Below are 57,671 nucleotides of genomic sequence, written 5' to 3'. Positions count from 1 at the left end.
GGCCGTGACCGAGCTGTTGGTGTCCTGGGCCTTGACAGTGGTGTCCAAAAGAGTAGAACCTCTCAACGTTTGATCGTTCCAAAGACAGTAACGACCTCTTCAGAGGACTGACAATGCCTTTGGAACGCTCAAATGAAGCTTGTGAGAATCTGCTAGGACCCCAGGACCTCGTACGTCGGAGGCCATATGCCCCGCTCCACCAGCAGTCCCTCGTCGAAGGGCGGCCCGGTGACCCTTGCCATGGTCGCCCGCAGGGCCGGAGTCTCGACGCAGACGGTGTCCAACGCGATCAACTCGCCGGACCTGCTGCGCGCCGAGACCCTGGAGCGGGTCCGCCAGGCGATCGACGAGATGGGCTACCGCCCGAGCCGCGCCGCGCAGACGCTGCGCACGCGCTCCAGCAAGCTCATCGGCTACGGCATCCAGCCCACCCCGCCCGGGGTCACGGCCCCGGTCATGGACCGTTTTCTGCACGCCCTGTCCGAGGCCGCAGACGAGGCCGGCTACCGGATCCTGCTGTTCGCCAGCGCGCCCGGCGGCACGAGCCTGGCGGGGTACGAGGAGCTGCTCGACCAGTACGACGTCGACGGCTTCGTGCTCGGCGACACCGGCCGCCAGGACCCGCGCCAGGCGTGGCTCGCCAAACGGGGCGTGCCGTTCGTCGGCTTCGGCCGGATGTGGTCGGGGCGGCAGATCGGCGACTGGGTCGACGTCGACGGCGCCTCGGGCACCGACGCCGCCGTGCAGCACCTGATCGCCCGCGGGCACCGCAGGATCGCCTTCCTGGGCTGGCCGCGCGGCTCCGGCGTCGGTGACGACCGTGCCGACGGCTGGCGGCGGGCCATGCGCTGGCACGGGCTGCCGACGCGCGGTCTGCGCGCGCAGAGCCTGGGGGACATCGAGGCGGCCCGGATCGCCGTGAAGCCCTTACTGGACGGGGGTGCCACGGCCGTGGTCGCGGCCAGCGACGTCCTGGCGCTCGGCTGCTACCACGCGCTGCGCGACCGGGGCGCCGTCCCGGGCCGGGATGTCGCGGTGGTCGGCTTCGACGACTCGCCGACCGCCGGGATCCTCTCGCCCTCCCTGGCCACCGTCGCCCAGCCGCTGGAGGCGGTCGGGCGGGAGTGCGTACGGCTGCTGCTGGCGCGGATAGCCGGCCCGGCCGGGCCGCCGGAGCGCGTCCTGCTGGAGCCGTCCCTCGTCGTCCGCGAAAGCGCCTCCAGGCCTGGCCCGGAGGCACCGGGCCCCGAAACGTCTGGCCCCGACACACCGGGTTCCGACACGACAGGTCCCGGCACACCGGGCCCCGACACACCACGTTCCGACACCGCGGCGCTCTGACGCGTCGCGCCCTCAAACCTCACCCTCTCCTCCACCCCCCATAGAGCCGCCCGTACCATCCCGAATCCACGGAGGAATCATGGTCCCCCGCACGGCCACCGCCGCCCTCGTCACCTGCGCGGCACTCCTGGCAGCCACCGGCTGTTCGTCGAGTTTCAGCGACGACAAGGAGACGAAGCAGGACACCAGCGCCAAGCAGACCCTCAAGGTGTTGATCGCCACCTCGGGTGACGCCGAGACCAAGGCGGTCAAGGACGCTGCGGCCGCGTACGAGAAGCAGTCCGGCAACAAGGTCACCGTAGAGACCGCCAAGGACATGAACCAGCAGTTGGCCCAGGGCTTCGCCGGGCACAAGCCGCCGGACGTCTTCTACGTCAACTCCGACATGTTCGCCAACTACGCCAAGGGCGGCTCCCTCTACGCCTACGGCGACAAGATCAAGGACGCGGACGACTTCGCCGAGCAGCTGCGCGCCTCCTTCACCTACGACGACAAGCTGATGTGTCTGCCGAAGGACACCTCCACCCTCGCCCTCGCGATCAACACCGACCTGTGGAAGAAGGCCGGGCTGACCGAGAAGGACTACCCGACCTCCTGGGAGGAGCTGCGGAAGGTCGCGGGCAAGCTGACCGGGAACGGCGTCACCGGCCTGGTCACCAGCGACGAGTACCAGCGGCTCGGCGTCTTCATGAAGCAGGCGGGCGGCTGGATAACCGACCCCGGGCAGACGAAGATGACCGCCGACGGCGCGAAGAACGCCGAGGGGCTCGGCTTTGTGAAGTCGCTGCTGAAGTCCGGCTCGATGAAGTACGCCAAGCAGGTCGACACCAGCTGGGGCGGCGAGGCCCTCGGCAAGGGCAAGGCCGCCATGACCATCGAGGGCAACTGGCTGACCGGCGCCATGAAGCTCGACTACCCGGACGTCAAGTACAAGGTGGTCGAGCTGCCCGCGGGCCCGGCCGGGAAGGGCACGCTGGCCTTCAGCAACTGCTGGGGCGTGGCCGCGGAGAGCGCCCACCGGTCGGCCGCGGTGGACCTGGTGAAGTACCTGAGCTCCGGTGAGCAGCAGCTGAAGTTCGCCGAGGGCTTCGGCGTGATGCCCTCGCGCACCAGCGCCCTCGCCGAGTACGCGAAGCAGGAGCCGGACGCCAAGGCCTGGGTCGACGCCAACGCCTACGCGCAGGGCCCGGTGACCATCGCCGGATTCGACAAGGTGCTCAGCCAGTTCAACACCGAACTCCAGTCGCTGAACACCACCGACCCGAAGAAGATCCTCGCCGACCTCCAGCGCAACGGCGAACAGGCCCTCGCGAAGGGCAACTGAGCCGTCATGCCGTTCCGCACCACCCCCCGCACGGCGCGCCGCACCTCAGGCGGCGCGCCGACCGGCCCCCGCCCGGCCCCCGCGGCCGACGGCGGGGGGCCCAGTACGGCCGGTTCGCCGGGCGCGCCTGACGCGCCCGGCGGGTCCGGCCCCGCGCCGGCGCCCCGCACCCCAAACACCCCGTCCGCGGGGCGCCGCCGCGGCGAAGGCGCCTGGGGCTGGCTGTTCGTCAGCCCCATGGTGCTGATCCTCGGCCTGTTCCTGGTGCTGCCGATCCTGATGGCCGCGTGGGTCTCCCTGCTGGACTGGGACGGTCAGTCCAACCCGTTCAGCGGGCAGACGAAGTTCGTCGGCCTGGACAACTACCGGGCGCTGCTCACCGAGGACGGACTCGACCGCACCCTGTTCGCGACCTCGCTGCGCAACAACGTCTACTACGTGGCGCTGACCGTGCCGCTCCAGACGGTGCTCGCGCTGGTGCTGGCCCTGATCGTCAACCAGCGGCTGCTGCGCGCGCGGGGCGCCCTGCGCACCACGTTCTTCTTCCCGTCGGTCACCAGCTCGATCGCGGTCGCCACCGTCTTCCTCTTCCTCTTCCAGGGCAGCGGGGCGGTCAACACGCTGCTGTCCTGGATCGGGGTGAAGGGCCCGAACTGGTTCTCCGACTCGCGCGGGGTGCTCTCGCTGCTGCTCGGCGGCCTGGGGATCGTCGACCCCGACCACCCCACGGGTGCGCTCGCCAGCCACTCCTTCATGGGTCTTTCCTGGTACGAGTGGCTGTCCGGGCCGTCCGTCGCGATGTGCACGATCATCCTGCTCGCCGTGTGGACGACCTCCGGCACCTTCATGCTGATCTTTCTCGCGGCCCTCCAGGACATCCCGCGCGAGCTGGAGGAGGCGGCCGCCATCGAGGGCGTGAACCGCCGCCAGATGCTGCGCTACGTCACGCTGCCCGCGCTGCGGCCGGTGTTCTTCCTCGTCCTCACCCTGGGCACGATCGCCACCTGGCAGGTCTTCGACCAGGTGTATGTGATGGGCCAGGGCGCCCCGGGCAACACCACGCTGACGCCGGCCTTCATGTCGTACTCGGCCGCCTTCGACGGCGCCGACTTCGGGCAGGGCGCGGCCATCGCCTTCATCCTGCTCGCGCTGATCCTGTGCATCACCGCCCTCCAGCGCTGGGCGCTGCGGGAGCGCGGCCCCCGCCCCGGGAGGAATCGATGAACACCAAGGCCGCGGCCACCCGGGCGCAGGCGCGCCCGGTGCTCGGCCGGTTCCCGCTGCCGCTGCGGGTGCTGGGGTACTCGCTGGTGGTGGGGATCGGGCTGCTGTATCTGCTGCCGTTCGTACTCCAGCTGGTCACCGGGTTCAAGACGGACGCGGACGCGGCGACGCACCCCCTCGGGCTGGTGCCCACCACCCCGACGACCGCCGCCTACCAGCGGCTGTTCGGGCTGAGCCAGGCCGGGGACGGGGTGCCGTTCCTGCGCTGGCTGGGCAACTCGGCCTTTGTCGCGGTCGTGGTCACCGCCGGGCGGGTGCTGTTCGACTCGATGGCGGGGTACGCGCTGGCGCGGCTGCGGTTCCGGGGCCGCTCGCTGCTGTTCGGCTTCGTCCTCGGGGTGATGGCGGTGCCCGGGGTGGCGCTGCTGATCCCGAAGTTCCTGGTGCTGAACACCTTCGGGCTGTTCGACACCTACACCGGCATGATCCTTCCGCTGATGGTGGACGCGGCCGGGATCTTCATCATGAAGCAGTTCTTCGAGTCGATCCCCCGGGAGGTCGAGGAGGCCGCGCGGGTGGACGGCGCCGGGGTGATCCGGACCTTCTGGTCGGTGGTGCTGCCGATGGCCAGGCCCGCGCTGATCACCCTGACGATTCTGTCCTTCCAGGGCTCGTGGAACGAGTTCACGCACTTCCTGGTGTCCACCCAGTCCGGCGAGTACGAGACGCTGACGACCGGGCTCGCGCGGTTCATCTCCGGCGGCCTCGGCGGCGGTACGCAGTACCCGCTGAAGCTGGCGGCGGCCCTGCTGGCGACGGTGCCCGTGGCGGCGCTGTTCTTCTGCTTCCAGCGCTACTTCGTGCAGGGGGCGAACTCGGGGGCGGTCAAGGAATAGCGAGCGGACTTCGGGGGCTGCCTGAGTGGCATACGCGGTGCATGCCGCGCACGCTGGAAATATGGCACAGGATCCACGGGAAAAGGTTTTCAACGGGGATTTCAGTGAAGGCACCAGCGGCTGGTTCACCGTGCAGGCGGCCCCCGTTTCCGTCACGGGCGGGAAACTGTGCGCCGACGTACCGGGAGGCACACAGGCCCCGGCCGACGTCATCGTGGGGCAGAGCGACATCTGGCTGCAACAGGGCAGGACGTACACGTTCGCGTTCACCGCTTCGGCGAGTCCGCCGTCGGCGGTGACGGCCCGGGTCCAGCTCGACCAGGCGCCCAATTACCCGAATACGTTCTCGCAGGACATCGCCCTCGGCCCGGAACAGCCGTACACGTTCACCTTCACGTCCTCCCTCGACACCGACCGTGGCCAGGTCCTGTTCCTGCTCGGCGGAGACCCCGCGCCCTCGGTGTGCTGCGTGGGCGGGGTGTCCCTCATCGGCGGCGACCCGGTGCCCCGCTATGTGCCGGACACCGGCCCGAGGGTGCGGGTCAACCAGGTCGGCTACCTGCCGTCCGGACCGAAACACGCGACCGTCGTGACGGACGCGCCCGGGCCGATCCCCTGGCAGGTGAACGACAGCGCCGGGGCCACCGTCGCGTCCGGCACCTCGACGCCGGCCGGGATGGACACCTCCTCCGGGCAGCAGGTGCACACGCTGGACTTCAGCGCGGTGACGCAGTCCGGCACCGGGTACACGCTGAGCGTCGACGGACAGACCAGCTACCCGTTCGACATCACCGCCACCGCCTATGACCAGTTGCACTCCGACGCCCTGCGCTTCTTCTACGCCCAGCGCAGCGGCATCCCCATCACCGACGCGCTGGCGCCCGGATACGCGCGCCCGGCCGGACACATCGGCGTCATCCCCAACCTGGGCGACACCAGCGTGCCCTGCCAGCCGGGTGTCGGCGACTACCAGCTGGATGTGAGCGGCGGCTGGTACGACGCCGGGGACGAGGGCAAGTACGTGGTCAACGGCGGCATCGCCACCTACCAGCTCCTCAGCCTGTACGAGCGGACGCTGACCGCGCCCCGGGGGCGCCTGGGTCCGCCGGGCGACGGCGACCTGCACATTCCCGAGAGCGGCAACGGCGTGCCCGACATCCTCGACGAGGCGCGCTGGGAGCTGGAGTTCCTGCTGCGCATGCAGGTGCCCGCCGGAGCGCCCCTCGCGGGAATGGCCCACCACAAAGTGCACGACGACAACTGGACCGGGCTGCCGATGCCTCCGGACCAGGACCCGCAGCCACGCCACCTGCACCCGCCGTCCACGGCGGCGACGCTCAACCTGGCCGCGACCGCCGCGCAGGGCGCCCGGCTGTACGCGCCCTTCGACCAGGCCTTCGCCCAGCGCTGCCTGGCCGCCGCCCGTACCGCCTGGGCGGCCGCGCAGGCGCACCAGAACCTGTACGCGAGCAACGCGGATGCGACCGGCGGCGGCCCGTACGACGACACGGACGTCACCGACGAGTTCTACTGGGCGGCCGCCGAACTGTTCCTCACCACCGGCGAGCAGCCGTTCCTCGACGCGCTGCGGGCCTCGCCGTACGGCACGGGTGAGCCGTTCCCGCCGTCCGGGTTCGGCTGGAAGCAGGTCGCCGCGCTCGGCCGGCTCGACCTGGCGACCGTGCAGAGCCAACTGCCGGACGCCGACCGGAGCGCGGCCCGCGCCTCGGTGGTGGCCGCCGCCGACCGGTACCTCCAGACGGCACAGGGCCAGGCATACGGCGTGCCGCTCGCGGACAGCGAGTTCGTCTGGGGCTCCAACAGCGCGGTGCTCAACAAGCTCGCCGTCATCGCGACCGCCTTCGACCTGACCGGCGACCAGCGCTACCGCGACGGTGTACTGGAGGGGCTGGACTACATCCTCGGCCGCAACGCCCTCAACGAGTCCTATGTGACCGGGTACGGTCAGCACAACTCCCACAACCAGCACAGCCGCCTCTACAGCCACGAGCTCGATCCGACGCTGCCGGAGCCCCCGGCCGGTGCGATCGCCGGCGGCGCGAACGTCGGCCTGGAGGATCCCAAGGCGAGCAGGGTGCTGATCGACCGCACGGTCGATCCGCCCCAGCGGCCCGCCCCGCAGTTCTGCTACCTCGACGACATCCAGTCGTGGTCGACCAACGAGGTCGCCATCAACTGGAACGCGGCGCTGTCGTGGGTCGTCTCGTTCGCGGCCGACGACCAGAGCGTCGGCGCGTAGGCCCTGCGCGATACACACCTGGCGGTGTGCGTCGGCCTCCCTAAAGTCCCCGTCGTCACCACGGTTTCTCACGACGGGAGAACTCATGCGCATCGGCATTCTGGGCACGGGCGGGATGGCCACGACGCTGGGCGGGGCGTGGGTACGCGCCGGGCACGACGTCCTGATCGGCGGGCGCGACCGCGCGGCGGCCGCGGCGACCGCCGCGCGGACCGGCGCCGCCGGGCACGGCACCCTCGCCGACGCGGCGGCGCACGGCGAGGCCGTCCTGGCGGCGGTCCCGGCGGAGGTGGCGCCCGAACTGGTCAAGGGGCTCGCCGACACCCTCGCCGGCCGCACGGTGATCGACTGCTCGAACCCCCTGGTGCCGACCGACGACGGCCTGACGCTGTCCACCGGCGGCACGACCTCCATCGCCCGGCGGATGGCGGACGCCGCGCCGGGCGCCCAGGTGGTCAAGGCGTTCAACCTCTGCCACGACAGCATCTGGACCCTGCCCCGCCCGGCGTTCGAGGGCGCCCCGCTGGCCGTCCCGTTCTGCGGCGACGACCCTGCCGCCCTCGACCGGACCGCCGAACTCATCACCTCCATGGGCTGCGCCCCCATCCCCTGCGGCGGGCTCGCCCGCGCGGTGTACATCGAGGCGGCGGCGGCCTTCGCGATCGGCGCGTGGCTGGCGGGCGCGGAGCCCCGGTTCGCGTTCCCGGTGCCCATGGCGGCGCCGGACGCGCCCGCCTCATAGGCCGCGGGCGCCCCCGCGTAGGCTGCTGCGCCGAGACCGGTGAACGGGGAGCTGAGCAGTGCGGATACAGCGGCACCAGGTGGGCGAGGCGGCGGTTTCGGCGGCTCTTGAGGACTTCGCCAACAGGATCGGGTCGATGGTCCACTCCATGTCGAAGGCCGGCCCGATCGCCACCTACGAGTGGCAGCTCATCTCGGAGGAGCTCCTCGACTATCTGGGCGCGCTCTCTGTCGAGACCCCCGACCTCGACACCCCGGAGGCCAAGGCCGTCCTCGACGACGCCACCGAGGCCGCGGCTGGTGCCGTGGCGTACGCCGCGTACTACCCGACCAACGACTTCCAGATCTTCCTCAACTACGCGAACTTCGGGATGAGCTACGACCGCGGGGCGGAGGGCGAGCCGGAGTCCGTGACCCCGGGTGAGTGGCTCGACGCCTTCTGTCTGGCGGTCCTCTCCGACAAGGCCTCCTGGCACGGCGAGGCGTTCCACTTCGCCCGCAAGCCGTTCGACGAGGCCGGGGCCGGGCGGCCCGACGTCGAACTCATCCGCGGCTTCATGGCGTATGTCATCGGGGACACGGGGGACGACGACGCGGACTACCCGCCGTCCAGGGAGCAGAAGCTCGCCGCGCTCGACGCCGCGCTGGCCCGGATACGGACCCTCGACGCCGAGGGCGCCGCGCCCGGTGAGGGCGGCCTCCTCGACCGGCCGCAGTCCCTCGGGCTGCGCGCGCTGCGCGCCCTGACCACCGGCGACCGCGACTCCTTCCGCACCGCGCTGGCCAACCTGCTGCTCCCGCACAGCGCCATCCCCGGCCCCGGCGCCAGGCCCCGCACCCTGCTGCCGCTCCTTCCGCTGGCCCTGGCCGCGCTCGCCTACCGCCGCGAGGGCTGGCAGCCGCCCCTCGACACCGGGTATCTGCCGCGGGCGCTGGTGACCGGGTTCGAGACCGCGGGGCCACGCGTCCAGGCGTACGGCCGCGTCCGGCGCCCGGACGCGGTCGCCGCGCTGGCCGCCGGGCCGGTGGTGGTCGAACGGCCCGAAGCCCCTCGCGAGATGCACCCGGAGAGCGAGGCCCTGTTCGAGCAGTACACCAGAGAGGCCCTGACGCCGGAGGACGGAAAGCCGCTCTCCGCCCGGGACCTGTTGGGTGCCGTGCGCTACCAGGACCTCATGTTCAAGGCCCGCGCCTCGCTCACCGCCGACGTCACGGACCAGCAGCTGGAAAACCTGCGCCTCGCCGCCGAGCTGGGCACCGCGCTGTTCCGTGTCACGCTCGCCGAGCCCGGCACGGACGTCGAGGTGACGATCGGCGGCCGCACGCTCAGCTACCCCGCCTACCACGGTGACCAGGCCGGGCCCGGCCCCTGGCACACCGCGATGAACTTCGCCCTGATCGGCGGCCGGCGCGAGGAAATCGCCGCACTCGTCCTCAGCGGCTCCGCCCGACTGGAGGGCGACGGCTCCGCCTTCGCCTCGTACCGCCGGGCGCTCCACGACTATTTCCGGGGCGTGGACCCGGAACCCGCCACGGACCGCGCGCTCGAGGACTGCGAGAAGGCCAGGAACTGGGGGTTCTTCCCGCCGCCCGGCGTTCTCTTCTCCCAGCTCGTCGAGGGCGACGAGGAGAGCTTCAACCTCGCCCTCGTCGACGCCCTCGAAACCCACCGCGACCACTACCGGGTCGCCGACCGCGCGGTCGACTCCGACGCCGCCATCAACCTCGACATCCTGGCCCTGGCCTGCCACGCCCGCCGCCGGGGCTGGAACATCCGGGTCAGCTCCGCCTATCTGCCGCCGCGCCTGCTCGCGGGCTGAAGCGGGTGGTGACGGATACCGTCATTCCGATGTCTCCGCCCACGCCGCCAGCTCCGCGCGGATGCGGCGGTCCATGGCCATCGACAGCTCCGCGTCCACCACGCCCTTGGCGATCGGCCGCAGCTGCTCAACCGTTTCGCCTATCCGCGACGTGGGCTCGGCCAGGACCGTGGTGCGCAGGAGGGCCGCGAAGATCTCGGCGATCGCGTCCACATGGCGGCGCATCTCGCGGGCCGCTTCCAGGACGGCGTCGAGCGGGACGCCCCGGTCGACCAGCTCGCTGGAGGTGTCCAGGAGACGGCGGCTGACGTGGACCAACTGGTCGCCGTCGACCGCGAGATAGCCGAGGTCGAGGGAGGCGGCGAGGTTTTCCGCGGTCACCTGGCCCTTGAAGTAGTCGGCCAGGGCCTCGGGCGCCAGCCGGACCGGCGTCTCCTGCGACCAGGCCGGGACGGAGACGGGGGCCGGGTGCAGCCCGAGGAGGTCGGCGACGTCGCGGCGGCCGCTCTCGAAGGCGGCGAAGAGTTCGGCGATGCCGCCGAGGGTGTGGCCGCGCTCCAGCAGCGCCCCGATCGTACGGAGCCGGGCGAGGTGGTGGTCGTCGTACCAGGCGATGCGGCCCTCGCGGCGCGGTGGCGGGAGGAGCTTGCGCTCCCGGTAGAAGCGCAGGGTGCGCACGGTGATCCCGGCCTTCTCGGCCAGCTCCGCGACGCGGTATTCGCGGATCTCCTCCGGGCCGTCCGGAGCCTGGGGTGCTTCGCTCGTCGCCACGTGAGCACCCTATGCCCGCACCCGGGAGGGCGAACCGCCGGTAACTTCCTCTCGCCCGGCCCCTACCGCCCGGTAGCCCGCTGTCCTACGCTCAAACCGTGCCAGTAATCGCTGGCGCGGTTCCGAGTGTTGCGGGAGGCGGCCCCATGACCGGTGCTGAATTGAATCCTCCCCTCCCGGCAGGGGAGGGGATTCCTGGCTCAGGCTGCCTGCGGGAGCAGCGTTCCCGCAGGTCTTACGCCCTCGGCACCAGCCGGGTTGAGACCAGCCCGGACCAGCATCACGCGGGCGGAGTTCTTGTCCCTGGGGGATACGGCTCCGCATGCGGTGCAGGCATAGGTTCGTTCGAAAAGAGGTAGCGCGTGCTTGGTTCTCGCTCCGCACTGCGCGCAGTCCATCGTGGTGTGCGCGGGATGCACGAGGTGGACGTCCCGCCCGTGCTTGCGGCCCATCTCGGTCAGAGCGCGTTTGGTGGCGCTGATCGCGGCGTCGGCCGCCTTGCGCGCCATCGACGTCTTGGCGAGGAACTTCGGCCGGAAGTCCTCCACGGCGATGGCATCGTGGTCGTGCACGACGCGTTTGGCCCACTTGCGTCCGGTGTCCTGCCGCTGCCGGGCGGCCTTCTTGTGCGCCTTGGCGCGCAGGTGCTTCGCTTCGCGGTAGCCCTTCGAGGCGGCCTGCCCCTTGGCGGGCTTGCGGCGGGCCATCATCCGGTCGTACCGCGACAGCTTCGACTGGGCCTTCCTGCCGTGTTCCGGGTGGGGAAGGTCGTGGTCGTCGGATGTGGTGGTGGCGGTCTCCCTCGCACCCCAGTCGATCCCGAGCACGCGGCCGGTGGAGGGAAGCGCCTGGACTTCAGCAGGGACGACGAACGAGGCGTACCAGTGCCCGACGCTGTCGCGGTACACGCGCACCGAGGACGGCTCGGCGGGCAGATCTCTCGACCACACCACCGTTACCGCGATGTTCCCGGCCAGGTGCAGGCCGCCGTCTTTGAGGCGGAAGCCACGCCGGGTGTAGTTCAGGCTCGGGTCGGCCTCGCGCTTCTTCTTGTACCTGGGCATCCCGGCCCGCCGCTTGACCGGCAACCGGTCCTTGATGTCCTTGTGCGCTTTCGCGCGGGACTTGCCGAAATCGCGTATGAGCTGCTGCTGCGGCACGGACGAGCCCTCACGCAGCCACGGTGTCTTCCTGCGGGCTTCGGTCAGCATCCTGTCGAGCTGCGCCGGACCGCACGTCCGCTTGTCCTCCGGGTGGGCCTTGTTGTGCAGGTGCACCACCCTGCTCTTGGCCACGCACTCGTTCCACACCCACCGGCACCGGTCCCACTCGGCTTCGAGGGCGCGCCGGGCCGTGGACGACAGACGCACACGGAAGGTGTGCCGGGCATGCCCGGCATCCTCCGTGATCGCTCCTGTCGTCATGCATGCCAACCTATCCGGGAGGACTGACAATTGAGAGCTCTTGACCGTTGTGGGCTCCCGCACCCCGTCACGGCGTGGACGGGGTTTCGCCCTGCGGGCGAAACCCCGTTCACTGCCCTGCTCCGCAGGAGTCCGATTCCTCCCCGGCCTGAAGGCCGGGGCAACCTCGGAGGCTCCAGGTGACGCGGGAACACGTACGGGTGGCGGTGATCGGAGCCGGATTCGGCGGGCTGGGGGCGGCCGTGCGGCTGCGCCGGGCGGGGATCACCGACTTCGTCGTCCTGGAGCGGGCCGGGGCGGTCGGGGGCACCTGGCGGGACAACACCTATCCGGGCTGCGCCTGTGATGTGCCGTCCCATCTGTACTCCTTCTCCTTCGCGCCCAACCCCGAGTGGCCGCGCAACTTCTCCGGGCAGCCGCATATCCGGGCGTATCTGGAGCGGGTCACCGACACGTTCGGGCTGCGGCCGCACCTGCGCTTCGACGCCGAGGTGCGGGCCATGCGCTGGGACCCGCGCGCGCTGCACTGGGAGATCGACACCGCGGCCGGTCCGCTGACCGCCGATGTCGTGGTCAGCGCCACCGGACCGCTGTCGGACCCGAAGATCCCGGACATCCCCGGCCTGGCCGGCTTCCCCGGCGAGGTCTTCCACTCCTCGCGCTGGGACCACGGCTACGACCTGCGCGGCAAGCGCGTCGCGGTGATCGGCACCGGCGCCTCGGCCATCCAGATCGTGCCCGCCATCCACCGCGAGGTGGACCGGCTCACCCTCTTCCAGCGCACCCCGGCCTGGGTGCTGCCGCGCATGGACCGCCGTATCTCGGCCGCCGAGCAGTGGCTGCACACCAGGGTCCCGGCGACCCGCGCGCTGCGGCGGGCGGTGCTGTGGGGGGTGCGGGAGCTACAGACCTGCTCGTTCACCCGGTGGCCCGACTCGCTGCGGCTGGTGGAGCGGGTCGCCCTCGGCCATATGCGGCGGGCCGTCGGGGACCCCGCCCTGCGGGCCCGGCTGACGCCCGACTACCGCATCGGCTGCAAGCGCGTCCTGCTGTCCAGCGAGTACTACCCGGCCCTCGCCCAGCCCCATGTCGATGTCGTCGCCGGGCTGAAGGAGGTGCGCGGCGCCACGCTCGTCGCCGCCGACGGCACCGAGGCCGAGGCCGACGCGATCATCTTCGGGACCGGCTTCCAGGTGACCGACATGCCGATCGCGCACCGGGTGACCGGGGCGTACGGGACGACGCTCGCGGAGGAGTGGCGGGACGGCATGGAGGCGCTGCGCGGCACCAGCGCGGCGGGCTTCCCCAACCTCCTGACGATCATCGGGCCCAACACCGGGGTCGGGACCACCTCGATGATCCTCGTCATCGAGGCCCAGCTGGCGTATCTGGCCGACTTCATGCGGCAGTTGGACGTGCTGGGCGGCGCCGCGGGCCGAAAGGTGGCGCTGGACGCCCGGCCCTCGGCGGTGCGGGCGTGGACCGACCGGGTGCAGGAGCGGCTGAGCCGTACGGTGTGGAACGTGGGCGGCTGCGACAGCTGGTACTTGCAGAACGGGCGCAACACGACCGTGTGGCCCGGGTCGACGTCGGAGTTCCGCTGGGTGACGCGGAGGGTGGACGCCACCGAGTACCGGGTGCTGCGGCCGGAGCGGGGCGCCGAGCCGGATGTGGTGGGCGCGGGCGCCGGGCGGGGGGAGCGGTGAGCCGCCGTCCGGCGCGGCTCGCCGCGGGGCCGTACGCGCCGCCCGTCGCCGTGAGCGAACTGTCCGTCATCTCCGCCGACGGCTCCCGCCTCCACGCCGAGCTGCACGGGCCCGAGGGCGCCCCCGCCGTGGTGCTGGCGCACGGCTGGACCTGCTCGACCGCCTTCTGGGCGCCGATCGTCCGCGAACTGGCCGCCGACCACCGCGTCGTGCTGTACGACCAGCGCGGCCACGGCCGCAGCCCCGCCGCCGGCCCCGGCGGCTACAGCACCCACGCGCTCGCCGACGACCTCGCGGCGGTGCTCCAGCAGACCCTCGCGCCCGGGGAGCGGGCCGTCGTGGTGGGCCACTCCATGGGCGGCATGACGCTCATGGCGGCCGCCGACCGGCCGCAGCTGCGCGAGCGCGCGGCGGCCGTGCTGCTGTGTAACACCGGCTCCTCGCGGCTGATCGAGCGGGGCCGCGTCGTACCGCTGCGCGGCGAGCGCCTGCGGGTGCGGGTGCAGCGCGCGCTGCTGGGCTCGCGGGCGCCGCTCGGGCCGGTGACGCCGCTCTCCAGACGCCTGCTGAAGTACGTGACGATGGGCCCGGAGGCGGGCCCCGCCGTGGTGGACGCGTGCGCGAGCATCGTGCACGACTGCCCGCGGGCGGTGCGGGCCGCGTGGGCGCGGGTCATCGGCGACCTCGACCTCGACGCGGAGGTCGGCCGGCTGGCCGTCCCCACCGCCGTCCTCGCCGGCACGGCCGACCGGCTGACCCCCCTGGAGCACGCGCGGGCGCTGGCCGACCGGCTCCCCCGGTGCGTCGGCTTGACCGAGCTGGACGGGCTCGGGCACATGGCACCGGTGGAGGATCCGGCGGCGGTGAGCGGGGTGATCCGCGGGCTGGTGGCGACGTACGGCGATCCGGGAGGCGCGAGAGCGGCGGTTCCCGAGAGCGGACGAGTACGAGGAGCGGAGGAGTCATGAGCGGTCTGCGCGGAAGTCTGGAGGGCCGGGTCGCCGTGGTGACCGGGGCGGCCCGGGGCGTGGGGGAGCTGCTGGCCCGGAAGCTGTCGGCGCGGGGCGCCAGGGTGGCGCTGGTGGGTCTTGAGCCCGAGGGGCTGCGGCGGGTGGCGGAGGGGCTGCTGACGGACGCCGCCACCTGGCACGCCGATGTCACCGACCACGAGGCGATGACCCGGGTGGCCCGGGAGGTCGTCGAGCGCTTCGGGCGGGTGGACATCGTCGTGGCCAACGCCGGTGTGGCCCAGGGAGGTCCGTTCCTCGACACCGACGAGACGGCCTGGCGGCGGGTCATCGAGGTCAATCTGCTGGGCAGCGTCACCACGGCCCGCGCGTTCCTGCCCGCGCTCGTCGCGAGCCGCGGCTATCTGCTCCAGATCTCCTCGCTCGCCGCGCTCTCGCCCGCGCCGATGATGACCGCGTACTGCGCGTCCAAGGCCGGGGTCGAGGCGTTCGCGCACTGTCTGCGCGCCGAAGTGGGCCATCGCGGCGTACAGGTCGGGGTGGCCTATCTCAGCTGGACCGACACGGACATGGTGCGCGGCGCCGACCAGGACGACGTGGCCCGGGAGCTGCGGCGGCGGCTGCCCTGGCCCGCGAACCGCACCTATCCGCTCGGCCCGGCCGTGGACCGGCTGGTGGACGGGATCGAGCGGCGCTCGGCGCATGTGTACGGACAGTGGTGGCTGCGCGGCATGCAGTCCGTACGGGGTGTGCTGCCCGCGCTGGTCGGGACCGTCGGCCCGCGCGAGATGCGCCGCGTCGAGCCCCGGCTCGCGGCGACGCGCGGGCTGCGGGGCGGGCTGGTGGGCGCGGGCGGCGAGGCGGACGAGAAGGCGCGGGCGGAGGGCGGCCGGCGGAAGCCGTGAGGCCCGACATGCGGGGCGTGTTTCCGCATGTCACGCTGGTTGCGACATCGACATGCGGCCACGCCGCGTGGCACCTCTGCCACCCCTTGAGGAGTGACATCGATGGCCAGCAAGGACCAGTTCAACGAGAAGGCCCGGCAGACCAAGCGCAAAGCGCAGGGCGAACAGAGCCAGGACGCACAGCGCGGGCGGCAGTCCCAGCAGCAGGGGCGTGAGCAGCAGCGGCGCGAACAGCCGCCGCGTGAAAGCCGTGAGAGCCGGGAGAGCCGTGGGCCTGCGACGCGGGACCGGGAGGAAGGCGTCGAGGACCAGGAGCCCTACGAGGAGATGTGACCTCGATGGCCTGACCTCGGTGGGGCGCATCCGGGAGATCGGGTGCGCCCCGTCACCTCAGCCGCTTCTCGGCGGCAGCTTCGGGCGCCGCAGGTCCGGCACGTCCGAGTAGTCAGGGGGAGTCGCCGCCGAGTGGCGTTCCAGCAGGTCGAGCGCGGTGCGTACCGCGACGCCCAGCTGCGGATGGCGGCCCTCGGCCCAGTCGAGCGGCGAGCGCGGCGCCTCGATGTCCGGCTCCACGCCGTAGTTCTCGACCCCCCACCCGTACGCGTCGAACCACGCGGCGTTCATCGGCACGGTGATGGCCGTGCCGTCCCCGAGCCGGTGGCGGCCGGTCATGCCGACCACCCCGCCCCAGGTGCGCAGCCCCACCACCGGGCCGATGCCCTGGATCTTGAACGCGGCCGTGATCATGTCGCCGTCGGAGGAGGTCATCTCGTCGGCGACCGCGACGATCGGGCCGCGCGGCGCGTTGCTGGTGTACGAGACGGGCTCGGCGTGGCGGGTCAGGTCCCAGCCCATGATGGTGCGGGTGAGCTTCTCGACAACCAGCTCGCTGATGTTGCCGCCCGCGTTGCCCCGTACGTCCACGATCAGCGCGGGCAGCGACACCTCGCTGCGCACATCGCGGTTGAACTGGGCCCAGCCGGAGCCGCCCATGTCGGGGATGTGCAGATAGCCGCACCGCCCGTCGCTCAACTCGCGCACCACCGCACGCCGTTTGGCCACCCAGTCCTGGTAGCGCAGCGGCCGGTCGTCGATGAGCGGCTGGACCGCGACGCGGCGCGGTGGCGGACTCTCACCATCGGCACTGCCGGCGGGCTGGAAGGTGAGCTCGACGGTCGTGCCCCCGGCGGCGGTGAGCAGCGGGTAGGGGCCGGCGACCGGGTCCACGGGGCGGCCGTCGACATGGGTGAGCGTGGCGCCGTCGCGGATGCCGGTGCCGGCGAGCGGCGAGCGCGCCCGGGAGTCGGAGGACTCGCCGGGCAGGATGCGGGAGACGGTCCAGCGCCCGTCCTTGGTGCGCGCGAAGTTGGCGCCGAGCAGGCCGATGGGCCGCTGGTAGTGGGCCGGGCCCTCGTTGCGGCGGGCTGCGATGACATACGCGTGCGAGGTGCCGAGCTCGCCCTGCACCTCGCGCAGCAGGTCGGCGAACTCGTCGGGGGAGGCGACCCGTTCGACCAGCGGACGGTACTGGGCGAGCGCCCCGTCCCAGTCGACGCCGCACATCCGCGGCTCCCAGTAGTAGGCGCGGGTGATCCGGCCCGCCTCGTCGTACGCCTGCCGCCACTCGGCGGCCGGGTCCACGGTGTGCTGGATCCGCCGCATGTCGATGTGGACGGTGGCGTCGCTGTCGGCGGTCTCCGTGGCGGGCACCGCCCGTAGATCGCCGTCGTCGTTGACGACCAGCCGGGTGCCGTCGCCGCTGACCGCGAACCAGTCCAGGTCGTCGGTGAGTTCGGTGCGCTTGGCCTTGACCAGGTCGAAGTGTTCGAGGGTGGGGCGGGAGGAGGTCTCGGCCGGGTTGGCGAAGGTCTCGCCGAGCGCGCCGGAGATCGGCCAGCGCAGCCACACCAGGCCCCCGCCGCTGACCGGGTACAGCGCCGAGTACTTCGAGGCGGCCACCGGGAAGGCGGTGACCCGGCTGGGCAGCCCCTCCACCTCGATCGTGACCGTGCCCTCGGCCTCGCCGTCGCCGCCCCCCGCCTGCGCGCCGTCCCGGTCGAGGCCGCCCGCCGCCGGGCGGCCCTCGGGGGAGAGCGCGAAGGGGGAGGGGGTCGCCGAGGACAGCGGTACGAGGTAGGGGCGGCAGCCGAGCGGGAACGACAGGTCGCCGGTGTGCACGTCGTAGACGGGGTCGAAGCCGCGCCAGGACAGGAACGCCAGATACCGGCCGTCGCGGGTGAACACCGGCTCCTCGTCCTCGAATCGGCCGCTGGTCACGTCCACGACCGTGTGGTCCGCGAGCCGCGCGATCTTTATCTGGCGCAGCGAGCGGCCGATGCCGGGGTGCGACCAGGCCAGCCAGGCGGAGTCGGGGGAGAAGGCGAGGTCGCGCACCGGGCCGTTCGTCGACCGGATCAACTCGCCGACCTCGTCGACGGTGTCGGTGTCGGTGTCGGCGTCGGGCGAGGGTGTGGGGATCGGCTCCGCGCCGTCCGGCTCCGTCTCCGGTGCGGCGTCGGACGACGCGTCCGGCGACGCGTCCTCCGGGGTGTCCGGCGATGTGTCGAGCAGCAGCAGCCGCCCGTCGTGCGCGGCCACCGCGAGCCGCTTGCCGTCCGGCGACGCCACCATCTCGCGCACCCGCCCGAGCCGGCCCGCCGCCAGCCGCCGCCGCTCCTCCGGGCCCGTCGCGCGCGGCAGATACGCGATCTCGATGGCGTCCTCGCCCTCGGCGTCCGTCACATACGCCACCCGCCCGGTGTCGCCCAGCATCTCCGGCAGCCGGACCCGGACGCCGGGGGTGTCGGCGAGGGTGCGGGCGGGGCCGTCGCGGTGGGTCAGCCAGTACAGGCTGCCCCGTACGCAGACCGCGCTGGCCCGGCCCGTGGTGTCCACGGACAGCGAGTTGACGTGCGAGGCGGCCGGGACCTGGTACGGGCGCCGCCCGGTGCGCGCGCCGCCGAGGCGTACGTCCAGCCGGCGCGGCTCGGCGCGCGGGCCCAGGTCGTCGACGAGCCACAGGTCGCCGGCGCACTGGTAGACGACGCGCGAGCCGTCGGTCGAGGCGTGGCGGGCGTAGAAGTCGGCGTGGTCGGTGTGGCGCCGCAGATCGGTGCCGTCGGGGAGACAGGAGTAGAGGTTGCCGATGCCCTCGTGGTCGGAGAGGAAGGCGATCCGGCCCGCGACGAACATCGCCGAGTCCAGGTGTCCGTTCAACTCCGGCACCAGGCGCGTGCCGTGCAGCCAGAGCCGGCCCGTCGCGCCGCCCCGGTAGCGCTTCCAGGAGGCGGGCTCGTGCGGGGGCTTGCCGGTCAGCAGGAGGGTGCGGCGCTCGCCGTCGGTGTCGGCGACCGCGATGTCGGAGACCGGGCCCCAGGGGAGCCGCCCGCCGGGGCTGCCGTCGGTGGGCAGGCTGTAGGCCCAGGAGAAGTAGGAGAAGGGCTGGTCGTGGGAGGAGACGGCCAGGATGTGGGAGGTGCCGTCCTGGTCGGGGGGCGTCCAGCCGCAGACCCGGGCGTCCGTGCCGCCCCAGTACGTCAGCCGGCGCGCCGGGCCGCCGTCGACCGGGGCGAGATGGATCTCGGGGTCGAGGCTGCGCCAGGTCGTGAACGCGATGTGCGAGCCGTCGGGGGAGAAGCGGGGGTGTCCCACGCGGGTGCGGTCGACCGTCAGCCGCCAGGCCCGGCCGGGTGGCTCGCCGGGCGCGGCCAGAGGCGCGACCCAGAGGTCGTCCTCGGCGGCGAAGCAGAGCAAGTCGTCGTGCAGGTGCGGAAACCGGAGGTACGCGCGGCCGCCCGGGCCCGGCGCGTTCGACAGACCATCGCTCACCCGACCATCCTTCCGGGGCGGCCCCTTCAGGGCAACTCGGTCTTGTGACGCATACCACGAGCGATACGGGGTGGTTTCGTGAAGCGCCGGGCGGATCTGGGCTTACTCTGGAGGTGTACGAAACCGTTTCGTTCGCAGCGCTCGAATGCGTCGGAAGGAGGGCATGGTGCAGGCATTGGACAAACGCCGCAGCAGGCTGTCCCCCGAGCGGGAGAGCGAGCTGTACCAGGCCGTGATGGAGCTGCTGACGGAGGTCGGCTACGACGCGCTGACCATGGACGCGATCGCGGCCCGCACCCACTCCAGCAAGGCCACGCTCTACCGGCAGTGGAAGAGCAAGCCGGCGCTGGTCGCGACCGCACTGCGACAGACCAAGCCCGTCTCGCTCGAGGACATCGACACCGGATCGCTGCGCGGCGATCTGCGCGAGATGGTGCGGTGCGGCGACGAGGCCCGGGAGCGGGACGCGGCGCTGATGCGCGGGCTCGCCCTGGCCGCCCACCAGAACCCGGATCTGCTCGAGGCGCTGCGCGAACTCCTGATCACTCATGAACTCGGCGCGTTCGACATGCTGCTCAAGCGCGCCGTCGACCGCGGTGAGGTCGCCCCGGACCGCCCCGCCCTCAAGTACACCGTGCACCTGCTGCTCGGCGCCTTCACCACCCGGGCGCTGGTCGAGGCCAAGGAGCCGGACGCCGACTACCTCTTCGACTACATCGACGCCGTGATCCTCCCCGCCCTCGGTGTTCTGTCCCCCGCCTCCCCCTGAGGCGACCCTCTCCCCTTCCCCCCCCCAAACCCGGCACCCGCAACGCCGCACCCCCACAACCCCATAGAGCTCCAGCCGGCGCGCCGCTCTCGTCGCCGTCTGGTTCCCCACCCCTGCCCAGTCACGCCTATTCGACGGGAGCATCTCTCCTCGTGGCCACGTTCCTGTATAAACTCGGCCGATTCGCCTTCCGGCGACGTCGGTTCGTCGCCCTGATATGGGTGGCGCTCCTGGCGGTCGCCGGGGTCGGCGCCGCCACCGCCTCGCAACCCACCAACGACAGCTTCTCCATCCCGGGGACGGAGGCCCAGAAGGCCTTCGACGTACTGGAGCAGCGCTTCCCGGGCGGCAACGCGCAGGGCGCCACCGCCCGCGTGGTCTTCCGGGCACCGGCCGGCGAGAAGATGACCGACGCGGCCAACAAGGCCACCGTCGAGAAGACCGTTCGCGAGCTCCAGTCGGGCTCGAAGGAGGTCGCCTCCGTCACCGACCCGTACAAGGCGGGTGGGGTCAGCAAGGACGGCACCACGGCGTATGTCTCGACCTCGTACAAGGTCAGCGCCATGGAGCTGGAGGACAAGACGCGGGAAGCGCTGAAGGAGGCGGGCCAGGACGCCCGCGCCTCGGGGCTGGCGGTCGAGATCGGCGGTGACGCGCTGGAGCAGTTCCCGGAGACCGGCGCCACCGAGATCATCGGCATCGCGATCTCGGCGGTCGTCCTGCTGATCACCTTCGGCTCGCTGGTCGCCGCCGGGCTGCCGCTGCTCACCGCGATCATCGGGGTCGGCATCGGCATCTCCGGGATCACCGCGCTGGCCACCACGCTGGGTCTGTCCAGCACGACCTCGACGCTGGCGATGATGATCGGCCTCGCGGTCGGCATCGACTACGCGCTGTTCATCGTCTCCCGCTACCGGGCCGAACTGGCCGAGGGGCGGGAGCGGGAGGAGGCCGCCGGGCGCGCGGTGGGCACCGCGGGGTCCGCGGTCGTCTTCGCCGGGCTCACGGTCGTCATCGCCCTCGTCGGCCTCGCGGTCGTCAACATCCCGATGCTCTCCAAGATGGGCTTCGCCGCGGCGGGCACGGTGGTCATCGCCGTTCTGATCGCGATCAGCCTCATCCCGGCGCTGCTGGGGTTCGCGGGCGCCAGGGTGCTGCCCCGCAAGGTCCGCAAGGCCGCCAAGAAGGGCGAGGAGGGCGAGGCGCAGGGCGAGGAGAAGCCCAACGCGGGCACCCGCTGGGCCCGCTTCGTGCTGCGCCGCCCGGTGGCGGTGCTGCTGCTGGGCGTGCTCGGCCTGGGCGCCGCCGCCGTCCCCGTGGCCAGCCTGGAGCTCGGCCTGCCCGACGACGGCTCGCAGCCGACCGACACCACCAAGCGCAAGGCGTACGACCTGATGTCCGACGGCTTCGGCCCGGGCTTCAACGGACCGCTGATGGTGGTCATCGACGCCAAGGGCAGCGACGACCCCAAGGGCGCGGTGGAGCAGGCCCGCAAGACCATCCACGACGTCAAGGGCGTCGCGTCGGTCAGCCGGCCCAATTACAACAAGGAGGTCGACACCGCGACGCTGACGGTCATCTCCAAGTACAAGCCGAGCAGCGTGGACACCGAGCATGTCGTGAACGACATCCGGGACGAGGCCACGTCCCTGAAGTCCGGGACCGGCGCCGAGGTGCTGGTGACCGGGCAGACGGCGATGAACATCGACATCTCGAAGAAGCTGAACGACGCGCTGGTGCCCTACCTGGCCCTCGTCGTCGGGCTGGCCTTCCTGTTGCTGATGGTGGTCTTCCGGTCGCTGCTGGTGCCGCTCAAGGCGGCCCTCGGCTTCCTGCTGTCCGTCGTGGCGGCGCTGGGCGCGGTCGTCGCGGTCTTCCAGTGGGGCTGGGGCGGGAGCCTGTTCAACGTCGAGGAGCCCGGTCCGATCATGAGCATGATGCCGATCTTCATGATCGGTGTCGTCTTCGGCCTGGCGATGGACTACGAGGTCTTCCTCGTGACCCGGATGCGCGAGGCGTTCGTCCACGGCGAGCGGCCGGGCCAGGCCGTGGTCACCGGCTTCAAGCACGGCGCCCGGGTGGTGACCGCGGCCGCGGTCATCATGATGAGCGTCTTCGCCGGGTTCATCGGTTCGTCCGAGTCGATGGTGAAGATGATCGGCTTCGGTCTCGCCATCGCGGTGTTCTTCGACGCGTTCATCGTGCGTATGGCCATCGTTCCGGCGGTGCTCGCCCTGCTCGGCAAGTCTGCGTGGTGGCTGCCGCGCTGGCTGGACAAGGCGCTGCCCAACGTGGACGTGGAGGGCGAGGGGCTGCGCAAGCAGCTCGACCCCGGCCCCGCGGCGCGCGAGGCGCGGGACGACGAGCGGGATCCCGACGCGGATCTGACCCGGGTTTAGGTACCCCCGCTGTTCAGTGCGGCGGCCCTTCGCGAGTACGCGGAGGGCCGCCGCTCACGTGTGTGCGGGGGTTTTCGCGGGTACAGCGCTCTTGCGAATAGGTTGCAATAGCGGGTTACCATCATCGGGCGGATAACCGGATTGGCGGATTCCGTGGATGTATCGGACACCCCCGGCGCAGAAGCGGAGCCCCGCCATGCATGTCCCCGACGGATTCATCGACGCCCCGGTGTCCGTGGCGACCGGCGTGGTCGCCGCCGCCGCGGTCGCCGTCAGCCTGCGCGGCGCCCGGCGGGAGCTGGGGGAGGGCGGGGGCCCGGGTGGCCTGGGTGGTTCGGGTGGCTCGGGTGGTGAGCGGACCGCTCCGCTGGCCGGGCTCGTCGCCGCGTTCATCTTCGCCGTACAGATGCTGAACTTCCCGGTCGCGGCCGGGACCAGCGGGCATCTGCTCGGCGGGGCGCTGGCCGCGATACTCGTCGGCCCGTACACGGGGGTGCTGTGCGTCTCCGTGGTGCTGCTCATGCAGGGCGTGCTCTTCGCCGACGGCGGCCTCACCGCGCTCGGCGTCAACATCACGGACATGGCGGTGGTCACCACGGTGGTGGCGTACGCCGTCTTCCGCGGTCTGCTGAAACTGGCGCCCAGGCGGCGCCGTTCGGTGACCGTCGCCTCCTTCGTCGCTGCCCTGGTGTCCGTACCGGCCGCGGCCGTCGCCTTCACCGGGATCTACGCGCTCGGCGGCACGGCCCATGTCTCGCTCGACAAGGTGTTCACCGCGATGGTCGGGGTGCATGTGCTGATCGGCATCGGCGAGGCCGCGATCACGGCCCTGACCGTCGGCGCGGTGGTGGCCGTACGCCCCGACCTGGTGTACGGCGCGCGGGGGCTGACCCGAACCATGGAGATCCGCACGGTCGCCGTGGCCGCCCCGGGAGCCCCGGCGCGTGCGGGCGGGGCCGCACCGGCAGGGGGTGCGGCGTCGGGGGGCGCCGCAGCTCCGGTGGCCGCCGCCGCCGCGGCCGCGGCCCCGGCGGCGGCGCCCGCCTCGCGGCGGTCCGCGCGCCGGGTGTGGGCGGTCGGCGTCGCGGCCGCGCTGCTGTGCGCCGGTGTGGTCAGCTTCTACGCGTCCGCCAACCCCGACGGCCTGGAGAAGGTCGCCGCCGACAACGGCATCGACAAGAAGACCGAGGACCACGCCGCCCAGGACTCCCCGCTCGCCGACTACGGCGTCAAGGACGTCACCGACGCCCGGCTCTCCGGCGGCCTGGCCGGGGTGATCGGGGTCGGGGCCACCCTCGCCGTCGGCTCCGGGCTGTTCGTGGTCGTACGCCGCCGCGCCAGGAAGGCCGCGGCCGAGCCCGCCGCCGTCCCCGCCGCCCACCACCCGGAAGGGGTCTGACATGGGCGCGGGCCACGCCCACAAGCTCTACCGGGAGGGCCACTCGCCGGTGCACGCTCTCCCGCCGCAGTGCAAGCTCGCCGCGGTGCTCTGCTTCGTCCTGGTCGTCGTCTCCACCCCGCGCGAGGCGGTGTGGGCCTTCGGGGCGTACGCGGCGGTGCTGGCGGCGGTCGCGGCGGTGGCGCGGATCCCGGCGGGGTATCTGCTCCGGCGGCTGCTGATCGAGATCCCCTTCGTGGCCTTCGCCGTGCTGATGCCGTTCGTCGCGGACGGCGAGCGCGTGGCGGTGCTCGGGATGGAGCTCAGCCGCCCCGGCCTGTGGGGCGCCTGGAACATCCTGGCCAAGGGCACGCTCGGGGTCGCCGCGTCCGTGCTGCTGGCCTCCACCACCGAGCTGCGCGCCCTGCTGCTGGGCCTTCAGCGGCTGCGGATGCCGCCGCTGCTGGTCCAGATCGCGTCGTTCATGATCCGCTACGGGGACGTCATCACGGACGAGATGCGCCGCATGCGCATCGCCCGCCAGTCGCGCGGCTTCGAGGCGCGCGGGGTGCGTCAGTGGGGCGTGCTCGCCAAGTCGGCCGGGGCGCTGTTCATCCGCTCCTACGAGCGCGGCGAGCGGGTCCACCTGGCGATGATCAGCCGGGGCTACGCGGGCACGATGCCGGTGATCGACGACATGACCGCGACCCGGGCCCAGTGGCTGTCCGCCGCGACCCTCCCGCTGACCGCGCTGGTGGTCTGCCTGACCGGATGGATATCGATATGACCGTCCCGCCCTCCCCCGCGCCTTCCCTCCGGGTATCTGGCCTGGCCTACGCCTACCCCGACGGCCACCAGGCCCTCTTCGGCGTCGAGCTGGCCGTCGCCCGCGGCGAGCGGGTCGCGCTGCTCGGGCCGAACGGCGCGGGCAAGACCACCCTGGTCCTGCACCTCAACGGCATCCTGGACGCGGGCGCCGGGACGGTCACGGTGGCCGGGCTGCCGGTCTCCAAGGCCAACCTGGCCGAGATCCGCCGCCGTGTCGGCATCGTCTTCCAGGACCCCGACGACCAGCTGTTCATGCCGACCGTGCGCGAGGACGTCGCCTTCGGCCCGGCCGCGTCCGGGCTGCGCGGCGCGGAGCTGGAGCGGCGGGTCGTGGACGCCCTGGAGCGGGTCGGCATGGCGGAGTTCGCCGACCGCCCGCCGCACCACCTCTCCTTCGGGCAGCGGCGGCGGGTGGCGGTCGCGACCGTCCTGGCCATGGAGCCCGAGATCCTGGTGCTGGACGAGCCCTCGTCCAACCTGGACCCAGCCTCGCGCCGCGAACTGGCCGACATCCTGCGCTCCTTGGACGTCACGGTGCTGATGGTCACCCACGACCTGCCGTACGCGCTGGAGCTGTGCCCGCGCTCCGTGGTGCTCAGCGGCGGAGTGATCGCCGCCGACGGCCGTACCCAGGACCTGCTGTGCGACGAGGCCCTGATGCGGGAACATCGACTGGAGTTGCCCTTCGGCTTCGACCCCCGCTCGGTGACCGCCCCGGTCTGAGGTATCCGGCGGGGGCGATGCACCATGGGGGGTGCACGCATCGCCCTCGGCATGGTGGGAGTACGGATCAGTGGTGGACGTCCAGGTCCAGGGCACGGTGGCCGACGGATTCGAACCGGTCCGGGACGCCTTCGTGGACAACTTCGCCCGGCGCGGCGAGCGGGGTGCGGCGGTGACCGTGTACCGGGACGGCGACAAGGTCGTCGACCTGTGGGGCGGCATCAAGGATGTTGAGGGGGGCGCGGACGGCGAGCCGTGGGCCCAGGACACCGCGCAGGTCGTCCGGTCCGTCACCAAGGGCGTCGCCGCCGCCGTACCGCTGCTGCTCCACCAGCGCGGCCAGCTCGACCTCGACGGCCGGGTCGGCACGTACTGGCCGGAGTTCAAGGCGAACGGCAAGGAGCGGGTCCTCGTACGGCATCTGCTCGCGCACCGCGCCGGGGTGCCCGTGCTCGACACCCCGCTGACCCCCGTCCAGGCCATCGACGGCTTCCACGGCCCGCGGGCGGTCGCCGCCCAGCAGCCCGTATGGGAGCCGGGCACCGCGCACGGCTACCACGCGCAGACGTACAGCTGGCTGCTGGGCGAGCTGGTGCGGCGGGTCAGCGGGCGCACCATCGGGCGCTGGATAGCCGAGGAGATAGCCCGGCCGCTCGGCCTCGACCTGTGGCTCGGGCTGCCGGACGGGCAGCGCGGCCGCGTGGGCCGGATCGGGCCCGTGGAGGCCCCGCCGGTGGCCGCCGCGCAGGGCCCGCGGCTGCGGCCCAAGCGGTCGGTGGCCGAGGCGTACCAGAACCCCGACTCGCTCACCCGGCGCGCCTTCGGGGCGATCAGCCCGATGCCCGACGAGAACGACCCCGCCTACCTCGCCGCCGAGTTGCCCGCCTCCGGCGGCGTCGCCACCGCCGACGCGCTGGCCCGCTTCTACGCGGCGCTGATCGGCGCGCTGCCCTCGGGCCCCTCCGCGCGCCCCCTGCGGTCCGGCGGCCGCCTCTTCGCCCCGGCGACGGTGACCCTGGCCCGTACGGAGGAGTCCGCGGGGCCGGATCAGGTGCTGGTCGTCGGCACCCGCTTCGGGCTCGGCTACATGCTGCACGGCCCGGCCTCCCCGCTCCTCAGCCCCGGCTCCTTCGGCCACCCGGGCCGGGGCGGCTCCCTTGCCTTCGCCGACCCCGACGCGGGCATCGGCTTCGGCTATGTCACCAACGGCATGCAGCGCGGCGTCACGGCCGACCCGCGGGCCCAGGCGCTGGTGCGGGCGTTGCGGGCGTCCTTGGCGGCGTCGGAGGCGTAGCGCGCGCCTGCCGCAGGGCGGGGTTTGTCTTCCCCCACCCCGCCCCTTCCCGAAACCGGGGCTGCCGCCCCAGCCCCCGCCGGCGCCGGCGCGGCCGCAAAGTCGGCCCGGCCGCAAGCCGGCCCGACGAAGTCGGTCCGGCAGTTGGTGCTGTCCACAGACCCGCGCATCGAAATCCGTCGAAATTTCCGCGATCTATGGACTGCCCTGTTTTCCGCTACCTAATCTCGCCGAAGCCGTGCGCAGTTGAAAGCGCACCGTCGATGCGTCGAAACCCTTCGATGGGCGTGGGCGTGGGCACGGGCATGGGCATCGGCATGGGCTACGGAGACAGAAGACGGGCAGCACAACATGGTCGGCATCACCGAGGTGGCACGGCACGCGGGCGTCGCGGTCAGCACGGTCTCCTATGTGCTCAGCGGGAAGCGCCCCATATCCCCGCCGACCCGCCGCCGGGTCCTCGACTCCATCGCCACCCTGGGCTACCGGCCCCCGGCCTCCGCCCGCTCGCACACCATCGGGCTGGCCGTGCGCGTCGACGACGGAGCGCACCGTCCGCTGCTCGCCGAGTTCATGCTGTCCGCGAGCGTCGCCGCCCGCCGCCACGACTGCAACGTCCTGCTGCTCACCGACCACGCCGAGCACAGCGTGCTGGACGCGGTGCTGTTCGACGGGCTGATCCTCATGGACATCGGGATCCATGACCCGCGGCTGGAAACCGTACGCTGCCTGCCCGTCCCCACGGTGCTCATCGGCCTGCCCCACGATCCCGCCGGGCTGGCCTGTGTCGACCTGGACTTCCGCGCGGCCGGCCACCTGTGCGTCGACCATCTCGCCGACCTCGGCCATCGTGAAGTGATCCTTCTGGGCGCCCCCGAGGCCGCGTACCGGCGCCGGACCGGATTCGCCGTGCGGACCGTCGCCGGAGCGATGGAGCGGGCCGCCGCCCGCGGTGTCCGGCTCATCCACAGGCCGGTCGAAGGAGACTGGGACAGCACGGCGGGCACCCTGACCCGGGTGCTCCAGGAGCGCCCGGACGCCACCGCGCTGATCGTGCAGAACGAAGCGGCCACCGCTCATCTGACGCCCCTGCTGCGCAGCTTCGGCCGCGCGGTGCCCGAGGACATGTCGCTGGTCGTGCTGGGCTCGGACGCGGTGGCGACGGCAGGCACGCCTCCGCTCAGCTCGATCGCCGTACCGGCCGCCGGACTCACCGAGCGGGCCATCGAGTTGCTCAGGCGGCGGATCGACCAGGGGACCGGGGGAGCGGGCGAGCCTCCGGTCCTGCTGGAGCCGCGGCTCACCGTCCGGGCCAGCACCGGCCCGCCCCCGCCTCCGCCTCCCCGCCCCAGCCCCCTCCCCACTTCTCCGTAGCTTCCCGCGCGGCCGACACCTCCTCGCCGTGGCGGCCGTCCCTCGCCAAGTCGCCCGCAGTCATGCGCGCGATCCCTCCCGCGACCCCGAAGGACCTCCCTTGCCCCCGTGCACCCGCGCAGCCACCGCCGTCTGCGCCGCGCTCGCCCTGACCGCGGCGCTCGGCGGCTGCGGCCTCATCACGGCCGAGACGCCGCCGAACACCCTGACCGTCACGGACTACTACACCGCCGAGCCGGGCAACACCGCACTCACCAAGATCCTCCGGTCCTGCGGAGACCAGGTCGGCGTCACCGTCGAACGCGAGGTCATGCCCCGCGCGCAGCTGGTGCCCAAACTCCTGCGGGACGGCGCCGCGAAGAGCCTCCCTGACCTGGTCCTCAGCGACAATCCCGATCTGCCCAAACTCGCCTCGACCGGCGCTCTCCTGCCGCTCGAGGGGCGAGTGCGCACCGAGGGCTTCTACGACAGCGTGCTCAAGGCCGGCACCTATCGGAACAAGCTGTACGGCGTCGCCCCGGGCGTGAACGGGCTCGCGCTCTTCTACGACAAGGCCGTCTTCGCGAAGGCCGGCCTGGAACCACCGGCCACCTGGGCAGAGCTCCGGGAGACCGCGGCGAAGCTGACGGTGGGCCATCGCTACGGCCTCGCTCTGTCCGCCGTCGCCACCGAGGAGGGCACCTGGCAGTACGAGCCCTTCTTCTGGGGCGCCGGCGCGGACCTCGGACAGCTGGACTCGGCCCGGTCCCGCTCCGCGCTCACGTACTGGACGTCGCTGTTCCGCGACGGATCGGTGTCCACGTCGGCACTGAACTGGCAGCAGTCGGATGTCGCGGAGCAGTTCATCGGCCGCCACGCCGCGATGATGATCAACGGTTCCTGGCAGCTGGCCTCACTCGGCAAGCAGAAGGGGCTCGACTACGGCGTCGTCCCGCTTCCCACGCGGCGCAGCGGCGGCGCACCGGTCACCCCGCTCGGCGGCGAGACCTGGGCGGTACCGAAGGGGGACAAGCAGGACCGGGCCCTCAAGGTCCTCAACTGCGTCCTCAGCCGCGACCACATGCTCCAGTGGGCCCAGCTGCGTGCCGACATCCCCGCCGACCCGGCCGTAGCGAAGCGGCTGGTGAAGCAGCAGCCGGATCTCGCCCCGTTCGTGGCCAGCGCGCCCACGGCCCGGTCCCGCACCGCCGAACTCGGCACCGCCTACCCGACCGTCTCCGAGGCGCTGCGCACCGCACTCCAACAGGCCGTGACCGGACAGCTGAGCCCGGCGAAGGCCCTCGCGGCCGCTCAGCGCCAGGCCCAGTCGGCAGACCACTGATCAGGCGAGGTGCCCACCATGACAACCCTTCTGGACAAGCCCGTCCGCACGGCGGCGCATTCGGACGGCCGGGCGGCCGCCGTCGCCCGCCGGGCGCGGCTGGCGCGCATGAGCTTCTATGTGCCGGCCGTGCTCTACCTGGTGATCTTCTTCGGATACCCGATCGTCGCGAATCTGGTGATGTCCTTCCAGAACTACTCCGTGACGTCCTTCTACGACGGCGACGCACCGTTCACCGGGCTCGCCAACTACGCCGGGATCCTCACCGACGACCTCTTCTCCACCACGCTGTGGAACACGGCCGTCTTCACCCTCGCCTCGCTGATCCTCCAGTTCGCCATCGGCCTCGGCCTCGCGCTGTTCTTCCGCCGCCGCTTCCCGCTCAGCGGCACACTGCGCGCCCTGCTCCTGCTGCCCTGGCTGCTCCCGCTGCTGGTCTCCGGCACCGTCTTCCGCTGGCTGCTCGACCAGGACTACGGCGTCATCAACCAGGTGCTGCTCAACCTGCACCTGATCAGCGACCCCGTCCCCTGGCTGGTCAGCCCCGACCACGCCATGACGGCCGTCGTCATCGCCAACGTATGGATCGGCATCCCCTTCAACATGGTGATTCTGTACGGCGGCCTCCAGTCCATCCCGCCGCAGCTGTACGAAGCGGCCTCGCTGGACGGCGCGGGCGCCTGGCAGAAGTTCCGCCACCTCACCTGGCCCCTGCTGCGCCCGGTCAGCTCGGTCGTCGTGATGCTCGGACTGATCTACACGATCAAGGCGTTCGACGTCGTCATGGTGCTCACCCAAGGCGGCCCCGCCGACTCCACCCAGCTGCTGTCCACCTGGTCCTACCAGCTCTCCTTCACCAACCTGCGGTTCGGCCAGGGCGCCGCGGTCAGCAACGTCCTCATCGTCATCGCCATGCTCTGCGCGCTCGTGTACCTGCGGGCGGTCCGCGCCGAACAGTCCGAGAGGTAGTCCCGATGTCCCCTGCCGCCCTGACCACCGCCCGCCGCTGGTGCAGCACGGGCATCGCACTGCTGATCGTCGGCGTTCTGCTCTTCCCGCTGTACTGGATGTTCAACGCCTCGCTCCAGCCGTCTCAGGCCTTGCTGAGCATCCCGCCCAAGTGGTTCCCCACCGACCCGACCCTCGACGGATACCGCGCCGCCTTCGACACCCAGGGCCGGCATCTGGTCATCAGCCTCTTCGTGGCCTGCGGCAATGTGGTGCTCACCCTCGCCCTGTCGGCCCCGCTGGCCTGGGCGCTGGCGAAGTTCCGGCTGCGCTGGGCCGCGGGGCTCCTGTTCGTCCTGCTGATCGTGCAGATGGTGCCGGGCATCGTGAAGGCCAACTCGCTGTTCACGCTCTACAGCGAGATCGGGCTGCTCAACAACACCATCGGGCTGATGCTGGCCCAGTCCACCCTCTCGGTGCCGTTCGCCGCGGTGCTGCTCCGTGCGCAACTGCGCGATATCCCCACCGAGGTCATCGAGGCCGCGGCGCTGGACGGCGCCGGCTCCTGGCGTACGTTCCTTCGGATCGTCGTCCCCATGAGCCGCAACGGCCTGATCACCGCCGGCCTGTTCGCGTTCCTCTTCTCCTGGGCGGACTTCCTCTTCGCGATCACCCTGACCTCGCGCGACGCCGTGACCCCGGTGACCGTCGGCATCTATCGCTTCATCGGCGCCAACGCCACCGACTGGAACGCCCTGATGGCCTCCGCCGTCATCGCCTCCGTACCCGCGGCGGTGCTGCTGGTCATCGCCCAGCGGTATATCGCGGTCGGCATCACCGGCGGCTCGGTCAAGGACTGACCTCCGCCCACGGTCCACCGCATCTCCTCTCACGCACTGGAGCAGTACGTTGAACACTTTCCGGGAACACGACGGCGCCCTGGAGTGGCGCGGCGGTCACGAGTCGCTGCGCATCGAGCCCTGGGGGCCGGACTCCGTCCGCGTACGGGCGGCCCTGGGCCCCGTGCGCGACGACATCCCCGGCGCCCTGCTGGAGCACCCCGGCACCACGGCCGAGATCACCGTCCCGGATCTGACCGGTCTGACCGTCTTCAAGAACGGACTCGGTTCACCCGCCGACGCCGTTCCCTGCGCGCGCCTGGTCAACGGCCGTATCACCGCGGAGCTGACCGCCGAGGGCATGCTGCGCTTCGTGCGTACCGCGGACGGTGCGGAGCTGCTCGCGGAGCGCCCCGCACACTTCTGGTGGCCCGGAAGCCGTGTCCACATGCCGACCGGGCACGGCTACCACCGCCTCGAACAGAACTTCACGGCGTACGAAGGAGAGCGGCTGTACGGCCTCGGGCAGCGCCAGCACGGGCTGCTCGACCAGAAGGGCACCGTCATCGACCTGGTGCAGCGCAACACGGAGATCACGATCCCGTTCGTGCTCTCCAACCGTGGCTACGGCCTGCTGTGGAACAGCCCCGCCGTCGGCCGGGTCGAAATGGTGCGCACCGGCACCCGGTGGGTGGCCGACAGCGCCCGCCAGATCGACTACTGGATCACCGCGGGCGACCAGCCCGCCGACATCCTCCGCTCCTATGCCGACGCCACCGGTCACGCCCCCGCGTTTCCCGACTGGGCCACCGGGTTCTGGCAGTGCAAGCTGCGCTACCGCACCCAGCGGGAACTCCTGGACGTCGTCCGCGAGCACAAGCGCCGGGGCCTGCCGATGTCCGTGGTCGTCGCCGACTTCTTCCACTGGACGCGGCTGGGCGACTGGAAGTTCGACCCGGCGGAGTGGCCCGACCCGGCCGCCATGGTCCGGGAACTGGACGAGCTCGGCGTCAAGCTGATGGTGTCCATCTGGCCCTCGGTCAACCGCTCGAGCGAGAACTACGACGAACTGGAGCGCCGCGGCCTGTTCGCGGCCAACGAGTACGGCACCGCGGCCCACGCCACCTGGGTCGACAAGGGCGCCGACCACCGCGTCATGGTCTCCTTCTACGATCCGACGAACCCCGAGACCCGCGCATACGTGTGGTCCAAGGTCCAGGAGAACTATCAGCGGCTGGGCATCAACCTGTGGTGGCTCGACGCCTGCGAGCCCGAGATGAAGCCGGGCCACCCGGCCAATCTCCGCTACCACGCGGGCCACGGCCAGGAGGTGGCCAATCTCTACCCCCGGGAGAACGCCCGCCTCTTCCACGAGGGCATGGCCGCCTCCGGCAACACGGACGGCATGTCGTTCTCCCGCTCCGCCTGGGCGGGCAGCCAGCGTTACGGCACCGCCGTGTGGTCCGGCGACATCGGCACCGACTTCGCCGCCCTGCGCGCCCAGATCGCGGCGGGCCTCAACATCGGTCTGTCCGGGATCCCCTGGTGGACCACCGACATCGGCGGCTTCCACGGCGGGGACCCCGACGACCCCGCGTACCGTGAAGTCCTCATCCGCTGGTTCCAGTTCGGCGCGCTGTGCCCGATATTCCGGCTGCACGGCTTCCGGCTGCCGTGGCTGCCGCTGGGCGGCGAGATGACCGGCGGCCCCAACGAGGTGTGGTCGTACGGCGAGGAGGCGTACGACATCATGCGCGGTTACCTGGAGCTGCGCGAACGGCTCCGCCCGTACATCGCCGAACAGATGGCCACCGCCGCCCGTGAGGGCCTGCCCCCGATGCGCCCGCTGTTCCTCGAGTTTCCCGAGGACGAGACGGCCTGGACCGTGGCCGATCAGTATCTGCTCGGCCCCGACCTGATGGTCGCCCCCGTCACCGAGGCCGGTGCCACCCGCCGCGAGGTACACCTGCCGGCCGGCGCCCGCTGGCGGTGTGCCTGGACGGGCACCGTGTACGAGGGCGGTACGCGGCCCACACTCGACGCCCCGATCGACCGCATTCCGCTGCTGTTGCGCGACAGCGCACAACTGCCCGTGGCCGGATGAACGCGCGCGGCGTCGCACGGCGGCCCCGGCCGAAGGCCCGGCTCAGCGGCGCAGGGCGGTCTCGCGTTCCATGCGCGACAGCTTCTCGGGGTTGCGCACGGCGTAGAGCCCGGTGATGAGGCCGTCGTCGAGGCGCACCGCGAGGACGGTGTCGATCCCGTCGCCGAGGCGGAGGATCAGCGCCGGGTAGCCGTTGACCTGTGCCGGTTCCAGCACGGCCGAGGCGGCGACCCTGCCCAGCACACGGGCCACCTGGTCGGCCCCCACGACGGGCACCAGCGCGGCCTGGACGACGCCGCCACCGTCGCCCAGCAGGACGACGTCCGGCGCGAGAAGGTCGAGCAGGTGCCGCAGATCGCCGGTCCTGACCGCCTGCTGGAACGCCTGGAGCGCGTCGCGGGTCTCGGCCGCGGACACCGCTCCGCGCGGCCGGCGGGCCGCGACGTGGCTCCGCGCCCGGTGGGCGATCTGACGGACCGCTGCGGGGCTCTTGTCGACGGCTTCGGCGATCTCGTCATAGTCCACGTCGAACACCTCGCGCAGCACGAACACCGCCCGCTCGGTCGGGGTGAGCGTCTCCAGCACCAGCAGCATCGCCATCGAGACGCTGTCGGCCAACTCGACGTCCTCGGCCACGTCCGGGGCGGTCAGCAGCGGCTCGGGCAGCCAGGGGCCGACGTAGGACTCCTTGCGGCGGCGGAGCGTACGCAGCCGGCCGAGCGCCTGGCGGGTGGTGATGCGGACCAGGAAGGCGCGCTGATTCCGCACGGTGCCGAGGTCCACGTCCGCCCACCGCAGCCAGGTCTCCTGGAGGACGTCCTCGGTGTCGGCGACCGAGCCGAGCATCTCGTAGGCGATGGTGAACAGCAGGTTGCGGTGGGCGACGAACGCCTTGGTCGCCGACTCCACGGAGGAGTCCGCCGTGTCCTCCGTCGGCTCGCTGCGCTCGCTCAAGGTCGGCTCCCGCCTGTTCGTTCTCGACTGTTCCACACGCACGAGACGCCGGTCACCACCGTTTTGTGACACCCGGATGTGGTGGCGCAGGTCACACGGCCGGGGCGTCACAGGGATGGGGGCGGCGGCATCTCGTGTGCGTCGGACGCCGCGCGAACGATCCGCGCGGCGAGCCATACAACAGATGAGGACCAAGCCATGGAACCCCGTTTCGACCTGATGGCCAACGAGCTCGGCGCCAAGATCAGCAAGCGGTTCTACAACGTGAGCCTGGCGATCCAGCAGTCGTCGCTGCCCCGGGCCACCCAGGAGCTGGTGATGATGCGCGCCAGCCAGATCAACGGCTGCGGCTTCTGCCTGGACTTCCACACCAAGGACGCCGCGGCCGCCGGGGAGACCGCGGTGCGGCTCAACCTGGTCGCCGCCTGGCGCGAGTCCACCGTGTTCACCGAGGCCGAGCGCGCCGCGCTGGCCCTCGTCGAAGAGGGCACCCGGCTCGCCGACGCCAACCTCGGCGTCTCCGACCAGACCTGGGCCCAGGTGCGCGAGCACTACGACGACGACCAGACCGCGGCCCTGGTCTACCTGGTCGCCACGATCAACGCGGCCAACCGGCTCGGCGTGATCCTGCGCAACCCGGGCGGTTCCTACCAGCCCGGCGTGTTCGCCGACATGGCGAACTGACCGGCAGCCGCACCACGGCCCGGCCCGGAACCGTCGCTCCGGGCCGGGCCGGGCCGACTCGGCTGTGCGGTTGTGGATGGTCGCCTCTAGCCCCCCGACGGCGCCACCAGGCCCGCCTCGTAGGCGAGGATCACCAGCTGCACCCGGTCGCGGGCGTCGAGCTTGGCGAGCAGCCGGGTCAGATAGGTCTTGGCGGTGGCGATGCTGATGCACAGCCGGTCGGCGATCTCGGCGTTGGACAGGCCGCTGCCGACCAGGGTCAGCACCTCGCGCTCCCGGTCGGTGATGCCGCCGAGCTCCGCCCGCCGCGGGGGTGTGGCCGCGGGGCGGGCGGCGAACTCCTTGATCAGGCGGCGGGTGACGGCCGGGGCGATCAGCGCGTCCCCGGCGGCGACGACGCGGACCGCGGCGAGGATGTCGTCCAGGGCCATGTCCTTGACCAGGAACCCGGAGGCCCCGGCGCGCAGCGCCCCGTAGACGTAATCGTCGTCGTCGAAGGTCGTCAGGACGACCACGCGGGTCTCGCCGGGGCCCGTGGTGATCAGCCGGGTGGCCTCGATGCCGTCCGTGCCGGGCATCCGGATGTCCATCACCACGACGTCCGGGGCGAGTTCCGCGGTCAGCCGGACCGCTTCGGCGCCGTCCCCGGCCTCGGCGACGACCTTGAGGTCCGGGGTGTCGGTGATGACCATCCGCAGGGCGGCGCGGACGAGGGGCTGGTCGTCGGCGAGGAGGACTTGGACGGTCATCCGGCTGCGGCCTCCGCCTTCGTCGTGAGCGGCAGTCGGGCCGTCACCAGGAAGCCGCCGCCGCGCCGGGGCCCGGCGGTGAAGTCGCCGTGCAGCAGGGCGACCCGCTCGCGCATGCCGACCAGGCCGTATCCCGTGTCGTGCCCGGCGTCCGCGCCGGTGCCCGTGCCGCGGTCGCGGACCTCGATGGCCAGCTCGTCCTCGCTGTAGTCGACGCTCACCCGGCAGGAGCCGGCGCCCGAGTGCCGTACGACATTGGTCACCGACTCCTGGATGATCCGGAACGCCGCGAGGTCGATGTCCGCGGGCAGCGGGCGGCGCCTGCCCTGCCACCACACCTCGACGCGGACCCCGGCGGCGGTCGTGGTCGTGACCAGCCGCTCCACGTCCGCGAGGCCCGCGGCCGGCCGCAGCGGGGACGGCGCGGGCTCCCGGTCCGCCTCGCGCAGCGCGCCCAGCATCCGCCGCAGCCCGGACAGCGTTTCGCGGCCCGTCCTCTCCACGGCGAGCATCGCCTCGCGGGCCTTGTCCGGCTGGGTTTCGATGACCCGGGCGGCGGCGCCGGACTGGAGGGCGATGATGCCGATGCTGTGGGCCACCGTGTCATGCATCTCGCGGGCGATCCGCAGCCGCTCGGCGGTGACGGCCTGGGCGGCGGCCTGGGCGTGCAACTCCTCGGTGTGGAGCCGGGACTGGCGCACCGAGTTGCCGAGGAGCCAGCCGATCACCACGGTCAGGGCGATGTACGGCTCGGGGGCGACACCGCCGTCGTGGATGCCGAGGCCCTGCCTCAGGAGGACGTAGCAGGGCAGCGTGGCCAGTGCCGCCGCGGCCGCGTTGAGCGAGGACCGCCGGGGCCGGACGGCCGCGACGTAAGCGAGGGCGACGTCCACCCCCAGGTACTGAATGGGCGGGATCTTGTCCTGGCGCCATGCCAGCGTCGAGGCGAGCGTGCCGGCCAGCAGCAGCCCGTACCCCAGCGAAGTCCTGCGGCGCAGCAGCGCACATCCGGCCAGGACCAGGGCGAAGGCGAGGGCGAGCAGCAGCTTGGCGGACAGCGGGTCCAGGCCCTGCCGGGGGTAGCTGAGCGAGTACATCTGCCGCGGGGGCATCAGGACGTACTTCACGATGGGGTCCAGCGCCGCCGCGAACCACACCAGCCCCACCCACAGGCCCGGCGATATGCGCTTGAGCAGCGGGAGAGGCAGAGAGGCGGACATGGCGGGATAGTAACCGCGGGGCCTGCGGCCGGACATCGGACCGTGGCTGTACAACCAGGGTCGACAACGCCGCCCGGCGATTGTCGGCGCTGGGCCGACGACGCGCGGGGCCGTCCACCGGCACCGTTGCCCCCGTGATCGAAGTCAACCGACTCACCAAGCGATACGGCGGCACGACCGCCGTCAAGGACCTGACCTTCACCGTGGACCCCGGGCAGGTGACCGGGTTCCTGGGGCCGAACGGCGCGGGCAAGAGCACCACGCTGCGGATGATCCTCGGCCTGCACGAGCCCACCGGCGGCACCGTCACCGTCGAGGGCCGCCCCTTCGCCTCCCGCCCCCGCGGGCTGCGCCACGTCGGCTCGCTGCTGGACGCGCAGGAGGTGCACGGCGGACGCAGCGCGGTGGCGCATCTGTCCGCCCTGGCGCGCGGCAACCGCATCCCGCGGCGCCGGGTCGACGAGGTGCTGGAGCAGGTCGGCCTCGCCAAGGTCGCCCGGCGCCGCATCGGCGGCTTCTCGCTCGGCATGAAGCAGCGGCTCGGCATCGCGTCCGCGCTGCTCGGCGACGCGCCGGTGCTGCTCTTCGACGAGCCGCTCAACGGACTGGACCCGGAGGGCGTGAAGTGGGTGCGCGAGCTGTTCCGGGGGCTGGCCGCAGAGGGGCGCACCGTGTTCGTCTCCAGCCATCTGATGTCCGAGATGGAGCACACCGCCGATCAGTTGATCGTCATCGGCCGGGGCGAGCTGATCGCGGCGGAGAGCCTCGAGGAGTTCTCGGCCCGCGGCACCCGGCAGAGCGTCGAGGTGCGCACGCCCGCCGCCACCGTCCTGCGGGACGTGCTCACGGCCGAGGGCGCGGCGGTGCGCACGGACGGTGAGACGCTGACCGTGACCGGTCTGGGTGCGGCCCGGATCGGGGAACTCGCTCAGGCCAACGGCGTTCCGCTGCACCACCTCAGCGCCCGGTCCGCCTCGCTGGAAGAGGCGTTCATGGAACTCACCGCCGACAGCGTCCAGTACCTCACGGGGGAGTCCCGATGACCGCGACCGCCGTGTACCTTCGTGCCGCCGAGCCCCGCCCCCGGTTCGGCGATCTGGTCGCCGCCGAGTGGATCAAGCTACGGTCGCTGCGCTCGACCTGGTTCGGGTACGGGGCGACCGCCCTGGCCGTCGTCGCGTTCAACGTCGGCACCGCCTATGACACCTACCGCTACTGGGGTCAGCAGAACCCGGACGGCCCGGAGGGCTTCGTCCGGGCCGGGATGCCGCTGGACGAGGCGTTCACCTCCAATGCCGCCATCGTCATGATGCTCGCCCTCGGCGCCCTCGGTGCCATGGCGATCGTGGGGGAGTACGCGTCGGGCACCATCCGTACGACGTTCGCGGCCGTTCCGGCGCGGCGTTCGGTGATGGCGGCCAAGGCGGTGGTGGTCGCGGTGGTCGCGGCCGTGTTCGGCGCGTTCGTCGCGGGGGTCTCGTTCGCCGCGACCCAGGCGATCCTTGATCAGCGGGGCGCGGGCGTCTCGCTCGGCGACCCCGGCGCGCTGCGTGTCGTGGTGGCCTCCGCGCTCCTCGCGCCGCTGTGCGCGCTCGTCGGCCTGGCGCTGGGCACGGTGGTCCGGCAGACAGCGGGCACCATGATCGCCTCCGTCCTGGTTCTCCTGGTGCTGCCGCTGGTGTTCACCGACGGCCGCCGCTGGTCGGCGACCGCCTCTCACGACACGCTCTACCAGGCGTGGCGTCGGCTGGTGACCATCGATTACCGCCCGCTGCACTACCCGTGGACGATCGGGGGAGCCTGGACCGTCTACGCGGTGTGGGCGGTGGCCGCGGCCGCCATCTCCGTCGTCGGTGTGCACCGGCGCGATCAGTGAGCGGAGGTGTCACCGGCGCGCGGTGAGCGCGCCGTACGCCCCCTGCTGACCCCATGCGCCGTCCAGCGCCCGCACAAGCGGGTTCCAGGGGCCAAGGGTCCCTATGCCAGCGGCTCTTGCTTCCCCACACTGGAAGGCCTTCCGGCTGGTCGGCGCCCTCGCGGGCGGTGTGACCGCCGGGAGCAGGGGGGTTCGGGGGAAGCGGGGGAACCGCGTGGTTCTGCGACGGGGACGGTCGCCTTCGCGGCCGGAGGAGGGGCGTCGTGCGCCCGGTGTGAAGGTCTCGTACCGGCGGGCGCGGCCGGGCGCCGGGTCGTCGGTCCATCGGCACCGGCTGGCGTGGCGCGACATGGAATGGCAGATGCTCCGCATCCTGCTGATCTTCCGGCTGATGCACGGCATCCAGCTGGCCGTGACCGTGCCCGGCATCGCCGGGCACACCCGGCACGCCGGGCGGGCGCTGGTGCTGCTGCTCGCGGTGCTGGCCGAGTCCCTGTGGTTCGCCCAGCACATCTTCCGCAACCACCGGCGCCTCCTCGCGCGGGACGCCGGAGGGGAGCCGGACGCGGCACCGCCCGCCGGGACGGCGGCGCCCGGCGGAGCGGCGCCGCCCGGCGGAGCCGCGGCGCAGGGGCCGACGGTGTACGACTCCACCGCGGCGGCCGTCGAACTGGGCTCCGCCGTCGTCTTCTTATGGGCCTGCGCCCTGGTCGTGGGGCAGAACCGGGCCGCCGACATGGCCCCGCTGCTGGTCCTGACCACCGAGCAGATCTCCGGCGCTGGCGTCGGCTCGGCCCTCGGCCAGCGGCTGCGCGTGCTCGTCGGGGGCACGGCCGCCATCGCCGCCTCGTACGCCGCGGTCATCGCGCTGGGCGACCCGTCGGCGCTGGGCCACCCCGATGTGCTGATCGGGCTCACCGGGTATGTGGCGCTGGCCTATCTCATCCGGCGCGGCGGCATCTTCCTGCTGCAACTCTCCGCCGACCTCGGCGACATGAGTCTCCAGCTGCACGAGCAGGAACAGCGGCGGCTGCTCGCCATCGAGCTGCACAACCACCTCGGGCACACCCTCAACGCCTTCCAGCGGGTCGACATCACCGACCCCGGGCAGCTCGACTCGCTGCGCAGGTCCGCGGTGGTGGCCCGGGAGCGGCTGGCCACCTTCATCGCCACCGGGCGGTTCAGCGAGTCGGTGCCGCTGATCGGCATGGTGCACCGGCAGGTCGCGCTGGCCACCAACGACCGGCTGACCGTGGAGCCGATCATCCCTGACCGCGTGGTCGAGGCGGCGGCCCGGATCCAGCCCGCCGAGGTGGAGCTGCTGGAGCCCGCCCTGCGGGCGCTGCTGATCAATGTGCCGCGCAGCGCGCGGGTGCGCGACGCGGTGCTGCATGTGGATGTGATCGCGGGCGGGGAGAGCGGTGACGCCCGCGAGGCGGTGGAGCTGGTGGTCACCGACCACGGCGCCGGGTTCCCGCCCGAGGTGCTGGCGGGCGGGGTGGCCCGGATGCGGTCGCTCGCGGTCCACGAGCGGCTGCTGCGGGAGCGGGGCGGGGCGCTGCGGGTGCGGTCGGTCAGCGGGCTCACGCAGGTGACGCTCACCCTCCCCATCGCGTCGCCCGCCCGGAAGAAGGCGTAGCGCACATGTCGAGCGAGCAGAACAAGGGGGCATCCGCATGGCGTTCGAAGCGGAACGGGACGACCGGCAGCCACTCCAGGTGGCGGTGGTCGAGGACCACGAGATGACCAGACGCGGCCTGGTGGAGGCGCTGAACGACGACCCCAGGCTCACCGTGGTCAGCGAGGTCGACTCGGTCAGAAAGCTGCGCATCAGCGGCGCGGAGTACGACGTGTGCGTGGCCGACCTGATGGGCGTGGCGACGGCCGAGGAGTTCGCCGAACTGGTGCGCCGCTCCGACGTCGTCGTGTGCACCGCCGCCGAGCAGTGGCGCCAGCGGGTGGCCCCCTGGGTGTGCGGGGCGAAGGCGGTGTTCGGCAAGACGGTGGGGCCCGCCGTGCTGGCCAACGCGGTCTGGGACGCCCGCTACCACCCGGACTGGCTCAAGCCCCACCTGGCCGACGCACTGGAGACGGCGGTGCGCGAGTGCGGGCTGACCCTCCCGCCGTATCTCGCCGAGGTGCTGTTCAAGACGGCGCGGGGCGGGCGCGTGCCGTGGATCCTGGAGGAGCTGGGCGTCGAGGAGGACCAGTACCGCAAGGACCTGTCCGAGTTCCGGCAGCAGTGCGTCCAGGCCGGTCTCGGCCAGCTCACCCTGCTGGACGCGCTCTACATGGCCGCGTCGGCCGAACAGTCGCCGCCCCGCGAGCCCGTGGTGTTCTCCGACTGGGCGGCGGGCCTGAGCGAGGGCCAGGTCCGGGTGCTGGAGTGGTACGCGGACGGCTACTCGTACGAGGAGACCGCGGCCGCGCTGAACGTGAAGGTCTCGACTGTCAAGACGCAGATCGACCGGGCGATGACGGCCTGCGGGATCAGCTCGAAGCCCGCCGATGTCCGGATGATGTTCGCGATGTTCGTGTGCTCCCGGCACACCAACCCCGACCTGCTGCTGCGCAGGCTCAACGCGCTGGGCGCGCACCCGCCCCGGAGGCTCACGGCCGAGCGGTGACCGGCCCGGCGGCCCGACCGGCCCGGTGCGGCGCGTCGGATTCCGTCCCATCCGAGCCGGGCTCTGTCGTATCGGAGGACGACAAGGGAGGGCGCGATTACCCGCCCTCCCGGGGGACGAAGAGTGACAGGCGCGGCGAGGAGCATCGAGACAGGCCCCCGCGGGGTGCGGGGGTCCGGGGAGCCGGGGGGAGACACACATGTCCGACGATCAGGCGGTCCGGGGGACGCCGCGCGGGGTGAGGCGCGGGACGACGAGCAGGGCGCCCAGCGGGCTGACGGGCGCGGTGCCGGGCGGGGCCGCGGTCGGGGCGGCGAGCGGGGCGGCGGGCGGGACGGCTGGCGGGTTGATAGGCGCGGCGGCGCAGGGCGACCGGCTGCTGGACACCGCGGACCGGATGCTCCGCCGGATCGTCCGGCTCATGGAGCTGGGCGACCGGGTCGACGAGGCCAGGAGCGGCCTCGTCGCCAAGCGGCTGCCGCGCCACCCGGTCCTCGGCTACTCCGACGTGGTGGCCTTCCTGGTGCGCAACCGCGCCACGGTGCCGGAGGCGGCGGGGGGCGCGGTGCTCCGGCGGCGCAGGGGCCGCGAATACCTCGTCCAGACCTTCTACCTGGACGCCGACGGCACCCCGCTGCACCGCGCCGAGCAGGCCGAGGCGCCGGTCTGGGTCTGCCGGGCCCAGCGCCTGGACGAGGAGCTGGCGGCCGCCTTCGGCGACGCGGACCTGATCGTCTTCCAGGGAGGGGCGTGACCGTGCTGAGTCTGCTGGCGACCGTCCTCCTCGGGCTCGGCGGGCTGGGCGCCGTCGCGGTGGTCTACGTCGTGATCGTGACCATCGAATACCTCGCCGACTGGTTCCGGGCCCGCAGCGAGCGGCTCCAGCTCGACACCGACCTGCGCTGCGTCACCGTCGCGGAGTCCATCCGCGACGGCAAGGTCAGCTACATCCAGGGCGTGTTCGACACCGCGCGCGAGCAGTTCGTGGAGAGCCGCCGCGTCAAGGGCGAGCGGGCCGACGAGCGGGTGCGCGGCGCCCACCGGACCCACCAGGTCGCCGTGTGGGGCTGAGGCGACCGAGAGGAGGACCGCAGTGAAGTGGAACAGCAGGCCCGAGAGCCACCCCGGATGGCCCGGCGGGCCGACGCCGCGCCCCGCCTTCGCGGTCAGCGGCATCCCCGGCGGCACCGACGAGGTCGAGGCGGCCCTGCTGCGCAGCCGGCTGATCGCCGCCGTGGACGCCTTCGGCGGCCACCACGGACCGGAGCCGCTCACCGTCACCGTCACCAACCGGCCCGCGGCCCGGCCACCCGCGAAGGCCGAGCCGATGGCGGCGGACAGCCCCTCGGTGGCGGAGCGCGCGCAGGACTTCACGGCCACCGCCCCGCTGTACACCTTCGACCGGCTGGTGCTCCCCGGCCGGACGATGGAACAACTGCTGCGCGCGATCCACATCGTGGAGCGGCGCCGGACCCTGTTCGACGACTGGGGGCTGCGGACCATCCAGCCGCACCCCAGCTCGGCGGTGAACCTCGAAGGCCCGCCCGGCACCGGCAAGACGATGGCCGCCCACGCCATCGCGGACCGGCTGGGCCGCCCCCTGCTCGCCGCCCGCGCCTCGCAGCTGGAGAGCAAGTACCACGGGGAGGGCCCCAAGAACCTGGACGCGCTCTTCCACGCCGCCGCGGCCCAGGGCGCGGTGCTCTTCCTCGACGAGGCGGACGGGCTGATGTCCGCCCGCTTCGAGACCGCCGGCCACGGCTCCGAGCACGCGGTGAACGCCATGCGCAGCGAACTGCTCACCGCGCTCGACCGGTTCGAGGGCCTCGCGGTGTTCGCCACCAACCTGGTGTCCAGCTACGACACCGCCTTCGACAGCCGCGTCTGGCACGTCCGCTTCCCGCGCCCCGACGAGGCGGCCCGCGCCGCGATCTGGCGCCGCCATCTGCCCGGGACGCTGCCCCAGGCCGGCGACGTCTCCCCGGAGGCGCTCGCCGCGGTCGGCGATGTCACCGGGCGGGACATCCGCCGCGCGGTGATCGACGCGGCGGCGGAGGCGCTGCTGACGGGGCGGGGGCGGGTCGGCCAGGCCGATCTGCTGGACGCGCTGGAACGGGTCAGGGCGAGCCGACCCGAGCGCCCGGCGCCGCCCCCGGCGCCCCCGGGATGACTGCGCACGCCCCCGGCCGGGCAGTGACCATGACGGCGCCCCGCCACCGGGCGTGGCGCGTCGAGGTGCTCGGCGGAAGGAGCGGAAGTTGCGGCGGTTCGAGGGCTATTCGGTCGTACTCACCGGAGCGGGCCGCGGCATCGGCGAGGCCACCGCCCGCCGCTTCGCCGCCGAGGGCGCCCGGGTGCTGATCACCGATCTCGACGGCGAGCGGGCCGCGAAGGCGGCCGCGGCGATACGGGCCGACGGCGCCGAGGCCGAGTCGCTGGCCTGCGACGTCGCCGACCGTACGGCGGTGGAGGCCGCCGTCGCGCACGCCGTGGAGTGCTTCGGCGCGCTCGACGTACTCGTCAACAACGCCCTGTCCTGCACCCCCGACACCCCGCTGTTCGAGGACCAGCCGGACGACGGGTGGCACCAGGACCTCGACATCACCCTCACCGGCGCCTTCCGCTGCGCCCGCGCCGCGCTGCCCCACCTGGCGGCGGCGGGCGGCCGGGGTGCGATCGTCAACGTCGGCTCGGTCAACGGCGAGCAGGACTTCGGCAACCACGCCTACAGCGCCGCCAAGGCGGGCCTGGCCAGCCTCACCCGCACCCTCGCCGGGCACGCCGCCCGCCGCGGCGTCCGCGTCAACCTGGTCGCTCCCGGCACCGTCCGCACCCCCAACTGGGACGGCCGGGAGGATGTCCTCGACCGGGCCGCCCGCGTCTACCCCCTGGGCCGCGTCGGCGAACCCGCGGACATCGCCGCCGCCATCACCTTCCTGGCCTCCACCGACGCCGCCTGGATCACCGGCGTCACCCTCCCCGTCGACGGCGGCCTGCTGACCAGCAACCTGGGCCTGTGGGACGCCTTCAGGGGGGAGTGACGGGGCTGGGCCCTGTCCGGCGGAGCTTTTCCCCACCCCGCCCCTTCCCGAAACTGGGGCTCCGCCCCAGTTTCGGGAAGGGGCGGGGTGGGGGCGAGCCCGCCGCAGGCGTCAAGTTCCGCCGGACAGGGCCTACTTGGCGACACCCAGCGACGCGAAGTCGTAACTGCCCGCATAGATGTGGCTGGTGTAGACGTTGGTCAGCCGGGGGCCGCGCCAGGTGTAGTTCTTCTGGAAGATCAGGGGGACATAGCCGGCGGTGTCGGAGACCTTCCGGTTGATCTCTCGGTAGGTGTCCCTGATCTCCTTGCGGTCCTGCTCGGCGATCGCCTTGTCGAAGAGGCCGTTGATGGATTCGTCATCCAGCTGGGCGAGGTTGACATTGCCCGAGCTCGGGATGAAGCGGCCGTCCACCAGGGGCTGGAGAAATCCCTGGCCGGACGGGAAGTCGGGCAGCCAGCGCCCGAGGATGATGCCGTAGCCCCTCTTCTTGACGGTCGAGGGCGTGCCCACGGCCGTGTAGTAGTTGCTGAGTTCGATCTGCTCGATGGTGATCGTGATCCCGACGGACGACAGCGAGCGCTGGAGCGCCTGGACGGCGGAGATGTTGTCAGCGCTGCCGGCGCGCACCGGGACGGTGGTACGGAAGCCGTTCGGCTTGCCGCAGGCCGCCAGCTCCTTCTTCGCCTTGGCGACATCGGGCCGTCCACCGTTCTCCAGGACGCCGTACGGATCGTCGGTGGGGTTCGCCCCCTCGATGCCCGGCGGGAGCATGTTCGTGGCGATCTCACCGGCGGCGGGGCCGCCGAGGGCTGTCTGCACGGACCGCCGGTCCGTGGCATGGACGATCGCCTTGCGGCAGTGGATGTTGTTCAGCGGCTTGACGGTCCGCGGCATGGCCAGATAGCGGATGCCCCAGGTGTACGGGTCGTCCAGGCGGTCCTTGAGCGTGCCGGTCTGGGCCTTGGCGATGGCCGCCTTGGCGAGCGAGGCCGGTTCGAGGTCCAGGTCGTAGGTGCCCCCGAGGAGCTGCTGGCTCCTGGCGTTGTCGTCCTGGACGATGTCGACCGTGATCCGGTCGGGCAGGGCGGTGCGGATCGGGTCGGAGCTCTGGTTCCATTCCCCGTTGCGGACCAGCTCCAGCGACTTGCCCTGCTTGTACGAGCCGAACTTGTACGGCCCGGAGGAGAACGGCCGCTCCGTGTACTTGACCTTGGTGTCCTTCGCGCTCGGCACGGGCGAACCGGCCGGCATCGCCAGCATCTGCTCGAAGTCGCTGTTCGGCTCGGCCAGATGGAAGACGATGGTCTTCGCGTCAGGGGTTTCGATGGTTTTCAGGCCCCCGTCGTCCTTGTAGGGGCCCTTGTACTTTCCGTCGGGGTCGAGGACCTGCCGGAGATAGCTCGGGCCGCCGGGGAGCACATCGGTGGCCCAGGACCGCTCGATGCCGTACTTGATGTCCTCGGAGGTGAGACTCGAGCCGTCTTCCCAGGTGAGCCCGGAGCGCAGGGTGTAGGTGTACGTCTTGCCGCCGTCGCTCACCTCGGCCTTGCCCGCCGCGAGGTCCGGGACCAGCTCGCCGCCGCCCTTGTCGGGCTTGGGGGCGTAGGTGACCAGCTGGCGGGTGAAGTAGCGGGAGAAGTTCCAGGCGTATCCGTAATAGGTGCGCTGCGGATCCCAGTAGTCGGCGTCATTCCTGCCGACGAACTTCAGCGTGCCGCCCCTGGCCTTCGACGGGTTGACGACGCTCTTGGTCGCGGCGTTGTACTCGGGTTTCGGGAGGGGCTTCGGGGAGCCCGTGGCCGTCGGCGACGGCTTCGCGTCGTCCTTCTTGGAGGAGTCGTCCCCCATCCAGCCGTTCACCAGCGGGATGCCGGCGGCCAGCAGGCCGCCGACGACCACCGCCGCCACCGCGGAGCGCACCAGGATCCGGCGGTTGCCCGGCCTGCCACCGCCGGGGGCCGGGGCGGCCGCCGGGGGCCAGCCGGGCGGTGGCGGGGGCGGGGTGGACGGCGGCGGGGGAGCGCCGGCGGGCGCGTACGACGGGGGCGTCGGGCCGAAGACGGGCTGAGCCGGGGCCGCGTTGCGCGCCAGGGCCAGCCCGCCCGCCATGCCGCGGCGGTCGCGCTTGTGCGGCAGCGGGCGCCCCTTCGCGCCCAGCGCCGCGTACACCTGCCTGTAGACCGTGTCCAGGTCGAGCAGCTCCGGCCCGCCCGGGGCCCCTTCGCCCAGCAGCCTGAGCAGCTCGCCGGTGAAGGCGGTGTGGGTCTCGCCGGGCGGGGCGAACGCGAAGCTGCTGTCGGGAACGGCGGCCAGCAGACAGGCGCCGTCGACCGCCGCGCGCTCCATGACCGCCTCGACGCCGTCGACGTAGCCGGGCGTCTCACCGCTGAGGCAGCAGTCGAGCAGCATCACCCGCCGGCCCGCCGGGCCGTCGGACATGACGTCGCGCAGAGTGCCGTACGGCAGCCCCGTGTAGGACCGCTGCCGCAGCGACCCGGCGAGGCTGAGCACCAGCTCCCCGCGGCGCGGCTCCACCAGGCCGTGGCCCGCGAAGTACACCAGCAGGGTGTCGGTGGCCTCCTCGGCCGCGGCCCGGACGGCGTCCAGGACCTCGACCGCGTCATGGGGGTTCTCGATCACGGTGCAGTGTTCGGTGGCCAGCCCCCAGGACTGCGGGGCGCACAGGGTGGCGGCCAGCGCGCGGAGGTTGTGTGCCACCTGCGGGAGCTGCTCCAGGTGGTCGTAGCGGCTGGTGCCGATGAGCACCGCCCGTGAGGCGGCCGCGGCGGGCAGGAGTGTCACGGCCGCCGCCCCTCTTCCGCTCCGGCGGACGCCTGGGCGGCGCCTGGCCGCCGCGCTCCCCGCACATCACCGCACACGTCAACGTCGATCCGCAACGAGCCCCCCTTGAGTGACGACGGTCTCATATTCTGCCTCAACCCAAGGGAGGCCGGGGTGGCTGGACGGCCGTACCGTCAGTAGTCCCTGACCGCGTAGGAGTTGGCGACGTCCTCGCCCGCCCCGAACTCGTCGGCGAACTCCCGCGCCTCCGCCTCGCCCAGCTCCGCCGCGTCCCGGGCGTCCATCACGGCCTTGTTGGTCAGCGCGAGCTCCTGGTTGGCGGTCACGTACGCGCGCAGCTCCCGCTCGTACGCCGCGAACGCGGCCTCGTGGTCGCCGTCCGCGGCCCTGAGCTCGCCCGCCAGGACGTAGGCGCCGACCAGGGCCATGCTGGTGCCCTGGCCGGACAGGGGCGAGCCGCAGTAGCCCGCGTCGCCGAGCAGCGCCACCCGGCCGAGGGACCAGGAGTCCATGCGGATCTGGGCCATGGAGTCGTAGTGGAAGTCCGGGGCGCCCCACATGTACTCCAGCAGCCGCGGCAGCTCCCACCCGGCCCCCTCGAACTCCCCGGCGATCAGGCGCTTCTGCTCCCGCGGGTCGCGGGCCACGGACTCGGCCGGGGGCTCGTCCCAGTCGAAGCCGACGTGGACGCGGACCTCTTTGTTGCAGCGCACGCTCATCACGAGCGCGCCCCACAGCCTGCCCGGCATCCGGTGGACGATCTGCCAGCGGTCCAGGTCCAGGTAGTTGGGCGCCGTCCACACGGCCGTGGAGGTCCCGAGGTGGTGGAGAAAGTCGTCCTCGGGACCGAAGACCAGCCCGCGGGTGTGGGAGTGCACCCCGTCGGCGCCCACGACCAGGTCGAAGGCGCGCCGTGCCCCGCCGCGGAAGGCGACCCGCACCGCCTCCGCGTCCTGCTCCAGCCGGTCGATGGAGTCGCCGTGGACGTACTCGATCCCGGTGCCGCCCGCGTCGGTGACGATCGCGGCGAGTTCGTCGCGCAGGATCTCGATGTCGGGGCTGTCGAGGTCGCCGCCGCTGAGGGTGCGCTCGGTGGTGCGGAACAGCTCCCGGCCCTCGGCGTCGACCGCCGACATACCGCGCAGTCCGGTGCGGCGGTCGCGGATCCGGTCCAGGACGCCCATGCGGCGGGCCACCTCGAGCGCGGGGCCGCGGACGTCGACCGCGTGCCCGCCGGGACGCGGCCCGGCGGACTGCTCGACGACGGTGACCTCGTACCCGTACCGGTCCAGCCAGTAGGCGAGCGCGGGCCCGGCGATGCCGGCCCCCGAGATCAGCACGCTCTGGCGACGCTTCCCGTGGCGCATGGTGACTCCCATCAGTGGTGATCGGACAGCCCCGATGCTGGTCCGGGCCGCCGACGCACCGCCGACGCGCCACCGACACGCGCCGGACACCAAGGGCAAACGCCGACGCGGCGCCGACACGGGCCCGAAGGCCCTGCCGACGCCGCGTCCGGTCGTCCGTTGTCGTGTCAGCCCGCGCGCAGCACCGAGGCCACGATCGGGCCCGCGGAGTCACCGCCGTGGCCGCCCGCCGGGACCACGGCCGCCGCCGCGAGGTCGCCGCGGTAGGCGGTGAACCAGCCGTTGGGCTCCTTCTGCCCGTCGACCTCGGCCGAGCCGGTCTTGGCGCCGAAGTCACCGCTCATCCCGGACATCGCCTGGGCGGCGGTGCCCGCGGTGGCGGTCAGCTTCATCAGGTTCTTGATCTGCTGCCGGGTGCCCGGCTTCAGGGCGCGGGGGGCCTTGGCCAGGGTCCGGTTGTCCAGCGAGGGGGAGACCAGGTAGGGCTGGCGGAAGGTGCCGCTGGCGACGGTCGCGGAGACCGACGCCATGTTGAGCGGGTTCATCCGCACCCCGCCCTGCCCGATCAGCGAGGCGCCCTTGGAGGCGGCGGTCTGCACCGGCACCGCGCCGTCGAAGGAGGCGATGCCGGTCTGCCAGTTCAGCCCGATGCCGAAGACGTCCCGGGCCTCCTTGGTGAGATCGTCGTCGGCCAGCTTGGGGGCCTGGCTGATGAAGGCCGTGTTGCAGGAGCGGGCGAAGCTCTGCTCGAACGTGCCGCCCTTGATCTCGAACTTCTTGTCGTTCTGGAACTTCCAGCCGCCGTACGAGAAGTACTTCGGGCACGGGTGCGGCTTGCCGTAGCCCGCGAGGCCCTTGTCGATCAGCAGCGCCGAGGTGATGACCTTCATGGTCGAGCCCGGCGCGTACGACCCCTGGAAGGCGGTGTTGAACCCCTGGGCGGGGGAGTTGGCGACCGCGAGCACCTCGCCGGTGCTGGGCTTGACCGCCACCACCGAGGCCTTGGGCCGCTTGTTCACCGCCTGCTCCGCCGTGGCCTGAAGCTTCGCGTCGATCGTCGTGTGGAGCGTGCCGGCCTTGCCCTTGGAGAGCACCTTCAGGGTCTCGTCGGGGGACTTGGAGCCCTTGGCGCGGGAGATCCAGGTCTCCACGCCCGGCGTGCCGCCGGCCTTCTTGCCGTACCGCTCCCGCAGGCCGTCCAGGATCGCCTTGAGCGTCGGGTGGTCGGCGGCCGTCAGCTCGGCGCCGTCCCGGTCCACGGCCTTGATCGGGGGCGTGCCGGCCGGGCCCGTCTTGAGCGCGTCCCCGGCCCCCAGCTTCGGGTGCACCACCGAGGGCTTCCAGTCGACGACCGCCGCGCCGGTGGTGGTGTCGCGGGTCACGGTGAGCGCGGATTCATACGTCCAGGGGACCTGCCGCCCGCCGTAGGAGATCTGGGCGTTGACCGTGAACGGCACCGTACGGTCGGTGCGCTGCCCCGCGGCGAGCGCCACCTTTCCGATGTGGGCCTTGTCACGGTAGGCGGTGAGCGCGGCGGTGGCGGCCTTGTCGTCGTCCGTGAGGGCGGCGGCCTTCGCGGTCTGTCCGGCGGACCAGGCGGCCAGGAAGTCCTCGGCCGTGGTCTTGACCTCGGCCGCGCTGGGCGGGCCGGTCTTCACCTTCTTGACCACCGGCTTCTCGTCCCCGGCCCCGGTGTCCGCGCCCTCCTTCGAACCGGTCGAGCCGCTCTCACCGCTGCCGCAACCGGCGACCCCGACCATGGCGGCGAACACCGCACCGATGACCGCGGCTCTCGCGCCACTCCGCATTGCAGAACCCCCACAGTCCTTCGAAGCCCTCCACCGCTCGATGGCGGGCGTGGTCCGGGGCACTCTACCGGCATCGCGGACGCGGCCCCGGCGCTCGACCAACCCGTCAGATCCAGGTGTCGAGCCAGATCCGGGCCCGCCATTGGTCCATGGGGAGCGTCTGACCTGTGTAGAGGGGGAAGAAGTAGATGAAATTCCAGATGATGAGCAGCACCAGCACACCCGCGCCGACCGTACCGATCACCCGCCGGTTCTCCGTCGCCCCCGGCGGCCCCAGGATCGCGCCGACCATCATCGCCACCGCCAGGCACAGGAACGGCACGAAGACCACGGCGTAGAAGGAGAAGATCGTGCGCTCCTGGTACAGGAACCACGGCAGATAGCCCGCGGCCAGGCCGCACAGGATCGCGCCCGCCCGCCAGTCCCGCCGCAGCGCCCACCGGAACAGCAGATACGCCACCGCGAAGCAGGCCGCCCACCACAGCAGCGGGGTGCCCAGCGCCAGCACCTCGCGGGCGCACTTCTCGGTCGCGTCCTTGGGGCAGCCGGCCTCCCCGGCGGACGGGGACTCGTAGAAGTAGGAGACCGGGCGGGACTGGACCAGCCAGCTCCACGGGTTGGACTGGTAGATGTGCGGGTCGTGCAGGCCCACGTGGAACTCGTAGACCTCGGTCTCGTAGTGCCACAGGCTGCGCAGCGGATTCAGCCAGGACCAGAAGCCCTGGTCGCTGTAGCCGCCGCCGCCCTTCGCCTTCGGCGTCTCGGCCCAGTGCCGGAAGTAGCCGCTGTGGGTCCAGCCGGTCTCGCGGCTGTAGCGGCCGCTGGAGGTGAACCAGCCCCACCAGGTGGCGAGGTAGGTGACCAGCGCCACAGGGACGGTCGCCAGGAAGGCCCACAGGGTGTCCCGGCGCAGCACCGAGCGGAAGGGCTTGCGCGCGCCGGCCGTGCGGCGGGCGCCCATGTCCCACAGGACCGTCATCACACCGAAGGCCGCCAGCACGTACAGGCCGTTCCACTTGGTGCCGGCAGCGAGCCCCAGGCACACCCCGGCCGCGATCCGCCACGGCCGCAGGCCCAGCTTCAGCCGTGCCGCGACGTCCGCGTCGGGGCGGGCGGTGCCGTCGGGGTCGACCGGCAGGGCGGCGGCGAGCCGCGCCCGCGCCTGGTCGCGGTCGATCAGCAGACAGCCGAAGGCGGCCAGCACGAAGAACATGACGACGAGGTCGAGCAGCGCGGTGCGGCTCATCACGAAGTGCAGGCCGTCCACCGCCAGCAGCACGCCCGCCAGGCACCCCAGGAAGGTGGACCGGAACAGCCGCCGTCCGATCCGGCACAGCATGAGCACCGAGGCCGTGCCGAGCAGGGCGACCATGAACCGCCAGCCGAAGGGCGTCAGGCCGAAGAGCTGCTCGCCGACCGCGATGACCCACTTGCCCACCGGTGGGTGGACGACATACCCGGCGGCGTCGCTCAGCGGGATCTGCTGGGGATCCCCGATGATCTTGGCGTTGGCGTTTTTCGGCCAGGTGCCCTCGTAGCCGAGCCGGAGCAGCGCCCAGGCGTCCTTGGCGTAGTACGTCTCGTCGAATATGACCTTGTGCGGGCTGTCGAGGCGCCAGAAGCGCAGCAGCCCGGCGAACAGCGCGACCAGCAGCGGACCGCCCCAGCCGGTCCAGCGGGCGATCCGCGCCGCCGCCGGCGGAGCCGCGCCGAGCGCCTCCCACAGCCGGGTCCCCGGCGGTGCGTACGGGGGCACCAGCCGCTCCCGTACGTCCGACCGCGGACGGCCCGCGTATCCGAAGCGGCGCAGCCGCCGCTGCCAGGCAGGCGGATGCTGGCCGGCGGCTCGGCCCGGCTGGGCGTGGGTCGCGGTGTCACTCGTCACCCGGCCCATCGTAGGGAAGGGGACTGTGGGAGTGGCGAGCCAAGTCGTCCGGCCGGGGACGCGGGGCCTGCCGTCGGGGCCGCGGACGGGGCTGCGGTCGGGGTTCGCCGTCAAGTTTTCCGGGGCCCGGCGGGCGGGCTGCGAGGATGGAACGCGTGACAGGAACGCTGGTACTGGCAGGAACCCCCATCGGCGACACGCGGGACGCGCCCCCGCGGCTGGTCGCCGAGCTCGCGGCCGCCGACGTGGTGGCCGCCGAGGACACCCGGCGGCTGCGCCGCCTCACCCAGGCGCTGGACGTGCAGCCGCGCGGCCGGGTGGTGTCCTACTTCGAGGGCAACGAGGCGGCCCGTACGCCCGAGCTGGTGGAGGCGCTGACGGGCGGCGCGCGGGTGCTGCTGGTCACCGACGCGGGCATGCCGTCCGTCTCCGACCCCGGCTTCCGCCTGGTCGCCGCCGCCGTCGAGCAGGGGATCACGGTCACCGCGGTGCCCGGGCCCTCCGCCGTGCTCACCGCGCTCGCGCTCTCCGGGCTGCCGGTGGACCGCTTCTGCTTCGAGGGCTTTCTGCCGCGCAAGCCGGGCGAGCGGCTGGGGCGGCTGCGCGAGGTCGCGGCCGAGCGCCGCACGCTGGTGTACTTCGAGGCCCCGCACCGCCTGGACGCCACGCTGGCCGCCATGGCCGAGGTGTTCGGCGCGGACCGGCGGGCGGCTGTGTGCCGCGAGCTGACCAAGACCTACGAGGAGGTCAGGCGCGGCCCGCTGAAGGAGCTGGCGGCCTGGGCCGCCGAGGGCGTACGGGGCGAGATCACGGTGGTGGTCGAGGGCGCCCCCGAGGCCGGTCCCGACGAGGCCGATCCGGCCGAGCTGGCCCGCCGGGTCGCGGTCCGCGAGGAGGCCGGGGAGCGCCGCAAGGAGGCCATCGCGGCGGTCGCGCAGGAGGCCGGGGTGCCCAAGCGGGATGTGTTCGACGCCGTCGTGGCGGCAAAGAACGCGGCACGATCGGATCCCGGCGAAGGTAAAGGGAAAGGCTGAAAAGCAAAGGTTAGGCCGGGTGGCAGGGGCTTTGGGGCATCCGGCCGCCAAATCTCATTCAAGAGGTGGAAGGGCAGCTGCGCCCGGGGCTCATAAAGGCGTCCACTAGAGGTGGGACGTCCAGTCCCGGAAGACTTGTCCTGCGGACAAGAGGAGTTGCCATGAGCGAAATTGCGGGTACCTCGAGCGGCGTTCGCCCGATAGCCCACACCACCACCGACACGGCGGACGCGGAGGTCGCCCATGAGGCGTACGCCTTCGCGTGCATGAAGTGCGGGCACGGCTGGGAGCAGTCGTACGACATCGAGCATCACGTGGACGCCGAGGGGAGGGCGTTTGTCGTCTACTTCACCGACGGCCTGCGCGTACGGTCCCCGCTGACCAGCCCCAACTGCCACAACTGCGGCGCCGACCTCGTGCGCATCATGAGGTCGGGCCAGGTGTCGACGGCCCTGCGGAGCCTCGCCGGGGAGCCCCGGCGGCGCGGCCGGCGGGCGGCCGGCGCGGACGGCGAGGCGTCCGACGGAGCGTCGGCCGCGCAGGCCCCACGGGAGGAGCGGCAGCGCCGTGGGCACCACTGGCATCTGTCGGATCTGCTGCACCCGTTCCAGAACCACCGGAAGTAGTTAACAGCCGGTGGTGAGTCCGGTCACACGCATATGAGCCGGACCATATTCGAATGAGCGCCACCGGGGCGCGATTCTCTGGATTCCCCCGGATTTCCGGATTTTCCAGGCTCCCCCGAGCATTCATAGAATCGCGCTCATGGCGCAGAACACAACGACCCCCGGCGACAACAGCACCAAGAGCAGTGCACAAAGCACGCAAAAGGAAAAGGACGCCCCGCCGCCGCTCCCCGAGCCGCTGCGGGTGCCGGTCGCCGATTCGCACACCCACCTGGACATGCAGTCCGGCACCGTCGAGGAGGCGCTGGCCAAGGCCGCCTCGGTCGGCGTGACCACCCTCATCCAGGTGGGCTGCGACCTCGCCGGGTCGCGCTGGGCGGCGGCGACGGCCGAGGCCCACGAGAACGTATGGGCCACCGTCGCCCTGCACCCCAACGAGGCGCCGCGCATCGTCCACGGGGACCCGGATGGCTGGTCCCGGCAGGGCGCGCGGGAGCCCGGCGGCGAGGCGGCCCTGGACGCCGCCCTCGAGGAGATCGCGGCCCTCGCCGCGCTGCCGCAGGTGCGGGGCGTCGGCGAGACCGGCCTCGACTACTTCCGCACCGGCCCCGAGGGCATCGCCGCCCAGGAACGGTCGTTCCGTGGTCACATCGCCATCGCCAAGCGGTCCGGCAAGGCGCTGGTCATCCACGACCGGGAGGCGCACGAGGACGTGCTGCGGGTGCTGGCCGAGGAGGGCCCGCCCGAGACCGTCGTCTTCCACTGCTACTCCGGCGACGCCGCCATGGCGAAGATCTGCGCGGCCCACGGCTACTACATGTCCTTCGCGGGCAACGTCACCTTCAAGAACGCCACCCCGCTGCGCGAGGCCCTCGCCGTCGCCCCGCTCGACCTGCTGCTGGTGGAGACCGACGCGCCCTTCCTCACCCCGGCCCCGTACCGCGGACGGCCTAACGCCCCGTACCTCATTCCGCTCACCCTGCGGGCCATGGCGGAGGTCAAGGGCGTCCCCGAGGACACCCTCGCGGCCGCCGTCGCGGCCAATACCGCGCGGGTTTTCGGCTATCGCGCGCCGGTTTCCGGGGCCGGCGAGCCCGGGGAAGGGTGTCACGTACAGTAATCGTACCGCTTTGGAGAGTCGTCGCGGCTCCGCTACAGTCCCGGAACTCATGCCCTGACCAGTGGACTTGTGGAGTGTTTCCGGAGTGTTGTCGTGAGCCGTCGTACGCAGGGCCGCCGCCGGGCCGCGGCCGGCCACCGCGGCGCGGGCGGCCGGGCCGCCGCCCGCCGGGCCGGGCGCCGCAGGCAGCGGGCCGCCCGGCCCGAGCAGCTGCGTCGGCTGCTGCCCCAGGCGCTGGTCGTCGCCGCGCTGGCGGGCGGCACCTCCGCCTTCGTGGCCCAGGACAAGGCGGTACGGCTCAGCGTCGACGGCCGCCCCCGCACCCTGCACACCTACGCCGAGGACGTCGAGGAGCTGCTCGCCGACGAGGGCGTGGAGATCGGCGCCCACGACCTCGTCGCCCCCGAGCCCGGACAGGACCTCGTCAGCGGCGACCGGATCGCCGTCCGCTACGGCCGCCCGGTCACCCTCACCCTCGACGGCGAGCGCCGCCGGGTGTGGACCACGGCCGGCACCGTGGACGGCGCGCTGCGCCAGCTCGGGGTGCGCGCCGAGGGCGCCTACCTGTCGGCGTCGCGCTCCGCCGCGATCTCGCGGCGCGGCCTGGACCTGGACGTACGGACCGAACGCACCGTCACCTTCATGGCCGACGGGCGCGAGCACACCGTCCGCACCAACGCGGCCACCGTCGCAGACGCCCTCGCGGAGACCGCGATCACCCTCCGCGGCCAGGACACCACCTCCGTGGCCCTGGAGAGCTTTCCGCGCGACGGCCAGACCGTCTCGGTCATGCGGATCAGCGGCCGCGAGGAGGTACGCGAGCGGGACATCCCCTTCCCGACCCTCCGGCGCGCGGACCCCACCGTCCTCCAGGGCGCCGAGCTGGTGGCCGTCGCGGGCGAGCCCGGCCTCGAGCGGACCACCTACCTGGTGCGCACCGTCAACGGGGTCCGGCAGCGGCCCCGGAAGCTGAAGACCCGCGTGGTGCGGGAGCCCGTGGCGCGCGTCGTCCGCGTCGGCACCAAGCCCCGGCTGCCGCAGTCGGTGGCCGGCGCGGAGGGGCTGAACTGGCAGGCCATGGCGCGCTGCGAGTCCGGCGGCCGGGCGGACGCGGTCGACGGCACGGGCCGCTACGGCGGGCTCTACCAGCTCGACCAGGGCACCTGGCACGACCTGGGCGGGCAGGGGAGCCCGCAGAACGCGCCCGCGGACGAACAGACCTACCGCGCGAAGAAGCTGTACGTCCAGCGGGGCGCGAGCCCCTGGCCGCAGTGCGGCCAGCGGCTGAACCAATAGCCCCCGCCAGGGGCCGTAAGCTTCACCGGTGAGCTCCACCCACTCCGACGTCCTGCTCGGCCCCGCCGACATCCGCGAACTGGCCGCCCGGCTCGGCGTGCGCCCCACCAAACAGCGCGGCCAGAACTTCGTCATCGACGCCAACACCGTCCGCCGGATCATCCGGACCGCCGACGTCCGGCCCGACGACGTGGTCGTCGAGGTCGGCCCCGGGCTCGGCTCGCTGACCCTGGCCCTGCTGGAGGCCGTGGACCGGGTCACGGCCGTCGAGATCGACGACGTCCTCGCGGCCGCGCTCCCCGCGACCGTCCAGGCCCGGCTGCCCGGCCGCGCGGACCGCTTCGCGCTCGTCCACTCCGACGCCCTGCGCATCACGGAGCTGCCCGGCCCCGCGCCCACCGCGCTGGTCGCCAACCTCCCGTACAACGTCGCGGTCCCGGTGCTGCTGCACATGCTCGACCGCTTCCCCACCATCGAGCGGACCCTCGTCATGGTCCAGGCGGAGGTCGCCGACCGGCTCGCGGCGGCGCCCGGCTCCAAGGTGTACGGCGTGCCGTCGGTCAAGGCCGCCTGGTACGCGGACGTCAGGCGCGCCGGGGCGATCGGCCGCAACGTCTTCTGGCCCGCGCCGAACGTCGACTCCGGCCTAGTCTCCCTCGTCCGCCGCCCCGCGCCGCGCACCACCGCCACCAAGGAGCAGGTCTTCGCGGTGATCGACGCGGCCTTCGCGCAGCGCCGCAAGACGCTCCGGGCGGCCCTCGCGGGCTGGGCCGGCTCCGCGGTGGCGGCCGAGGCCGCCCTCACATCGGCCGGCGTCTCCCCCCAGGCCCGGGGCGAGGCCCTCACGGTCGAGCAGTTCGCGGCGATCGCGGAGCAGCGCCCGACGACGGCGTAATCCCCCCACCCCGCCCCTCCCCGAATCCGGAGCTGCGCCCCGGACCCCGATCCCGGGCCTGCGCCCCGGACCCCGCTGTCGGGGCTGCGCCCCGGACCCGCTCGGTGATTTCCCCCACCCCGCCCCTTCCCGAATCCGAGGCTGCGCCCCGGACCCCGCTGCGGGGGCCGTGCCCCGGCCGGCGCACGGGGTGGTGCACCCAGCCCGGCGAGCCCCCCGGCCCCGCCGGCGGCTGCGCCCGGGCTCTTGCTGGGCCCCGGGGCCTTGCTCTCCGCGGGGCGGTGCCCCGGCCAGGCGCCGCGGCCCCTGCCGGGCCCCCGGCCCGGCGCCCGGCGTTGGGCCCCACTCGCGCCAGGGGGCTGTGCCCCGAGCACTGCGGGCTGCGTCCCGGCCCCGCAGGGGGCCGGGCCACGCCCCCGCCGGGCCACGCCCCCGCCGGGCCACGCCCCCGCCGGGCCACGCCCCCGCCGGGCCACGCCCCCGCCGGGCCACGCCCCCG

Annotated in this window: 46 protein-coding genes and 1 pseudogene (1 of these 47 only partly in view); 36 read left to right on the top strand and 11 right to left on the bottom strand. The window is 72.5% G+C overall.

Annotated elements, in window-relative coordinates; translation table 11 throughout:
* A protein-coding gene (locus ABTY62_RS05670; protein WP_352128097.1) for an amylo-alpha-1,6-glucosidase crosses the window boundary here: on the bottom strand, window positions 1–48 show its 5' portion. The gene continues 2,091 nt to the left of window position 1, outside the view; only the first 48 of its 2,139 coding nucleotides appear in the window; its start codon is at window positions 46–48; the stop codon falls past the left edge of the window.
* A 138-nt stretch (window positions 49–186) separates the two neighbouring features.
* Here ABTY62_RS05670 and ABTY62_RS05665 point away from each other — a divergent pair, with 138 nt between their 5' ends.
* The 7 genes and pseudogenes from ABTY62_RS05665 (at window position 187) to ABTY62_RS05635 (ending at window position 9,606) form a co-directional block, all read left to right on the top strand.
* Window positions 187–1,341 carry a LacI family DNA-binding transcriptional regulator gene (locus tag ABTY62_RS05665; RefSeq protein ID WP_352128096.1) on the top strand — a complete coding sequence of 385 codons (1,155 nt, stop codon included), beginning with the start codon at window positions 187–189 and terminating at the stop codon, window positions 1,339–1,341.
* A gap of 79 nt (window positions 1,342–1,420) precedes the next feature.
* Window positions 1,421–2,665 carry a sugar ABC transporter substrate-binding protein gene (locus tag ABTY62_RS05660; protein WP_352128095.1) on the top strand — a complete coding sequence of 415 codons (1,245 nt, stop codon included), beginning with the start codon at window positions 1,421–1,423 and terminating at the stop codon, window positions 2,663–2,665.
* Window positions 2,666–2,902: 237 nt separating this feature from the next.
* The gene (locus ABTY62_RS05655) at window positions 2,903–3,889 is read left to right on the top strand and encodes a carbohydrate ABC transporter permease (protein WP_502997412.1); all 987 of its coding nucleotides are present in this window, start codon (window positions 2,903–2,905) and stop codon (window positions 3,887–3,889) included.
* Window positions 3,886–4,785, top strand: coding sequence for a carbohydrate ABC transporter permease (locus ABTY62_RS05650; protein WP_352128093.1), 900 nt, complete (start codon window positions 3,886–3,888; stop codon window positions 4,783–4,785). Before ABTY62_RS05655 ends, ABTY62_RS05650 begins: the two co-directional genes overlap by 4 nt.
* A 61-nt stretch (window positions 4,786–4,846) precedes the next feature.
* Window positions 4,847–7,045 carry a glycoside hydrolase family 9 protein gene (locus tag ABTY62_RS05645; protein ID WP_352128092.1) on the top strand — a complete coding sequence of 733 codons (2,199 nt, stop codon included), beginning with the start codon at window positions 4,847–4,849 and terminating at the stop codon, window positions 7,043–7,045.
* A gap of 85 nt (window positions 7,046–7,130) precedes the next feature.
* Window positions 7,131–7,394, top strand: a pseudogene (locus ABTY62_RS47470) (NAD(P)-binding domain-containing protein); the annotation flags it as partial.
* A 529-nt stretch (window positions 7,395–7,923) separates the two neighbouring features.
* Window positions 7,924–9,606, top strand: coding sequence for an immunity 49 family protein (locus ABTY62_RS05635; protein WP_352128278.1), 1,683 nt, complete (start codon window positions 7,924–7,926; stop codon window positions 9,604–9,606).
* Between the two features lie 21 nt (window positions 9,607–9,627).
* Here ABTY62_RS05635 and ABTY62_RS05630 read toward each other — a convergent pair whose 3' ends face one another.
* Entirely contained in the window at window positions 9,628–10,377 is a 750-nt protein-coding gene (locus tag ABTY62_RS05630) for a MerR family transcriptional regulator (RefSeq protein WP_352128090.1), read from the bottom strand.
* A 200-nt stretch (window positions 10,378–10,577) separates the two neighbouring features.
* Window positions 10,578–11,801, bottom strand: coding sequence for an RNA-guided endonuclease InsQ/TnpB family protein (locus tag ABTY62_RS05625; RefSeq protein WP_352128089.1), 1,224 nt, complete (start codon window positions 11,799–11,801; stop codon window positions 10,578–10,580).
* A gap of 179 nt (window positions 11,802–11,980) precedes the next feature.
* On the opposite strand from ABTY62_RS05625, the gene ABTY62_RS05620 reads away from it, so the two are divergent.
* The 4 genes from ABTY62_RS05620 (at window position 11,981) to ABTY62_RS05605 (ending at window position 15,713) form a co-directional block, all read left to right on the top strand.
* Window positions 11,981–13,507 (top strand): flavin-containing monooxygenase, encoded by a 1,527-nt coding sequence (locus tag ABTY62_RS05620; protein ID WP_352128088.1) that lies wholly within the window; start codon window positions 11,981–11,983, stop codon window positions 13,505–13,507.
* Window positions 13,504–14,475, top strand: coding sequence for an alpha/beta fold hydrolase (locus tag ABTY62_RS05615; RefSeq protein WP_352128087.1), 972 nt, complete (start codon window positions 13,504–13,506; stop codon window positions 14,473–14,475). The genes ABTY62_RS05620 and ABTY62_RS05615 overlap by 4 nt, the downstream gene beginning before the upstream one ends.
* Window positions 14,472–15,380, top strand: a complete 909-nt coding sequence (locus ABTY62_RS05610; protein WP_352128086.1) for an SDR family oxidoreductase — start codon at window positions 14,472–14,474, stop codon at window positions 15,378–15,380. Before ABTY62_RS05615 ends, ABTY62_RS05610 begins: the two co-directional genes overlap by 4 nt.
* A 102-nt stretch (window positions 15,381–15,482) precedes the next feature.
* A complete protein-coding gene (locus ABTY62_RS05605) occupies window positions 15,483–15,713 on the top strand; it encodes a hypothetical protein (protein WP_352128085.1) in 231 nt (76 codons plus the stop codon).
* A gap of 57 nt (window positions 15,714–15,770) precedes the next feature.
* On the opposite strand, the gene ABTY62_RS05600 is transcribed toward ABTY62_RS05605, so the two are convergent.
* Complete coding sequence (locus ABTY62_RS05600) at window positions 15,771–19,208, bottom strand: S41 family peptidase (protein WP_352128083.1); 3,438 nt, start codon at window positions 19,206–19,208, stop codon at window positions 15,771–15,773.
* Between the two features lie 163 nt (window positions 19,209–19,371).
* Between ABTY62_RS05600 and ABTY62_RS05595 the strand changes: the two genes are divergently transcribed.
* The 11 genes from ABTY62_RS05595 to ABTY62_RS05545 all read left to right on the top strand — a co-directional run bounded on the left by ABTY62_RS05595 (window position 19,372) and on the right by ABTY62_RS05545 (window position 33,185).
* Window positions 19,372–19,977, top strand: coding sequence for a TetR/AcrR family transcriptional regulator (locus tag ABTY62_RS05595; RefSeq protein WP_352128082.1), 606 nt, complete (start codon window positions 19,372–19,374; stop codon window positions 19,975–19,977).
* A 152-nt stretch (window positions 19,978–20,129) separates the two neighbouring features.
* Window positions 20,130–22,376, top strand: coding sequence for an MMPL family transporter (locus ABTY62_RS05590; protein ID WP_352128081.1), 2,247 nt, complete (start codon window positions 20,130–20,132; stop codon window positions 22,374–22,376).
* Window positions 22,377–22,572: 196 nt separating this feature from the next.
* Window positions 22,573–23,775: an energy-coupling factor ABC transporter permease gene (locus ABTY62_RS05585; RefSeq protein WP_352128080.1), complete on the top strand. Its 1,203-nt coding sequence runs from the start codon at window positions 22,573–22,575 to the stop codon at window positions 23,773–23,775.
* A 1-nt stretch (window position 23,776) separates the two neighbouring features.
* Window positions 23,777–24,541, top strand: coding sequence for a cobalt ECF transporter T component CbiQ (gene cbiQ / locus ABTY62_RS05580; protein ID WP_352128079.1), 765 nt, complete (start codon window positions 23,777–23,779; stop codon window positions 24,539–24,541).
* Window positions 24,538–25,305 (top strand): energy-coupling factor ABC transporter ATP-binding protein, encoded by a 768-nt coding sequence (locus ABTY62_RS05575; RefSeq protein ID WP_352128078.1) that lies wholly within the window; start codon window positions 24,538–24,540, stop codon window positions 25,303–25,305. The genes cbiQ and ABTY62_RS05575 overlap by 4 nt, the downstream gene beginning before the upstream one ends.
* A gap of 73 nt (window positions 25,306–25,378) precedes the next feature.
* Window positions 25,379–26,599, top strand: coding sequence for a serine hydrolase domain-containing protein (locus tag ABTY62_RS05570; RefSeq protein WP_352128077.1), 1,221 nt, complete (start codon window positions 25,379–25,381; stop codon window positions 26,597–26,599).
* Between the two features lie 351 nt (window positions 26,600–26,950).
* Entirely contained in the window at window positions 26,951–27,973 is a 1,023-nt protein-coding gene (locus tag ABTY62_RS05565) for a LacI family DNA-binding transcriptional regulator (RefSeq protein WP_352128076.1), read from the top strand.
* A 100-nt stretch (window positions 27,974–28,073) separates the two neighbouring features.
* Window positions 28,074–29,294, top strand: coding sequence for a sugar ABC transporter substrate-binding protein (locus tag ABTY62_RS05560; protein WP_352128075.1), 1,221 nt, complete (start codon window positions 28,074–28,076; stop codon window positions 29,292–29,294).
* Window positions 29,295–29,312: 18 nt separating this feature from the next.
* Window positions 29,313–30,263, top strand: a complete 951-nt coding sequence (locus ABTY62_RS05555; RefSeq protein ID WP_352128074.1) for a carbohydrate ABC transporter permease — start codon at window positions 29,313–29,315, stop codon at window positions 30,261–30,263.
* A 5-nt stretch (window positions 30,264–30,268) separates the two neighbouring features.
* Window positions 30,269–31,102, top strand: coding sequence for a carbohydrate ABC transporter permease (locus ABTY62_RS05550; RefSeq protein WP_352128073.1), 834 nt, complete (start codon window positions 30,269–30,271; stop codon window positions 31,100–31,102).
* A 49-nt stretch (window positions 31,103–31,151) separates the two neighbouring features.
* A complete protein-coding gene (locus ABTY62_RS05545) occupies window positions 31,152–33,185 on the top strand; it encodes a glycoside hydrolase family 31 protein (RefSeq protein WP_352128072.1) in 2,034 nt (677 codons plus the stop codon).
* A gap of 42 nt (window positions 33,186–33,227) precedes the next feature.
* Here the strand turns inward: ABTY62_RS05545 and ABTY62_RS05540 are convergent, their stop codons facing one another.
* Window positions 33,228–34,139: an RNA polymerase sigma-70 factor gene (locus ABTY62_RS05540; protein WP_352128071.1), complete on the bottom strand. Its 912-nt coding sequence runs from the start codon at window positions 34,137–34,139 to the stop codon at window positions 33,228–33,230.
* A gap of 198 nt (window positions 34,140–34,337) precedes the next feature.
* On the opposite strand from ABTY62_RS05540, the gene ABTY62_RS05535 reads away from it, so the two are divergent.
* A complete protein-coding gene (locus ABTY62_RS05535; protein WP_352128070.1) occupies window positions 34,338–34,823 on the top strand; it encodes a carboxymuconolactone decarboxylase family protein in 486 nt (161 codons plus the stop codon).
* Between the two features lie 86 nt (window positions 34,824–34,909).
* On the opposite strand, the gene ABTY62_RS05530 is transcribed toward ABTY62_RS05535, so the two are convergent.
* Window positions 34,910–35,572 carry a response regulator gene (locus ABTY62_RS05530; RefSeq protein WP_352128069.1) on the bottom strand — a complete coding sequence of 221 codons (663 nt, stop codon included), beginning with the start codon at window positions 35,570–35,572 and terminating at the stop codon, window positions 34,910–34,912.
* Complete coding sequence (locus tag ABTY62_RS05525) at window positions 35,569–36,792, bottom strand: sensor histidine kinase (RefSeq protein ID WP_352128068.1); 1,224 nt, start codon at window positions 36,790–36,792, stop codon at window positions 35,569–35,571. The genes ABTY62_RS05530 and ABTY62_RS05525 overlap by 4 nt, the downstream gene beginning before the upstream one ends.
* A 134-nt stretch (window positions 36,793–36,926) precedes the next feature.
* Here ABTY62_RS05525 and ABTY62_RS05520 point away from each other — a divergent pair, with 134 nt between their 5' ends.
* The 8 genes from ABTY62_RS05520 (at window position 36,927) to ABTY62_RS05485 (ending at window position 44,336) form a co-directional block, all read left to right on the top strand.
* A complete protein-coding gene (locus ABTY62_RS05520) occupies window positions 36,927–37,835 on the top strand; it encodes an ABC transporter ATP-binding protein (RefSeq protein WP_352128067.1) in 909 nt (302 codons plus the stop codon).
* Complete coding sequence (locus tag ABTY62_RS05515; protein WP_352128066.1) at window positions 37,832–38,668, top strand: ABC transporter permease; 837 nt, start codon at window positions 37,832–37,834, stop codon at window positions 38,666–38,668. Before ABTY62_RS05520 ends, ABTY62_RS05515 begins: the two co-directional genes overlap by 4 nt.
* Window positions 38,669–39,029: 361 nt before the next feature.
* Complete coding sequence (locus tag ABTY62_RS05510; RefSeq protein ID WP_352128065.1) at window positions 39,030–40,307, top strand: sensor histidine kinase; 1,278 nt, start codon at window positions 39,030–39,032, stop codon at window positions 40,305–40,307.
* A gap of 37 nt (window positions 40,308–40,344) precedes the next feature.
* A complete protein-coding gene (locus tag ABTY62_RS05505) occupies window positions 40,345–41,295 on the top strand; it encodes a response regulator transcription factor (RefSeq protein WP_352128064.1) in 951 nt (316 codons plus the stop codon).
* 199 nt (window positions 41,296–41,494) lie between these two features.
* Window positions 41,495–42,049, top strand: coding sequence for a hypothetical protein (locus tag ABTY62_RS05500; RefSeq protein WP_352128063.1), 555 nt, complete (start codon window positions 41,495–41,497; stop codon window positions 42,047–42,049).
* A complete protein-coding gene (locus tag ABTY62_RS05495) occupies window positions 42,046–42,366 on the top strand; it encodes a hypothetical protein (RefSeq protein WP_311726364.1) in 321 nt (106 codons plus the stop codon). The genes ABTY62_RS05500 and ABTY62_RS05495 overlap by 4 nt, the downstream gene beginning before the upstream one ends.
* Before the next feature lie 22 nt (window positions 42,367–42,388).
* Window positions 42,389–43,465, top strand: coding sequence for an ATP-binding protein (locus tag ABTY62_RS05490; protein ID WP_352128062.1), 1,077 nt, complete (start codon window positions 42,389–42,391; stop codon window positions 43,463–43,465).
* An 88-nt stretch (window positions 43,466–43,553) separates the two neighbouring features.
* On the top strand, window positions 43,554–44,336 hold the full coding sequence (locus ABTY62_RS05485) for an SDR family NAD(P)-dependent oxidoreductase (RefSeq protein ID WP_352128060.1): 783 nt from the start codon (window positions 43,554–43,556) through the stop codon (window positions 44,334–44,336).
* Between the two features lie 132 nt (window positions 44,337–44,468).
* On the opposite strand, the gene ABTY62_RS05480 is transcribed toward ABTY62_RS05485, so the two are convergent.
* From ABTY62_RS05480 to ABTY62_RS05465, 4 genes are all read right to left on the bottom strand, one after another.
* Window positions 44,469–47,141 carry a caspase, EACC1-associated type gene (locus ABTY62_RS05480; RefSeq protein ID WP_352128059.1) on the bottom strand — a complete coding sequence of 891 codons (2,673 nt, stop codon included), beginning with the start codon at window positions 47,139–47,141 and terminating at the stop codon, window positions 44,469–44,471.
* A gap of 173 nt (window positions 47,142–47,314) precedes the next feature.
* Window positions 47,315–48,508 (bottom strand): FAD-dependent monooxygenase, encoded by a 1,194-nt coding sequence (locus ABTY62_RS05475; RefSeq protein WP_352128058.1) that lies wholly within the window; start codon window positions 48,506–48,508, stop codon window positions 47,315–47,317.
* Between the two features lie 167 nt (window positions 48,509–48,675).
* The gene (locus tag ABTY62_RS05470; RefSeq protein ID WP_352128057.1) at window positions 48,676–50,316 is read right to left on the bottom strand and encodes a penicillin-binding transpeptidase domain-containing protein; all 1,641 of its coding nucleotides are present in this window, start codon (window positions 50,314–50,316) and stop codon (window positions 48,676–48,678) included.
* 106 nt (window positions 50,317–50,422) lie between these two features.
* Window positions 50,423–52,210 carry a dolichyl-phosphate-mannose--protein mannosyltransferase gene (locus ABTY62_RS05465; RefSeq protein WP_352128056.1) on the bottom strand — a complete coding sequence of 596 codons (1,788 nt, stop codon included), beginning with the start codon at window positions 52,208–52,210 and terminating at the stop codon, window positions 50,423–50,425.
* A 146-nt stretch (window positions 52,211–52,356) separates the two neighbouring features.
* On the opposite strand from ABTY62_RS05465, the gene rsmI reads away from it, so the two are divergent.
* From rsmI to rsmA, 5 genes are all read left to right on the top strand, one after another.
* Window positions 52,357–53,235: a 16S rRNA (cytidine(1402)-2'-O)-methyltransferase gene (gene rsmI, locus ABTY62_RS05460; RefSeq protein WP_352128055.1), complete on the top strand. Its 879-nt coding sequence runs from the start codon at window positions 52,357–52,359 to the stop codon at window positions 53,233–53,235.
* A gap of 161 nt (window positions 53,236–53,396) precedes the next feature.
* Window positions 53,397–53,861, top strand: coding sequence for a hypothetical protein (locus ABTY62_RS05455; protein WP_352128054.1), 465 nt, complete (start codon window positions 53,397–53,399; stop codon window positions 53,859–53,861).
* 139 nt (window positions 53,862–54,000) lie between these two features.
* Entirely contained in the window at window positions 54,001–54,981 is a 981-nt protein-coding gene (locus tag ABTY62_RS05450) for a TatD family hydrolase (RefSeq protein ID WP_352128053.1), read from the top strand.
* 93 nt (window positions 54,982–55,074) lie between these two features.
* Window positions 55,075–56,277: a resuscitation-promoting factor gene (locus ABTY62_RS05445; RefSeq protein WP_352128052.1), complete on the top strand. Its 1,203-nt coding sequence runs from the start codon at window positions 55,075–55,077 to the stop codon at window positions 56,275–56,277.
* A 28-nt stretch (window positions 56,278–56,305) separates the two neighbouring features.
* Window positions 56,306–57,172, top strand: a complete 867-nt coding sequence (gene rsmA, locus ABTY62_RS05440; protein WP_352128051.1) for a 16S rRNA (adenine(1518)-N(6)/adenine(1519)-N(6))-dimethyltransferase RsmA — start codon at window positions 56,306–56,308, stop codon at window positions 57,170–57,172.
* Window positions 57,173–57,671: the final 499 nt, after the last annotated feature.

Source organism: Streptomyces sp. NPDC097640 (genome assembly GCF_040302705.1).
In the GTDB taxonomy this organism is placed as follows: Bacteria; Actinomycetota; Actinomycetes; order Streptomycetales; family Streptomycetaceae; genus Streptomyces.
The sequence above is the reverse complement of the archived record's forward strand: the minus strand, read 5'-3'. Positions and strand labels throughout refer to the sequence as shown.

Coding starts and splice junctions, on each gene's coding strand:
- ABTY62_RS05610 (WP_352128086.1), top strand. CDS start 14,472: ATGAGCGGTCTGCGCGGAAGTCTGGAGGGCCGGGTCGCCGTGGTGACC.
- ABTY62_RS05605 (WP_352128085.1), top strand. CDS start 15,483: ATGGCCAGCAAGGACCAGTTCAACGAGAAGGCCCGGCAGACCAAGCGC.
- ABTY62_RS05555 (WP_352128074.1), top strand. CDS start 29,313: ATGACAACCCTTCTGGACAAGCCCGTCCGCACGGCGGCGCATTCGGAC.
- ABTY62_RS05595 (WP_352128082.1), top strand. CDS start 19,372: ATGGTGCAGGCATTGGACAAACGCCGCAGCAGGCTGTCCCCCGAGCGG.
- ABTY62_RS05500 (WP_352128063.1), top strand. CDS start 41,495: ATGTCCGACGATCAGGCGGTCCGGGGGACGCCGCGCGGGGTGAGGCGC.
- ABTY62_RS05660 (WP_352128095.1), top strand. CDS start 1,421: ATGGTCCCCCGCACGGCCACCGCCGCCCTCGTCACCTGCGCGGCACTC.
- ABTY62_RS05455 (WP_352128054.1), top strand. CDS start 53,397: ATGAGCGAAATTGCGGGTACCTCGAGCGGCGTTCGCCCGATAGCCCAC.
- ABTY62_RS05530 (WP_352128069.1), bottom strand. CDS start 35,572: ATGACCGTCCAAGTCCTCCTCGCCGACGACCAGCCCCTCGTCCGCGCC.
- ABTY62_RS05535 (WP_352128070.1), top strand. CDS start 34,338: ATGGAACCCCGTTTCGACCTGATGGCCAACGAGCTCGGCGCCAAGATC.
- cbiQ (WP_352128079.1), top strand. CDS start 23,777: ATGGGCGCGGGCCACGCCCACAAGCTCTACCGGGAGGGCCACTCGCCG.
- ABTY62_RS05515 (WP_352128066.1), top strand. CDS start 37,832: ATGACCGCGACCGCCGTGTACCTTCGTGCCGCCGAGCCCCGCCCCCGG.
- ABTY62_RS05665 (WP_352128096.1), top strand. CDS start 187: ATGCCCCGCTCCACCAGCAGTCCCTCGTCGAAGGGCGGCCCGGTGACC.
- ABTY62_RS05575 (WP_352128078.1), top strand. CDS start 24,538: ATGACCGTCCCGCCCTCCCCCGCGCCTTCCCTCCGGGTATCTGGCCTG.
- ABTY62_RS05635 (WP_352128278.1), top strand. CDS start 7,924: ATGGTCCACTCCATGTCGAAGGCCGGCCCGATCGCCACCTACGAGTGG.
- ABTY62_RS05465 (WP_352128056.1), bottom strand. CDS start 52,210: ATGGGCCGGGTGACGAGTGACACCGCGACCCACGCCCAGCCGGGCCGA.
- ABTY62_RS05475 (WP_352128058.1), bottom strand. CDS start 48,508: ATGCGCCACGGGAAGCGTCGCCAGAGCGTGCTGATCTCGGGGGCCGGC.
- ABTY62_RS05650 (WP_352128093.1), top strand. CDS start 3,886: ATGAACACCAAGGCCGCGGCCACCCGGGCGCAGGCGCGCCCGGTGCTC.
- ABTY62_RS05505 (WP_352128064.1), top strand. CDS start 40,345: ATGGCGTTCGAAGCGGAACGGGACGACCGGCAGCCACTCCAGGTGGCG.
- ABTY62_RS05450 (WP_352128053.1), top strand. CDS start 54,001: ATGGCGCAGAACACAACGACCCCCGGCGACAACAGCACCAAGAGCAGT.
- ABTY62_RS05470 (WP_352128057.1), bottom strand. CDS start 50,316: ATGCGGAGTGGCGCGAGAGCCGCGGTCATCGGTGCGGTGTTCGCCGCC.
- ABTY62_RS05585 (WP_352128080.1), top strand. CDS start 22,573: ATGCATGTCCCCGACGGATTCATCGACGCCCCGGTGTCCGTGGCGACC.
- ABTY62_RS05655 (WP_502997412.1), top strand. CDS start 2,903: ATGGTGCTGATCCTCGGCCTGTTCCTGGTGCTGCCGATCCTGATGGCC.
- ABTY62_RS05565 (WP_352128076.1), top strand. CDS start 26,951: ATGGTCGGCATCACCGAGGTGGCACGGCACGCGGGCGTCGCGGTCAGC.
- ABTY62_RS05625 (WP_352128089.1), bottom strand. CDS start 11,801: ATGACGACAGGAGCGATCACGGAGGATGCCGGGCATGCCCGGCACACC.
- ABTY62_RS05525 (WP_352128068.1), bottom strand. CDS start 36,792: ATGTCCGCCTCTCTGCCTCTCCCGCTGCTCAAGCGCATATCGCCGGGC.
- ABTY62_RS05550 (WP_352128073.1), top strand. CDS start 30,269: ATGTCCCCTGCCGCCCTGACCACCGCCCGCCGCTGGTGCAGCACGGGC.
- ABTY62_RS05645 (WP_352128092.1), top strand. CDS start 4,847: ATGGCACAGGATCCACGGGAAAAGGTTTTCAACGGGGATTTCAGTGAA.
- ABTY62_RS05510 (WP_352128065.1), top strand. CDS start 39,030: ATGCTCCGCATCCTGCTGATCTTCCGGCTGATGCACGGCATCCAGCTG.